The 57671-nt window shown below is 41.9% G+C and carries 59 protein-coding genes (2 of these 59 running past the window's edge); 40 read left to right on the forward strand and 19 right to left on the reverse strand.

What is annotated here, in order from left to right; all coding sequences use genetic code 11:
- A protein-coding gene (rsiV, locus tag ACVHUV_RS05550; RefSeq protein ID WP_462086366.1) for an anti-sigma-V factor RsiV crosses the window boundary here: on the reverse strand, nt 1-313 show its 5' end (the start). 560 nt of this gene lie to the left of the window's left edge; 313 of the gene's 873 nt are visible here — the first part of the coding sequence; it begins with the start codon at nt 311-313; its stop codon lies beyond the left edge, outside the window.
- 6 nt (nt 314-319) lie between these two features.
- On the reverse strand, nt 320-808 hold the full coding sequence (gene sigV / locus ACVHUV_RS05555) for an RNA polymerase sigma factor SigV (RefSeq protein ID WP_462086367.1): 489 nt from the start codon (nt 806-808) through the stop codon (nt 320-322).
- Between the two features lie 145 nt (nt 809-953).
- Between sigV and ACVHUV_RS05560 the strand changes: the two genes are divergently transcribed.
- The 3 genes from ACVHUV_RS05560 to ACVHUV_RS05570 all read left to right on the forward strand — a co-directional run bounded on the left by ACVHUV_RS05560 (nt 954) and on the right by ACVHUV_RS05570 (nt 2569).
- Nucleotides 954-1619, forward strand: coding sequence for a Dph6-related ATP pyrophosphatase (locus ACVHUV_RS05560; RefSeq protein WP_462086368.1), 666 nt, complete (start codon nt 954-956; stop codon nt 1617-1619).
- Between the two features lie 147 nt (nt 1620-1766).
- Nucleotides 1767-2321, forward strand: a complete 555-nt coding sequence (locus ACVHUV_RS05565; protein ID WP_462086369.1) for an integrase — start codon at nt 1767-1769, stop codon at nt 2319-2321.
- Between the two features lie 41 nt (nt 2322-2362).
- On the forward strand, nt 2363-2569 hold the full coding sequence (locus ACVHUV_RS05570) for a hypothetical protein (protein ID WP_462086370.1): 207 nt from the start codon (nt 2363-2365) through the stop codon (nt 2567-2569).
- A gap of 96 nt (nt 2570-2665) precedes the next feature.
- On the opposite strand, the gene ACVHUV_RS05575 is transcribed toward ACVHUV_RS05570, so the two are convergent.
- The 4 genes from ACVHUV_RS05575 to ACVHUV_RS05590 form a co-directional block, all read right to left on the reverse strand.
- On the reverse strand, nt 2666-2992 hold the full coding sequence (locus ACVHUV_RS05575) for a nucleoside triphosphate pyrophosphohydrolase (protein WP_462086371.1): 327 nt from the start codon (nt 2990-2992) through the stop codon (nt 2666-2668).
- Nucleotides 2993-3024: 32 nt separating this feature from the next.
- Nucleotides 3025-3477: an NUDIX domain-containing protein gene (locus tag ACVHUV_RS05580; protein WP_462086372.1), complete on the reverse strand. Its 453-nt coding sequence runs from the start codon at nt 3475-3477 to the stop codon at nt 3025-3027.
- 23 nt (nt 3478-3500) lie between these two features.
- Nucleotides 3501-4667, reverse strand: coding sequence for a class I SAM-dependent methyltransferase (locus tag ACVHUV_RS05585; RefSeq protein WP_462086373.1), 1167 nt, complete (start codon nt 4665-4667; stop codon nt 3501-3503).
- 123 nt (nt 4668-4790) lie between these two features.
- Entirely contained in the window at nt 4791-5111 is a 321-nt protein-coding gene (locus ACVHUV_RS05590) for a winged helix-turn-helix transcriptional regulator (RefSeq protein ID WP_371391633.1), read from the reverse strand.
- Between the two features lie 349 nt (nt 5112-5460).
- Between ACVHUV_RS05590 and ACVHUV_RS05595 the strand changes: the two genes are divergently transcribed.
- On the forward strand, nt 5461-6726 hold the full coding sequence (locus ACVHUV_RS05595; RefSeq protein WP_317945143.1) for an MFS transporter: 1266 nt from the start codon (nt 5461-5463) through the stop codon (nt 6724-6726).
- An 86-nt stretch (nt 6727-6812) separates the two neighbouring features.
- Here ACVHUV_RS05595 and nfsA read toward each other — a convergent pair whose 3' ends face one another.
- On the reverse strand, nt 6813-7544 hold the full coding sequence (gene nfsA / locus ACVHUV_RS05600) for an oxygen-insensitive NADPH nitroreductase (protein ID WP_462086374.1): 732 nt from the start codon (nt 7542-7544) through the stop codon (nt 6813-6815).
- Between the two features lie 89 nt (nt 7545-7633).
- On the opposite strand from nfsA, the gene ACVHUV_RS05605 reads away from it, so the two are divergent.
- Together ACVHUV_RS05605 and ACVHUV_RS05610 are read left to right on the forward strand one after the other, a co-directional pair.
- The gene (locus tag ACVHUV_RS05605; RefSeq protein WP_462086375.1) at nt 7634-9214 is read left to right on the forward strand and encodes an FMN-binding glutamate synthase family protein; all 1581 of its coding nucleotides are present in this window, start codon (nt 7634-7636) and stop codon (nt 9212-9214) included.
- 101 nt (nt 9215-9315) lie between these two features.
- Nucleotides 9316-10953, forward strand: a complete 1638-nt coding sequence (locus ACVHUV_RS05610) for an AMP-binding protein (RefSeq protein ID WP_462086376.1) — start codon at nt 9316-9318, stop codon at nt 10951-10953.
- 165 nt (nt 10954-11118) lie between these two features.
- On the opposite strand, the gene ACVHUV_RS05615 is transcribed toward ACVHUV_RS05610, so the two are convergent.
- On the reverse strand, nt 11119-11487 hold the full coding sequence (locus ACVHUV_RS05615; protein ID WP_462086377.1) for a DUF2188 domain-containing protein: 369 nt from the start codon (nt 11485-11487) through the stop codon (nt 11119-11121).
- Between the two features lie 436 nt (nt 11488-11923).
- Nucleotides 11924-12403 carry a nucleoside deaminase gene (locus ACVHUV_RS05620; RefSeq protein ID WP_317945137.1) on the reverse strand — a complete coding sequence of 160 codons (480 nt, stop codon included), beginning with the start codon at nt 12401-12403 and terminating at the stop codon, nt 11924-11926.
- A 243-nt stretch (nt 12404-12646) separates the two neighbouring features.
- Between ACVHUV_RS05620 and putP the strand changes: the two genes are divergently transcribed.
- From putP to ACVHUV_RS05680, 12 genes are all read left to right on the forward strand, one after another.
- Complete coding sequence (gene putP / locus ACVHUV_RS05625) at nt 12647-14134, forward strand: sodium/proline symporter PutP (RefSeq protein WP_317945136.1); 1488 nt, start codon at nt 12647-12649, stop codon at nt 14132-14134.
- Between the two features lie 148 nt (nt 14135-14282).
- The gene (locus ACVHUV_RS05630) at nt 14283-14978 is read left to right on the forward strand and encodes a VOC family protein (RefSeq protein ID WP_371391627.1); all 696 of its coding nucleotides are present in this window, start codon (nt 14283-14285) and stop codon (nt 14976-14978) included.
- 36 nt (nt 14979-15014) lie between these two features.
- Complete coding sequence (gene hflX / locus ACVHUV_RS05635; RefSeq protein WP_462086378.1) at nt 15015-16286, forward strand: GTPase HflX; 1272 nt, start codon at nt 15015-15017, stop codon at nt 16284-16286.
- Nucleotides 16287-16867: 581 nt separating this feature from the next.
- Nucleotides 16868-17758 carry a DUF6612 family protein gene (locus ACVHUV_RS05640; RefSeq protein WP_371391625.1) on the forward strand — a complete coding sequence of 297 codons (891 nt, stop codon included), beginning with the start codon at nt 16868-16870 and terminating at the stop codon, nt 17756-17758.
- Nucleotides 17759-18055: 297 nt separating this feature from the next.
- On the forward strand, nt 18056-19006 hold the full coding sequence (locus ACVHUV_RS05645; protein ID WP_462086379.1) for an ABC transporter permease: 951 nt from the start codon (nt 18056-18058) through the stop codon (nt 19004-19006).
- Nucleotides 18999-19949 (forward strand): iron chelate uptake ABC transporter family permease subunit, encoded by a 951-nt coding sequence (locus ACVHUV_RS05650; protein WP_317945128.1) that lies wholly within the window; start codon nt 18999-19001, stop codon nt 19947-19949. The genes ACVHUV_RS05645 and ACVHUV_RS05650 overlap by 8 nt, the downstream gene beginning before the upstream one ends.
- Nucleotides 19946-20707, forward strand: coding sequence for an iron ABC transporter ATP-binding protein (locus ACVHUV_RS05655; RefSeq protein WP_317945126.1), 762 nt, complete (start codon nt 19946-19948; stop codon nt 20705-20707). The genes ACVHUV_RS05650 and ACVHUV_RS05655 overlap by 4 nt, the downstream gene beginning before the upstream one ends.
- Before the next feature lie 134 nt (nt 20708-20841).
- On the forward strand, nt 20842-22083 hold the full coding sequence (gene niaP / locus ACVHUV_RS05660; protein ID WP_317945125.1) for a niacin permease NiaP: 1242 nt from the start codon (nt 20842-20844) through the stop codon (nt 22081-22083).
- A 213-nt stretch (nt 22084-22296) separates the two neighbouring features.
- Entirely contained in the window at nt 22297-22641 is a 345-nt protein-coding gene (locus ACVHUV_RS05665; RefSeq protein ID WP_371391623.1) for a DUF6054 family protein, read from the forward strand.
- A 132-nt stretch (nt 22642-22773) separates the two neighbouring features.
- A complete protein-coding gene (locus tag ACVHUV_RS05670) occupies nt 22774-23436 on the forward strand; it encodes a uracil-DNA glycosylase (RefSeq protein ID WP_462086380.1) in 663 nt (220 codons plus the stop codon).
- A complete protein-coding gene (locus ACVHUV_RS05675; RefSeq protein WP_371391622.1) occupies nt 23429-23974 on the forward strand; it encodes a P-loop NTPase family protein in 546 nt (181 codons plus the stop codon). Before ACVHUV_RS05670 ends, ACVHUV_RS05675 begins: the two co-directional genes overlap by 8 nt.
- A gap of 92 nt (nt 23975-24066) precedes the next feature.
- Nucleotides 24067-25800, forward strand: a complete 1734-nt coding sequence (locus ACVHUV_RS05680) for an ABC transporter ATP-binding protein (RefSeq protein ID WP_462086381.1) — start codon at nt 24067-24069, stop codon at nt 25798-25800.
- A gap of 159 nt (nt 25801-25959) precedes the next feature.
- Here ACVHUV_RS05680 and ACVHUV_RS05685 read toward each other — a convergent pair whose 3' ends face one another.
- Nucleotides 25960-26253, reverse strand: a complete 294-nt coding sequence (locus ACVHUV_RS05685; protein ID WP_317945119.1) for a nucleotide pyrophosphohydrolase — start codon at nt 26251-26253, stop codon at nt 25960-25962.
- Between the two features lie 78 nt (nt 26254-26331).
- Between ACVHUV_RS05685 and ACVHUV_RS05690 the strand changes: the two genes are divergently transcribed.
- The 4 genes from ACVHUV_RS05690 (at nt 26332) to ACVHUV_RS05705 (ending at nt 29828) form a co-directional block, all read left to right on the forward strand.
- Entirely contained in the window at nt 26332-26925 is a 594-nt protein-coding gene (locus ACVHUV_RS05690) for a DNA-3-methyladenine glycosylase (RefSeq protein ID WP_371391620.1), read from the forward strand.
- A gap of 65 nt (nt 26926-26990) precedes the next feature.
- A complete protein-coding gene (locus tag ACVHUV_RS05695) occupies nt 26991-27506 on the forward strand; it encodes a type 1 glutamine amidotransferase domain-containing protein (protein ID WP_462086382.1) in 516 nt (171 codons plus the stop codon).
- 216 nt (nt 27507-27722) lie between these two features.
- Entirely contained in the window at nt 27723-28781 is a 1059-nt protein-coding gene (locus tag ACVHUV_RS05700) for a YkvI family membrane protein (RefSeq protein WP_462086383.1), read from the forward strand.
- Between the two features lie 249 nt (nt 28782-29030).
- Complete coding sequence (locus ACVHUV_RS05705) at nt 29031-29828, forward strand: alpha/beta fold hydrolase (protein ID WP_317945115.1); 798 nt, start codon at nt 29031-29033, stop codon at nt 29826-29828.
- Between the two features lie 310 nt (nt 29829-30138).
- Here the strand turns inward: ACVHUV_RS05705 and hmpA are convergent, their stop codons facing one another.
- Nucleotides 30139-31326, reverse strand: coding sequence for an NO-inducible flavohemoprotein (hmpA, locus tag ACVHUV_RS05710; RefSeq protein WP_462086384.1), 1188 nt, complete (start codon nt 31324-31326; stop codon nt 30139-30141).
- Between the two features lie 163 nt (nt 31327-31489).
- Here hmpA and ACVHUV_RS05715 point away from each other — a divergent pair, with 163 nt between their 5' ends.
- Together ACVHUV_RS05715 and ACVHUV_RS05720 are read left to right on the forward strand one after the other, a co-directional pair.
- Nucleotides 31490-31933, forward strand: a complete 444-nt coding sequence (locus ACVHUV_RS05715) for an Rrf2 family transcriptional regulator (RefSeq protein ID WP_462086385.1) — start codon at nt 31490-31492, stop codon at nt 31931-31933.
- Nucleotides 31934-31973: 40 nt separating this feature from the next.
- The gene (locus tag ACVHUV_RS05720; RefSeq protein ID WP_317945110.1) at nt 31974-32900 is read left to right on the forward strand and encodes a manganese-dependent inorganic pyrophosphatase; all 927 of its coding nucleotides are present in this window, start codon (nt 31974-31976) and stop codon (nt 32898-32900) included.
- A gap of 102 nt (nt 32901-33002) precedes the next feature.
- Here the strand turns inward: ACVHUV_RS05720 and ACVHUV_RS05725 are convergent, their stop codons facing one another.
- A complete protein-coding gene (locus ACVHUV_RS05725) occupies nt 33003-33788 on the reverse strand; it encodes an AAA family ATPase (protein ID WP_462086386.1) in 786 nt (261 codons plus the stop codon).
- Between the two features lie 39 nt (nt 33789-33827).
- Nucleotides 33828-35204: an FAD-dependent oxidoreductase gene (locus ACVHUV_RS05730; protein WP_462086387.1), complete on the reverse strand. Its 1377-nt coding sequence runs from the start codon at nt 35202-35204 to the stop codon at nt 33828-33830.
- Between the two features lie 103 nt (nt 35205-35307).
- Here ACVHUV_RS05730 and ACVHUV_RS05735 point away from each other — a divergent pair, with 103 nt between their 5' ends.
- From ACVHUV_RS05735 to ACVHUV_RS05745, 3 genes are all read left to right on the forward strand, one after another.
- Nucleotides 35308-36015 carry a DsbA family oxidoreductase gene (locus ACVHUV_RS05735; protein WP_462086388.1) on the forward strand — a complete coding sequence of 236 codons (708 nt, stop codon included), beginning with the start codon at nt 35308-35310 and terminating at the stop codon, nt 36013-36015.
- A 1414-nt stretch (nt 36016-37429) separates the two neighbouring features.
- Nucleotides 37430-38347, forward strand: coding sequence for a UDP-N-acetylmuramate dehydrogenase (gene murB / locus ACVHUV_RS05740; protein ID WP_462086389.1), 918 nt, complete (start codon nt 37430-37432; stop codon nt 38345-38347).
- A 64-nt stretch (nt 38348-38411) separates the two neighbouring features.
- On the forward strand, nt 38412-39887 hold the full coding sequence (locus ACVHUV_RS05745) for a potassium/proton antiporter (RefSeq protein ID WP_317945100.1): 1476 nt from the start codon (nt 38412-38414) through the stop codon (nt 39885-39887).
- 83 nt (nt 39888-39970) lie between these two features.
- On the opposite strand, the gene ACVHUV_RS05750 is transcribed toward ACVHUV_RS05745, so the two are convergent.
- Together ACVHUV_RS05750 and ACVHUV_RS05755 are read right to left on the reverse strand one after the other, a co-directional pair.
- On the reverse strand, nt 39971-41011 hold the full coding sequence (locus ACVHUV_RS05750; RefSeq protein WP_462086390.1) for a DmpA family aminopeptidase: 1041 nt from the start codon (nt 41009-41011) through the stop codon (nt 39971-39973).
- Between the two features lie 17 nt (nt 41012-41028).
- Complete coding sequence (locus tag ACVHUV_RS05755) at nt 41029-41448, reverse strand: universal stress protein (protein WP_371391610.1); 420 nt, start codon at nt 41446-41448, stop codon at nt 41029-41031.
- Nucleotides 41449-41698: 250 nt separating this feature from the next.
- On the opposite strand from ACVHUV_RS05755, the gene ACVHUV_RS05760 reads away from it, so the two are divergent.
- The 3 genes from ACVHUV_RS05760 to ACVHUV_RS05770 are packed head-to-tail and all read left to right on the forward strand — an operon-like array spanning nt 41699 to nt 45299.
- Nucleotides 41699-42076, forward strand: a complete 378-nt coding sequence (locus ACVHUV_RS05760) for an ArsR/SmtB family transcription factor (protein ID WP_317945096.1) — start codon at nt 41699-41701, stop codon at nt 42074-42076.
- A complete protein-coding gene (locus ACVHUV_RS05765; RefSeq protein WP_462086391.1) occupies nt 42060-44159 on the forward strand; it encodes a heavy metal translocating P-type ATPase in 2100 nt (699 codons plus the stop codon). The genes ACVHUV_RS05760 and ACVHUV_RS05765 overlap by 17 nt, the downstream gene beginning before the upstream one ends.
- Nucleotides 44160-44186: 27 nt before the next feature.
- Nucleotides 44187-45299 (forward strand): GNAT family N-acetyltransferase, encoded by a 1113-nt coding sequence (locus ACVHUV_RS05770; protein WP_462086392.1) that lies wholly within the window; start codon nt 44187-44189, stop codon nt 45297-45299.
- 201 nt (nt 45300-45500) lie between these two features.
- Here ACVHUV_RS05770 and ACVHUV_RS05775 read toward each other — a convergent pair whose 3' ends face one another.
- Nucleotides 45501-45656, reverse strand: coding sequence for a lmo0937 family membrane protein (locus tag ACVHUV_RS05775; RefSeq protein ID WP_317945091.1), 156 nt, complete (start codon nt 45654-45656; stop codon nt 45501-45503).
- Between the two features lie 104 nt (nt 45657-45760).
- Between ACVHUV_RS05775 and mntR the strand changes: the two genes are divergently transcribed.
- The 5 genes from mntR to ACVHUV_RS05800 all read left to right on the forward strand — a co-directional run bounded on the left by mntR (nt 45761) and on the right by ACVHUV_RS05800 (nt 49159).
- The gene (mntR, locus tag ACVHUV_RS05780) at nt 45761-46183 is read left to right on the forward strand and encodes a transcriptional regulator MntR (RefSeq protein WP_317945089.1); all 423 of its coding nucleotides are present in this window, start codon (nt 45761-45763) and stop codon (nt 46181-46183) included.
- 6 nt (nt 46184-46189) lie between these two features.
- Nucleotides 46190-47047, forward strand: a complete 858-nt coding sequence (locus ACVHUV_RS05785) for a CvfB family protein (protein WP_462086867.1) — start codon at nt 46190-46192, stop codon at nt 47045-47047.
- Between the two features lie 63 nt (nt 47048-47110).
- Nucleotides 47111-47998 (forward strand): DUF1002 domain-containing protein, encoded by an 888-nt coding sequence (locus tag ACVHUV_RS05790; protein WP_317945087.1) that lies wholly within the window; start codon nt 47111-47113, stop codon nt 47996-47998.
- 45 nt (nt 47999-48043) lie between these two features.
- A complete protein-coding gene (locus ACVHUV_RS05795; protein WP_317945085.1) occupies nt 48044-48325 on the forward strand; it encodes a GNAT family N-acetyltransferase in 282 nt (93 codons plus the stop codon).
- Nucleotides 48326-48685: 360 nt separating this feature from the next.
- Nucleotides 48686-49159, forward strand: coding sequence for a DUF4064 domain-containing protein (locus tag ACVHUV_RS05800; protein ID WP_462086393.1), 474 nt, complete (start codon nt 48686-48688; stop codon nt 49157-49159).
- 705 nt (nt 49160-49864) lie between these two features.
- On the opposite strand, the gene ACVHUV_RS05805 is transcribed toward ACVHUV_RS05800, so the two are convergent.
- Nucleotides 49865-50362 carry a GNAT family N-acetyltransferase gene (locus ACVHUV_RS05805; RefSeq protein ID WP_462086394.1) on the reverse strand — a complete coding sequence of 166 codons (498 nt, stop codon included), beginning with the start codon at nt 50360-50362 and terminating at the stop codon, nt 49865-49867.
- A 219-nt stretch (nt 50363-50581) separates the two neighbouring features.
- Between ACVHUV_RS05805 and ACVHUV_RS05810 the strand changes: the two genes are divergently transcribed.
- The 3 genes from ACVHUV_RS05810 to ACVHUV_RS05820 all read left to right on the forward strand — a co-directional run bounded on the left by ACVHUV_RS05810 (nt 50582) and on the right by ACVHUV_RS05820 (nt 52356).
- Nucleotides 50582-50947 carry a YbyB family protein gene (locus ACVHUV_RS05810; RefSeq protein ID WP_462086395.1) on the forward strand — a complete coding sequence of 122 codons (366 nt, stop codon included), beginning with the start codon at nt 50582-50584 and terminating at the stop codon, nt 50945-50947.
- A gap of 320 nt (nt 50948-51267) precedes the next feature.
- The gene (gene yidC / locus ACVHUV_RS05815; protein WP_317945079.1) at nt 51268-52047 is read left to right on the forward strand and encodes a membrane protein insertase YidC; all 780 of its coding nucleotides are present in this window, start codon (nt 51268-51270) and stop codon (nt 52045-52047) included.
- A gap of 60 nt (nt 52048-52107) precedes the next feature.
- The gene (locus ACVHUV_RS05820) at nt 52108-52356 is read left to right on the forward strand and encodes a hypothetical protein (RefSeq protein ID WP_462086396.1); all 249 of its coding nucleotides are present in this window, start codon (nt 52108-52110) and stop codon (nt 52354-52356) included.
- Nucleotides 52357-52401: 45 nt separating this feature from the next.
- Here the strand turns inward: ACVHUV_RS05820 and ACVHUV_RS05825 are convergent, their stop codons facing one another.
- Nucleotides 52402-53556, reverse strand: a complete 1155-nt coding sequence (locus ACVHUV_RS05825; RefSeq protein WP_462086397.1) for an MFS transporter — start codon at nt 53554-53556, stop codon at nt 52402-52404.
- A gap of 150 nt (nt 53557-53706) precedes the next feature.
- Here ACVHUV_RS05825 and ACVHUV_RS05830 point away from each other — a divergent pair, with 150 nt between their 5' ends.
- A complete protein-coding gene (locus ACVHUV_RS05830; RefSeq protein WP_317945074.1) occupies nt 53707-54630 on the forward strand; it encodes a D-alanyl-D-alanine carboxypeptidase family protein in 924 nt (307 codons plus the stop codon).
- 326 nt (nt 54631-54956) lie between these two features.
- Here ACVHUV_RS05830 and cls read toward each other — a convergent pair whose 3' ends face one another.
- Nucleotides 54957-56408 (reverse strand): cardiolipin synthase, encoded by a 1452-nt coding sequence (cls, locus tag ACVHUV_RS05835; RefSeq protein WP_371391600.1) that lies wholly within the window; start codon nt 56406-56408, stop codon nt 54957-54959.
- Between the two features lie 156 nt (nt 56409-56564).
- Between cls and ACVHUV_RS05840 the strand changes: the two genes are divergently transcribed.
- On the forward strand, nt 56565-57671 hold the 5' portion of the coding sequence (locus tag ACVHUV_RS05840; RefSeq protein WP_462086398.1) for an L-cystine transporter. Its footprint extends 288 nt past the window's final position; only the first 1107 of its 1395 coding nucleotides appear in the window; its start codon is at nt 56565-56567; its stop codon lies beyond the right edge, outside the window.

Consider the following 57671-nt stretch of genomic DNA (forward strand, 5'->3'; position numbering starts at 1 on the left):
CTGTAATGTGTGGCGTAGATACATCGGCTTGGTACGTCTTCTCTTCAAATGCGACCTGATGGATTGTTAGCACTTCAACAATCGAACCTAACACTGGAACGTTACCCATCGCTTGTGCCAATGAAGGGCTGACGTTAATGCTGCCGATGAAAATTGCAGCCGCTGCAGCTGCTCCGACGAATGAATTACGTAAGCGATTCCCTTTTCGCTTTTGTCCTTTTGCTTGTCGAATGGCGTCTGAGACAACGCTGTTCAACTCTGCTGGAATTTCAATGTCCTCATAGTGCTTTTTCAATTTATCGATGTTTTTCAATGCGATTTACTCCTCTCCCAATTCAACACGTAATTTTCGTAGTGCTGCATATAAACGGGTTTTTACGGTATTGACATTTTCGCTAGTAATCTCCGCAATCTCTTCAATTTTCAAGTCTTCAAAAAAACGTAAGAAGATGATTGTTTTATACGTTGGCGACAAGTTATCGACAGCGTCTTGTAAGTCAAAATCATGCACAGTATTTTCTGTTGAAGGCAAATGCAAGTCCAGTATTTCATCCGACATAATGGATACACGTTGGTGTTTTCGGATGAAATCAATGGCGGTGTTTACTAAAATTCGGTAGAACCAGGTCTTCATATATTTTACTTCTTCGAGGCGATCGATGGATTTCAATGCTTTTACAATTGCCTCTTGGATAATATCGAGTGCATTTTCCTTGTTCTTTACATAACTGAAGGCCAATCGATAATGGGCTTGTTGGTTTTCTAGTATAAATCTTTCTAGTTGATCGAACTTATCCTTTTTTGTCATGACAATTGGGTCACCTTCTTGATTATTGACGTATCGCGATAGCGTCTCACTAGTATGGACGGTCAATGAACGAAAATAGTTTGATTTGGAAATAAAATATGTATGCTATAATTTTACAAACATCTTGAAAAGGACGTGTTGTGTGATGAAACAACAACCATTCGTTGCTTCTTGGAGTGGTGGGAAAGACTCTGCGTTAGCCTATTATCGTGCTGTGAAGAGTGGTGGTGTACCAAAGCGTATTTGGACAATGTTTGAAGAAGATAAAGAGCGTTCGAAATCACATGCGCTTCCACTAGCAATCATTCAAGCGCAAGCAGATAGTATAGGCGTACCGCTTATGATAAGAGGGGCAAATTGGGGAAGTTATGAGCAACAATTTTTAGACGCTATGCAAGAGTGTGTGGAAGAAGGAATCCCAAACGGAGTTTTTGGAGATATCGATTTGGAAGATCATTTGACATGGGTGCAGACAACATGTTCAAAAGTAGGTATGGAAGCGATCCACCCGTTATGGATGGAACCTCGACGTGCTTTGTTGGAAGAATTCATTCACGCTGGATTTGAAGCGTACATTGTCGTTGTAAACACGAAATTAATGCCTGCTGCATTTAACGGTCGGAAATTTACAATCAATCTTATGGATGAACTTGAAGCACTCGGCATTGATGCGTGTGGAGAATCAGGGGAATTTCATACAGTTGTTGTGGATGGACCGATTTTTAAGCAACGGATTCCAATAAAGTTTACTGGGCGGCATGAACATGGAGGTTATGTGTTTATGGAGGTAGGAGTGGATGAAGGAAAATGAAGTTCTTCTCTAAGGATAACTGAAACAAGGTGGGAAATTGCTGGATACGCCTTGAAAAATCAATAATTATTTTATACAATAGATAAAGTTTAATGAGTACTACCTATTAATAAAAATAGAAAATAGCTATACAGTCAGGGGAAGAGGATGTACGTTACAAAACACGAGATTTTCAGCATCATTAAGACTACGATGCGAACCGTCAATATGGACATGGAACTGAAAGATGAACACACTGGGGTTAACATGATGTACGATTTCATCAAGGATGAAGTACTTGTAGATTGCAACCGGGTGCAGGAAGCGTGCCAGGAGTTAGATAAACAGATACCGTTACGAACCTATGTAGAAATTATCACCATTCATGAACTTGGTCACGCCATGGACAGGGAAGCGCTTCTAGCTTCACTTGACCGTGCGGTTGAGTTGTACGAAGCGAAAAAAATGGTCGCAGCTGAAAACTGGGCGACTGATATACCGTTCATTACAATGCGGCTTGAGGAGCTTTCGACAGATATCGCCTTTGAAAAAACGGCATGGGCAAATGCTGAAATGTTGAACCGATTTTTTGAAGTTGTCGACTGGGATTGTTTTGAGATGGTAAGGACTCACAGTCTATCAACTTATGAAAAGTTGTTTGAACAAGAATTGAAGTGCTATGAAGAACTAATGGAGCAAGATGCAGTGCATACATTACAATAGTATTTACGGTACATAACCGGTTCAAGCAGGCGTTTATCTGCTTGAGGGCAACGAGGAGATGGGGAATCATCGTTAATGTGGAAGACGTAATTTTTACAAGTGTTTTTATCATCGGCATTATTTTTCTTGTGGTGTTTCTTGTTAAGATCGCTAGAATCTCAAAAGACAATCGAAAGTTGAAAAAGACCATGATTGAACACCAAGTAGACGAGTTAACCAAAAGGGTAGAAAAGCTGGAAAAGAAGTAATTACACGGTTTACTGCGTAACAAAATAAAAAGCTGACATGAAACAGATTTCCTTCATGTCAGCTTTATTGTATTAGTTGCTCCCGAAAGGCGAACTTCACTCATCCTCAACATCAATTAAGAAGATCCGTTCTTCAAACCCGCCACGTTTCTCTGCTTTTTGCTGACGTATTTTTTCTAATTCCTCCACGGAAAATCCTTGGGACATAGCGGCAGCGTGTAAAAGTTCCAGTAGGTCTGCGAGTTCTTCGATGGCATCATCTGGCGTTTCTGCTGCATCATACTCAGCCAATTCCTCATGCATTTTTCGATTTACTTCGACAATGTACTCTTCTTCGCTTAATACCTTCGTCGAACAAAGTTTGCCTGATTTCTCGATAATAGTCGGTATGAAATCCCGCACTAGTTTATGATATGTCGGCAAAGATTCACCCCCTAAAAACTTTCCATAAAGTATCAGATACTTATCGACTTCAACAACAGCATATCAACTTCATCAACCGTACCAATTTCCTTAAGTAAATCCCAAAGCATTATTTCGGACGTTTCGTTATTAATCAAAAATGGTTCGAGCTTATCAAGAGATGCAACGTAAACAGGGTTATATTTGAAAGTGCCGTTCTCAAGTTTTTTCGCCTGTAAAAGACCCAGGAATGTTAACTGATCAACAGTTTGCCCGGTTTCTTCAAAAAGCTCTCGTTGTGCACATTCTTTTGCAGTTTCTCCTGCTTCTCTTTTTCCAGCAGGTAATTCCCATTGTTCTCTCCAAGTGTTGTAGCACATCAGGTATTTTTCAGAACAACTCAATATTGCAAATGAACCTGCGATTGGTTGAAAGGAATCCAGTTCTTCTTCCTTACACATCAAAAAATCCACAAATTCATACCCGTTGTTTTTCGTTTTGATCAATGCCCTGCCTTCTTTCAATCTATTTATAAATACCCGGCATCCGCAAGTTCCTTCTCCAAAAACGGTTTTGCCTGCAACATTTCCCTGAAAGCTATATACTTTGCAAATTTGTCATCGTTCGCTTTCTTCCCGGTAAAATAGGCACGAATCAATATGTTTTTAGGCGTATGCTCCATATCGATGAACTCGAGTAGCTGTGCGTCATATCCGACAAGTGCTAACAGCTCGGCGCGGATGGAATCGGTGGCAAGGGCAGCGAACCGCTCCTTAATAAGACCGTGTTGTAACATGACGTCCAGAGCAGGTGATTCAATTTGGGAAAACAATTCGTGTTGGCAACAAGGGACACTTAGAATGACCTTGGCGCCCCACTTGACTGCTCGAGCAAGTGCCATGTCTGTAGCGACATCACATGCATGCAAGGTGACGACCATGTCTACAGCAGTTTCGTCGTTGTAGTCATTAATATCACCAACGAGGAATTCAAGCTGTTCATAACCAAGATCATGCGCAATGCGATTGCATTCTTCGATGACTTCTTTCTTTAAATCTAGGCCGGTCACACGGATATCCATTCCTTTTTCAACATGTAAATAATGATAAAGTGCAAACGTCAAATAAGACTTTCCGGAACCGAAATCTAAAATGCGAACTGGACGGTCCTTCGGCAAGTGAGCAAGTGCGTCGTCAATGAACTCGACAAACCGATTAATTTGACGGAATTTATCGTATTTCTGCTTCTTTACTTTCCCTTCTTGTGACTGTACTCCTAAGCTGATCAGGAAAGGATAAGGCGTTTCCTCATCCAATAAATAATTCTTTTTCCGATTGTGTGATAGATTTACGACCTTCTTCACCTCGGCCTTCTCAGCTTTCCAAGATACCTTGTATTTCTTGGTCAGTTGGATATGCACATTCTCGTCAGTGAACTCTGCTTGCATCTGTTTAAACTGCTCTAATTGTTGTTGTAAGGCAGAACGGATATCTTCTAGTTTTACGTTGTCATGCTTCAAAATACGATCATAATGGTATTCAAACTGGATATGCATGTCATTCTTTATTTGAACAGGTTTTAGTTTCACCTTTCCGAGTCCGGTCGATTTATAGCGGGGCTGACTAATTGTTCCTTTGATGAAGGTGCCCTCTTCCATCCGGCGGGCAATCGTTTCAATCAGTTCGTCAAAAAGCATCTTCTAGTACCTCATTTCGTGCGAGTGTGTATGTATTACCATACCAAAAAAGAACCCACAAAGGTGACTCTAAAGCATTGTGGGTTCTTGAAAGTATTGATCTTTAGGTTGCAGTGAACTTTATCATAGCCAATGTTTTGCCCAGTCTTGAATTGGTTTTAATGCTTTTCCTAGGTCTTGGCCTTTTTGTGTTAATGAATATTCTGTTCGAATCGGTCGATCTGTAATGACTTGACGGAAGACGATACCAATATCTTCAAGCTCTTTCACTCGTTCTGTAAGCATGCGGTTACTCAGTTCAGGGATTTGAGAATTAATTTCACTGAATCTTTTAGGTTCTTTCATTAAGGAACATATGATTGTGCACATCCACTTTTTCTCAATGATTTGATAGGCAGCATTGATTTTTGTGTAAACGTCTTCCGAGTTTCTTGTTTTGGTCAATCCAATCGCCCTTTCTTACATATTTCAAAAAACAATAGTAAATAACGAATAGTATTAACTTACAGTAGTCTGTTAATTCTATCATAATACCGTTAAAACTTGTAGCATATCAAGAGTCAAAAAATGTCCTATTTATGGTATTGACAACTAGGTTCAAACAGGCTATCATCGTTACGGAAAATAACTTAGGTACTATAAGTTACTTATAAACACTTTTGTTGAATAGCTGGGTTGACGAACACACGCTAGGACACGCTTTTGCGCATAGCTTGTCTACTATCACAACATAGTTTGTATAATTTAGTACTAGCAATAGAAAACACCAAAGAGAAGAAATGAGGATTTCTACATGAGTGTTCAAAAGAAAAGAATTCACTATGCTTGGTGGGTTTTAGTAGGTTTAGTTTTAATGGTTGGTCTTGCAAAAGGTGGCATAATGACAGCTGGTGGCTTGTTTTTAACACCTGTAACCGAAGACCTTGGAATAGGTATGGGGAGTTTAACGTTATATTTTAGTATTTCTTCCATCGTCACGATGTTGTTCCTTCCGATTGCTGGAAAGTTGATGGCGAAATATGATATTCGTATCCTGCTAATCGTTGCGATTGTCTTGCAAGGTGGAGCGTTTGCGATGTTTGGTTTGATGAACTCCGTATGGGGTTGGTATTTGTTCTCAATTCCGATGGCGATGGGATCTGTATTTACAGGTCAGATGGCTGGTCCAGTTCTTGTCAATAGATGGTTTAAAAAGCATAATGGTTTGGCAATGGGGATTATCATTTCTTCAGGTGGACTATTCGGTGCAATACTTCAACCAGCGGCAGGGAATTTGATTGCTAGTGAAGGTTGGAGAAACACGTATATGATTCTAGGACTTGGCGTAATGGCGATTGTCATTCCTGTTGTATTATTGACGATCCGTATGGCACCAAAGCAAAAAGGTCTTCAACCATACGGTATGGCTGAAATGCCAATTGATGCGGCACAAACTGCAGCATCAGTGGCTGAAACAGGTGTAACTTCAGCAGTCGCGAAAAAATCGAGTGCGTTTTATATGTTAGTGCTCTTCTTCTTCCTGTTGACGTCAATTGCAAGTTTTAATCAGCACGTCGCACCATTTGCAATGGGCTTAGGGTACGACATTAAATTTGCAGGTAATGCAATGGGTGGTTGGTCACTTGGTGTTGTTATTGGAGCCCTAGTATTAGGCTTCCTAAGCGATAAAATTGGTGTAAAGAACACATCAATCTTCTCTATGTTGTTAGGGGTTGTTCCGATCGTCATTTTGCTGTTCGTCCCTGGTAACAAAATGATGTTTACAATAGCTGTTTTCATTCTAGGCTTCGTTATTGCAGCACTTGGAACGTTAGGACCGTTGTTGACGACAGCACTCTTTGGTAACAAAGAATATAGTCAAATTTATGCATTAGCAGCAATCGGTTTAGCGGTAGCAGGTATTGTCGCACTTCCTTTATACGGTTTTATCTACCAAATGACAGGTAGTTATACAACAGTACTTTATGCGATTATTGCAATGTTTGTCTTAAACGTAGTCGCAATACTTTTCGCTTTCAAAGGGAAAAAGAAATTAGAGACTGCTGGTTTGTGGAGTTAAATCGAATACTTATAGGAATAAACCATCTGTCTGTTAGCTGAAGAGGCTAGCAGACGGATGGTTTTTCTTGTGCACACAAGCACTTGTCAGTTCATTTCAAAACCTTGTTGGATGAGGAATTCTTTCATATACGTACGTTTTGGCTCGGATAGGAAATCTGCCATTTGCAAGGACCATTCCGTATCCTTCTGGTTGGATCCGCGATTAAGATAATACGCATGCATCGTCTGATCATATGCTTGTAAAAGCTCCTCATATTTGTCGCTGTCATAGCCATTCTCGTGAATAACAGCTTCAACAGGTAACCTAGGTTTCACTTCATTCGCTTCGTCAGGTACGCCGATTGTCATAGCGAACAATGGAACAACCCCTTTTGGTAATTGAAATAGCTCACTTATTTCATGTGGTGCATTCCGGACGCCTCCGATATAACAGATGCCGTATCCTTGGCTTTCAGCAGCAATGGCGACATTTTGGGCAAATAAAGCAACATCCACTGCACCTACTAAAAGATTTTCGGTATACGAATAATCAATATCCTTTTGATGAAGCGCCCCTGCTTTTTCTAATCGACAATAGTCGGCACAGAACAGAAGAACAGCCCCTGCTGAAAGAATTTGTCGTTTATTCTTAGAAAGCTCAGCTAATTGCTCGCGCTTTTCCTGCTCGGTCACGTAGATGACAGAATAGGCTTGGACAAAGTGAGAGCTAGCGGCATGCTGTCCAGCGTGAATGAATTCATACACTTTTTCTTTTGGTAGAGTGAGATTCTTGTATTTTCGGACAGATGCATGTGCAGTTAATAATTCGATGACCATTACGTTTCCTCCTAATTGTTTAAGTATTCTATAGTTAGTGAATAGATTAATGGTACACTACAAAAATCCGTTCGAAAAGGGGTGTCGAGATGAGTTGGTTGGAAAGTATTTCGATGACGACAACAGTCATTCTCCTATTTTTAGTCGTCATTCCAATACTGACAGCACTATTTCTTTATTTCTATGATAAAAGGCAAAAGCAGCATGCGATTCTACGGAACTATCCGATTTTAGGCCGCATGCGGTATGTGCTTGAAAAGACAGGTCCAGAACTTCGACAATATTTGTTTGACGATGACAATGACGGTGAACCATTTAATCGGGAAGAATATTTACATATGGTCATGCCAGGCAAGTATTTAAACAATGTTATCGGTTTCGGGTCCAAACGAAATTTTGACGAGGCAGGCTATTATATTCGAAATGCGATGTTCACAAAGCAGAATGAGGAAATGCGTGTGGACAATGAAACCCTCATCCATACAATGCGTTACAGGATTGATAACGATAATTTATTTTCCCGCAAGGAGCATCGTGAAGAAATTCCAACGATGCCGTGGTTATTACCAGATGAGGATGCAATTATTATCGGACCGAATTGCGAACATCCTTTTCACGTAAGAAGTTTGCTTGGACAATCTGGGATGAGCTACGGAGCGCTTGGTGAAAATGCGATTACAGCACTGTCGAAAGGAATCGGGTTGGCAAAAGAAGCGTGGATGAATACGGGTGAAGGTGGACTATCCCCTTATCATTTGGAAGGTGATGCGCACATTATTGCACAAATTGGCTCTGGCCTCTTTGGATTCCGAACGGAGGATGGCGAATTCAGTTGGGAAAGATTACGAGAAAAAGCGGAAATCCCACAAGTGAAAGCTTTTGAAATTAAACTCGCGCAAGGTGCCAAAATGCGCGGTGGTCATGTCGAAGGAGAGAAAGTAACCGAGGAAATTGCTAAGATCCGGAATGTAGTACCGTATACGACCATTAATAGTCCGAACCGGTTCAAGCAGTTCTCGGATTATCCGACATTATTTGACTTTATCGAAAAAATACGAAATCATAGCGGAAAACCTGTTGGGATAAAAGTAGTGATTGGTGGGAAAGAAGACGCAGAAGAGCTGGCTTCATTCATGGAGGAAACGGGAAAAGGGCCCGACTTTATTTCCTTGGACGGTGCGGAAGGTGGCTCCGGTGCTACGTACCAAGATTTAGCTGATAGTGTCGGACTGCCTTTGAAATCTGCACTCATGCTTCTCGATGATGCATTGAAGAAACATGGCGTACGTGATGAAGTGAAAATTATTGCATCTGGCAAAATTACAACGCCTGATAAGGCTGCATTGGCATTGGCAATGGGAGCCGATCTCGTACAAATCGCCCGCGGATTCATGATTTCCGTCGGTTGTATTATGGCGCACCGTTGTCACACAAACGATTGCCCTGCAGGTGTTGCAACAACCGATAAAAACTTGCAGAGAGGACTTGTCGTAGAAGAAAAGAAGTATCGGGTAACGAATTATATATTGACGATGCGTGAAGGATTGTTCCGCATTGCAGCAGCGGCCGGTCTTGATTCACCGACGAAATTAGAACGCCATCACGTCGTTTATAAAGACGAGAGGGGTCGTGTCTTCCCGTTAGATAATTTGGGCGAATCGTATAGGTAATCGTGAATAAGGCTGACAATTGAATAAATTTACCTACTACTCCTTCCGAATTTTGTGATAATATGTAACTAACAATAGATTTTTAGAAAGGGGATAGGTGGATGTCTTTGTTAAATCAAACAGTTGGAGAAGTCGTGAAAGAATGGACACAAAAGAATCCGGACAAGGAAGCTTATGTGTATCCCGAACATGGAATTCGCAAGACTTATCGAGAGTTCGACCAGGAGACGGATGAACTGGCGAAGGCATTCATCGGGATGGGGATAAAAAAAGGGGAGCATGTCGCGATTTGGTCGGACAATAAGCCTCAATGGTTATTGAGTCAATTTGCTACCGGTAAGATGGGAGCCGTTCTCGTTACCGTCAACACGAATTATCAAGCCAATGAATTGGAGTACCTCTTAAAACAATCAGATGCAACGACATTGATCGTAGACGAGGGTTTTAAAGGAACAAGTTACATCGATATTATCCGTTCTATCTGTCCCGAGTTAAATGATAAGGAAGATGACTTCGTAACAAGCCAACGATTGCCTAAGTTAAAAAGAATCATTCTGATGACCGATAAGCAAGAGGCGGGCATTTATAAGTGGTCCGAATTTTTAGCGCATGCAGATGGAATTACGGATGATGAGCTGAAGAAACGACAGCAATCCATGACAGCCGATGATGTGATTAACATTCAATATACGTCAGGAACAACGGGGTTTCCAAAAGGGGTCATGTTGACGCATCATAATCTCGTCAATAACGGAAAAATTATCGGTGATTTTATGAAATTAACGAACGAAGACCGAGTTTGTATTCCGGTACCATTCTTTCATTGTTTCGGATGTGTGCTAGGTAATTTAGCAGCTGTGACACATGGAGCTACAATGGTAATTGTAGAGCAATTTGATCCGTTACGTGTACTGCAAGCAGTACAAGACGAAAAGTGCACTGCGTTACACGGTGTTCCGACGATGTTCATTTCAGAATTGAATCATCCTGATTTTAAAAAGTATGATACATCTTCATTGCGCACTGGCATTATGGCAGGCTCTACATGCCCGATTGAAGTGATGAAACGCGTCATTTCGGATATGGGTGCTCATGAAATTACAATTTGCTATGGACAAACGGAATGTTCGCCGGTCATTACACAAACGCAAACGGATGACCCAATTGAAAAACGCGTATCCACTGTTGGTAAACCACATCCATATGTGGAAGTGAAAATCATAGATCCAATGACGGGTGAAGAAGTGCCTGTTGGAGAACCAGGAGAACTTTGCACGCGCGGTTACCACGTTATGAAGGGTTATTATAATAACGAAGAGGCGACACGTGAAGCGATCGATGAAAAAGGATGGTTACGTACAGGTGATATCGCGGTCATGGATGAAGAAGGCTATATTGATATTACTGGGCGGATAAAGGATGTCATCATTCGAGGTGGGGAAAATATCTATCCGCGAGAAGTCGAAGAATTTCTTTACACTCATCCTGCCGTTTTGGATGTGCAAATTGTTGGAGTGCCTGATGAGAAGTATGGCGAGGAAGTCATGGCTTGGATTATTCCAAAGAAAGGTGCTGCCATTGACGAAGAATCTATACGTAGTTTCTGTAAAGGGCAAATTTCTCACCATAAGATCCCCCGGTTCATTCATTTTGTAGAGGAGTACCCAATGACGGCTTCTGGGAAAATCCAAAAGTTCAAACTTCGAGAAATGTCGGTAGAAGAAGTGGTGAGCCGGTAATTGAAAGAGTGAGTTGTGTGAGGTCCTTACACACTTGCTTAAACAACGAGGTAAATACAAACCGCCAGGAACCAATGATTATGAAAATGGTTTCTGGCGTTTTTTTGTCGTTAACTAGATGTATGAAACAGTGGCTGAAGTCCATGCTACATACGGAATTCAATGTTATGCATACAATGTTTGTTCGTGGGAACCATCTTCATGGTAAATTGTAAGGCTGCCGTTATGTTCATTGACATAGGGTTTCGCTTTTTCTAACAGTTCATGCTTTGTCGTTTCTTTAAAGATTGCTCGTTCGCCATTTTTCTTCATCAATATCCAATCATAGTCTCTGGAAAAAGCTTCATAAGTCGTTTGAGTTTCCGAATTATCACCTTGTACGTATTCACGAGCTTTTGCAGTCGCTATGGATATCGCGCGACCTTCTTCGTTTCCTTCGCGCAACAATGCATTTGCAATTTCAATTGCTTTTTCTCTAACATCAGAATCCAAGTTTTTAAATGAATCGGGATAATCATTTTTCATCCACGGCATACTACATCCCTCCTTACTAGACGATTCCCTAAATGGAAGACGTTAAACTTGAAAGGGAATAGGTAGTAGTGGAGGCATTGTGACTTGGATAGGCGGTTATTGAGCTAGTTATGCTGATATTTGAGGAAGAATGCGGAGATTGAGTAGTTTATGCGGTTATATGAGGAAGAATGCAGCTTTTGCTCTAATTATGCCGTGATTTCAGGAGTTATGCTGAGTTATGGCCAGATCTGAGTAGGAATGCGGGCCATCTCCAGTAACGCGGGAGAAAAATGCCGAACGAACGTTTGTCGCGCTAAATGCCGTTAGCCATCTATGATTTTATTAGCAGCAGACCGTCAAATGAAAACGCAACATGCTGAGTGAGAAGTCACAGTAAGTATTGCAGTTGTTTGACCAAAACTTCATAGTGATAATAGGAAATTGACTTGGCAAGTCAATTTCCTGAAGTGGAACCATTCCTTTTTTGGAAAACGAGGAAGGGATCTAGGGCATTGTCGGTTTTTAGTTGGATAAACGGAACTGAACGTTTGTCAGGGTCTATAGATTGGTCTGGAAAGAAGTTTTTTAAGGGATTAGCAAAACCGGTCTCTTCAGCTGCTTCTACTTTGTTGCATGCATAATAGATTTTCCCTACTTTTGCCCAATAAGCCGCACCTAAGCACATAGGGCATGGTTCACCGCTAGCGTATAAAATACAATCGGAAAGATCAGTTGTTTGTAAGGTTGTACATGCTTCACGAATGGCAAGCAGTTCTGCATGTGCGGAAGGGTCTTGTGCGATGTGAACACGATTTGTTCCTTGCCCGAGAACATTGCCGTTTTTCACAAGGAGTGCAGCAAAAGGACCGCCACCTTGCTCAACATTTTCTATTGCCATCTCAATTGTCTTTTGTAACCATTGTTCGTGTGTCATTCTGTCTCCTCCTGTCGAGTTCTGTTCATTTCCCGGGAAATCTGTTGAAAATGATGGAATAAAGTTAGTTTGTTTGGTTCTGCCTTTGTAGATGATTATAACGGAAAATTGTCTGTTCGTCAGATAGTACGCCGAATAGTAAAAATTCATAGATGTATCAGAGAAAACTTTCTTGTTTTTACCACTTTATATTTCAACACAAAATGCTATGATTAAAACGATAAAATAGATAGGGGGGACACTATGTCTACTGAACAATTGTATCAACTCATATCAATCGTTCTTTATTTAGCTCTTATGTTATTCATCGGTTGGTATGCCTTTAAAAGGACAACGAACTTAACCGACTACATGTTAGGTGGACGTTCATTAGGGCCTGCAGTTACAGCATTGAGTGCAGGAGCATCCGATATGTCAGGTTGGCTACTAATGGGGTTACCGGGTGCAATATATGCGGGTGGCCTTGTTGAAGCCTGGATTGCTGTCGGTTTAACGATAGGTGCGTATTTGAACTGGTTGCTTGTAGCGCCGCGTCTACGCTCGTATACGCAAGTGTCCAACGATTCCATCACTATTCCTAGTTACTTAGAGAATCGCTTGAAAGACAAGTCCAGATTATTGCGGATTGCATCAGGACTAATCATTCTCGTGTTCTTTACGTTCTATGTGTCATCAGGTATGGTAGCAGGTGGAAAGTTCTTCTTAAGTTCTTTTGGCTTGGATTATCATGTCGGTTTATTAATTGTATCGGCAGTTGTAATCGCATACACGCTTTTTGGCGGATTTTTAGCGGTAAGTTATACAGATTTCATTCAAGGATTAACGATGTTCTTGGCACTTCTGTTAGTTCCCATTGTTGGGCTGTTTTTGACGGGTGGTTTGGCAGAAACGTCAGCAAGTATTACAGAAGTAAATCCTGACTTTTTTAACATTGTAAAAGGAGCAACAGCTGCAGGTATAATTTCATCTCTTGCTTGGGGCTTGGGTTATTTTGGTCAACCACATATCATTGTTCGATTTATGGCGATCAGTTCAGTAAAAGAGACAAAGAGTGCACGTCGCATTGGTATCGGTTGGATGATATTGAGCTTATTCGGTGCAATCGCAACAGCGCTTGTAGGTGTTGCGTATTACAAACAAAATCCGGATGTCAGCTTAGCTGATCCTGAGACTGTATTCATTGCACTTGGCCAAATCATTTTCCATCCACTCATTGCAGGGATTATGCTAGCTGCAGTATTGGCAGCTGTTATGAGTACGATTTCTTCACAATTGATTGTAACGTCATCAGCGTTAATTGAAGACTTGTACAAAGCCGTGATGAAGTCGGACGCGACAGATAAGCATTATGTCTTTTTAGGTAGGATGGCAGTACTTGTCGTTTCTTTAATTGCGATGGTGCTTGCTTGGCCGAATAAAGAATCGATTTTAAAACTGGTATCGTTTGCTTGGGCTGGTTTCGGTGGTGCATTCGGACCGATTATCATCTTATCCCTTTATTGGCGTAAACTTACGTCGCAAGGCGCGTTATGGGGAATGGTGGCAGGAGCAATTACGGTCGGTATTTGGGGGAACGTTGAAGCGTTGTCCGATATGCTGTATGAAATTGTACCTGGGTTCATCATTTGTTTAATCGTAACGTGGATTGTCAGCTTGATGACATTTAAACCGAATGCAGACATTGACAAAGAATTTTACGATGCTGTGGAAATGGTAAAAAAAGAACGATAATGCTTGAAGAATGACTTAAAAAAGAACCGTGGGTAACCAATTTGTAAAACGATTGGCTGCCGACGGTTTTTATTTTATCTTGTCAGGTGCCACTGTTCGTATACATATGATACGCTATTGAAAAGAATGGTAATAGGGGGTCGTGCAGTTGAAGTTGGATCATGTCGTATACTTTACGCATAAAAGTCCGGATGAAATCGTAGATCAGTTGCAACAAGATGGACAGCATGCAGTTGTTGGAGGACGTCATGAGAAATGGGGTACGCATAATGCGTTAATGTACGTCAAAAATGCTTATATTGAATGGTTAGCAGTTGAAAAGCTTGAGCTGGCAGAACGCGTTGACCATCCGCTAACAAGACTGTTGTTACACGATGTAAAGATTCAAGAGGGTTGGGGAACACTTTGTTTATCTGTCGAAAATATAGAAGCCTTTAACGAAGAGTTGCAAAATAAAGGATTCTTGACATCTGGTGTGTTGGACGCCCAACGAAGAACCACGAGTGGAGAAATAAAAAGATGGAAGATGCTTTTTATCAATCAACCGATTTCAAATGAACTTCCTTACCCGTTTTTCATAGAGTGGGAAGAGCCGGAGCAGCTCCGTTTCGACAAACTGAGAGCTGAAGGAGCACTTGTTGAATCCAATGAGAAGAAGGTTATACAGCAATGTGTATTTCATGTTGAAGACCCTTTAGGTGTGACGGGTGAGTGGGCGGTTTTATTATCCGCGAAAGTCGACGATAACCATACAATCTCGCTTAACAATGTGACACTACGATTTATTGAACATGAAGGTGGGGTTGAGCGGTTAAAAGAAGTGGTGATTTCCACTGACAAGTAAGCATAGACAAGTTGATGTGGAAGGGGTTTTGGATGTATGGAGTTGTTAATTGAACGGGCGATTCTTGTTGGCGTACAAGAACAGAATGCTGAGCATTTTGCGTATGAAATGGAAGAATTGAAAAATTTAGCGGAAGCGATTGATGTGGAAGTTGTCGGCAAGGTCACACAAAACCTTGAACGAAGGCACTCGTCCCTTTATGTCGGAAAAGGGAAAGTAGAAGAGGTAAAACGTTTCTATGAAGAGACAGAAGCCAACTTGGTCATCTTCAATGATGAATTATCGCCTTCCCAAATTAGAAATCTAGAACAAGAACTTGCGGTGAAAGTCATTGACCGGACGATGCTTATTCTGGATATCTTTGCAAGGCGAGCAAGGACGCATGAAGCGCGGATGCAAGTGGAACTAGCCCAGCTACAATATACGCTTCCTCGATTAGTCGGATTACGTGCTTCATTAAGCAGGCAAGGAGGCGGTACAGGGGGCGGTTTCCAGAACAAAGGTGCCGGAGAAACGAAATTGGAACTCGATAGACGAAAGATTGAAGATCAAATTGCAAAGTTGCGAAAAGATTTGGAGCAAGTGCGGGACCGTAGAGATACGCAGCGTAAGCAACGGAAGAAGAGCGGTATTCCTGTCGTGTCGATTGTTGGGTATACGAATGCCGGAAAATCGACGTTAATGAATGGATTATTACGGTTAATGGATGAAGAAAGTGCGAAGCAGGTGTATGAGGAGAACATGCTCTTCGCTACGCTGGATACGTCCGTTAGGCATTTGAAGTTGGCTGATAACAAAGAGTTTTTACTTACAGATACAGTCGGATTTGTTTCAAAGCTTCCTCATCATCTTGTCAAAGCTTTCCGTTCGACATTGGAAGAGGCAAGTGAAGCGGATCTTTTATTGCATGTTGTCGATGTGTCCAATGAAGAATACCGGTATATGATGGATGTAACGAATGAGACGTTGCAAGATATTGGAGTAGAAAACATTACGACGATTAATGTCTATAACAAGTCTGACTTAGCGAACGTACCTTATCCGAAACTAGAAGGGGATAGTGTATGGATTTCTGCGAAAGAAACGGACAGTTTGGTTGAATTAATCGGCGCCATAAAGAGAAAGATTTTTGAGCAATACATTACGTGCAAGCTGCTCATTCCGTTTGATCGTGGTGATATTGTTTCTTATCTAAATGACAAAGCCAATGTTAAAAAGACCGAATACGAAGAAGAGGGAACGCTTATGACGGTTGAAATGGATGCGTATGAAAAGAAAAGGTTAGAGGCGTTCATCGTTAGTCACTAATTCAGCAAATGTCTGTACACAACAAAAAACTGCACTGACAAGGTTACATGTCAGTGCAGTTCTTATCTATAAAGAGAAAGGGGGGTGGGATGGTATTAGTATGCCCGATTTACATAAAGTTAAACATTGATACTCCAAAGTGTACTGAAATGCTGTGTTAATGTATCATGCTAAACAGGATTTTAGTAAAGCGGATTTTAAATGTAGTCTGACTTATGTTGTCGCACAGAAATGCCTTTTGTAATAGTGGTTTGTTGGAAGGAACAATGAATCAAAGGTCCCGAATTGGCGATAACTTTGTCTATCCAATCGAATAAATTGTGAATTCGATGGATAACAAACGCACATTCCATAAATCGACAAGCGCATGTTGAGTGAAGCGAAACGTAGGATGGAATGTTGTATGGATTGGTCATTTGGAGTAGGTAAGGCTCGCTTAATTGAATGAAAAAAGTCATGAATTCATGCATAGGATGAAGGATTCAAATAGTAGAAATGTGAAGAATAATGGAACCCTTTTCGTTCCGCTCCGTATGATTAACTGTAAGAAAAATAGAAAGCTGAAAGGAAGCGAACAAATTATGAAGAAATGGCTAAAAGGGTTAGGTATTGGCGTTCTCGCAGTAGGTTTAGCTGCTTGTGGATCAGCTGCAGAGCCGAAAACAGATCCGGAAACGGGCAAGAAGGTAGAAGTAAAAAACGAAAGTAAAATGACAGCGCAAGAAGTATATAGTAAAGCAATGGAAGTTTCAGCTGAACAAAAGAGCATGAATGCGGTAATGGACATTGAACAGAAGATGACAATTCCAGGTCAAGATCTAAATATGGATAGCAAAATTAAAATGGATATGGATATGATTGTAGATCCAATAGCAATGCACCAAAAGATGAGTATGGACATGGGTGATCTTGGTGCAATGGATATGGAAATGTACATGACTGATACTGGATTTTATGTGAATGATCCAGAAATGGGCGAATGGATTAAGATGCCTAAAGAGATGTATGATGAACTGATGGCGCAAATGGGCGGGGAAACAGATCCGACGCTAGATATGAAGATGTTTAAAGAGTTTAAGGATGATTTTACATTTGAACAAACAGATGATGAATATATTTTGACACTTGCTGCTTCAGGAGATAAGTTAAGCGGGTTAATAAAAGAACTAATTGGCCAAGCTATGCCTGCTGAAGGTGGATTTTCTGAAGAAGAAGCCGAAGTATATGAAAATATGGATGTCAAAAAATTGAATGTGACGATTCATATCGATAAAGAAACCTATTATACAAATGCATTTGACATGGATATGGATTTAACAATGAAGGTTGATGGCGAAGAAATGCATATGGTACAAAAAATAAAATCTGTACTTACAAAAATCAATGAAATCGAAGAAATTGCCGTTCCACAAGAAGTCATTGATAACGCAGTCGATCTAGAGGAAATAATGCAAGAGGAAGGGCAAGAATAAGATTTCTTGAATGATGTTATAGCTAATACGATTGGACGCTAGTATGATCAGCGATCCATCGTATTAGCTTTTTTCGTTTGCAGAGCGTTTTGTTGATAAACTGCCATAACTCGTAGAAGACTGTTGTAACCAAGGAGGTGTTTAGTTGTTTGAGAAAGTTGTTTTATTCATTGATAATCATTTTCAAGTAGAGGTTGACACACTATATACAACTGATATAATTGGATTTGCACCTAATTGATAATCGTTTTCAGTAGATTAGTCAACTTGGTAGCAAATAAAACACTGGAGCCCTCTATGAAGAAACGTTATTTGGTTATTGCACTTATTCTATTCTCATTTCTCTCGTTATTCGTTGGAGTGAGTTCTATTAACCCGTTAGATCTCTTGGATTTTAATTCACAGGAGACTGAAATTTTCCTAATCAGCCGGGTTCCTAGATTAGTATCAATTCTCCTTGCTGGAGCAGGAATGAGTATTGCAGGTCTAATTATGCAGCAGCTAAGTCGAAACAAGTTTGTTTCACCAACTACTGCAGGTACATTGGATGCAACTAAGCTAGGCATCTTAGTATCCATGTTGTTGTTTACGAGTGCTACAACGCTTGAAAAGATGATTGTTGCATTTGCTTTTGCACTAGCGGGGACGTTGCTGTTCATGAAGATATTGGACCGTATTAAATTTAAAGATGCTATTTTCATACCACTTGTTGGGTTAATGTTTGGAAACATCTTATCGTCCATTACGACATTTTTCGCATACAAAGCGAACGTCATTCAAAATATGTCATCGTGGCTACAAGGTGATTTCTCTATGATTATGAAAGGACGATACGAACTTTTATACATAAGCATTCCCGTGCTAATCATTACGTATTTGTATGCAAATCGGTTTACAGTCGCGGGGATGGGAGAAGACTTTTCCAAGAACTTAGGTCTCGCTTACAAACGTATTGTCAATATTGGGTTAATATTGGTGGCACTTGTTACGACGACTGTCATTTTGACGGTCGGAATGATTCCGTTTTTAGGATTAATTATTCCGAACATCGTGTCAATCTTTCATGGCGATCATTTGAAAAAGACATTGCCACACACCGCACTATTAGGGGCGATATTCCTCCTAATATGCGATATTTTAGGAAGGGTTCTTATTTATCCGTATGAAATCTCCATAAGTTTAATGGTAGGCGTCATCGGAAGTGGAATTTTCCTCTATTTGTTGTTTAGGAGGAAAGCGTATGCGTGATGCGACTAAATTGACAATCCTTTCTGTTTTAGCGTTAGGTTTTTGTGCCTTATATTTATTCCATGATTTAAATGGCAGCTTTGATTATGCTTTGCCACGACGGGCCATCAAGGTGATTGCGATGGTGTTGACGGGTGTCGCGATTGCGTACTCGACGGTAATCTTCCAGACGATCACACATAATCGTATTTTGACGCCGAGTATAATGGGATTGGATTCATTGTACTTGTTACTTCAAACGGTCGTCATCTTTTTCCTAGGTTCTGACCACATTACAATCGTCAACCGACATGTCAATTTCATCTTATCTGTGTTGACAATGGTAGTGTTTGCGCTTATTTTGTACCGTTTTCTATTCCGTGGAGGGAAGCGGCCGATTTACTTCCTGTTGCTTGTCGGAATTATTGTCGGAACGTTTTTCCAAAGCATCTCAACATTTCTACAAGTGCTCATTGATCCAAATGAATTTTTCCGGGTGCAGGATAAAATGTTTGCGAGTTTCAACAATGTAAGTGGAGAGTTGGTATGGTGGGCATTAGGAATTGTCATCCTTACTTTCATTGCCGGTGCAAGATCATTTAACGAGCTAGATGTACTATCACTCGGTCGTGATACCGCCATCAATCTCGGGGTGAGTTACGATCGACTCGTAAAATCAATGCTCATCATTTCGGCAATCCTTATTTCGGTTTCGACGGCTTTAGTTGGCCCGATTACATTCTTTGGATTAATCGTTGCGAACTTATCGTATCAATTCTTTAAAACCTATAAACATTCAATGCTGATTGCAGGGGCATCGGTCATGAGTGTTATTGCGTTAGTTGGAGGCCAATGGGTTGTTGAACGAATCTTTACGTTCTCGACTACACTCAGTGTCATCATCAACTTTGTCGGCGGTGTCTATTTCATTTATTTACTATTAAAGGAGAGTCGATCCTCATGATCCAAGTCCGTGAGTTGTCAAAGTTCTATGGGAAAAAAGTGGTCGTTGAGAAGGTGAATGTCGATATACATCGTGGGAAAATCACCTCTTTCATCGGTCCGAATGGAGCAGGGAAATCGACTTTACTTTCAATGGTAAGCCGACTAGTCGATGCGGATACAGGAGAAGTATTATTGGATAACAAACACGTTGACAAGATGAAATCCAATGAATTCTCAAAGCGCGTATCCATCTTAAAACAGTCCAATTTCATGAATGTTCGACTGACAATCCGTGAATTGGTTTCTTTTGGTCGTTTCCCTTACTCACGTGGTAAGTTGAATGCCGAAGACATCCGCATGGTTGAACAAGCGATGGAATATATGGGATTAATGGATATGCAGCATGAATACATGGATGAATTGTCCGGCGGGCAGCGTCAACGTGCATTTATCGCAATGGTTATTGCGCAGGATACGGACTACATTCTATTGGATGAACCATTGAACAACCTTGACATGAAGCATTCCGTGCAAATTATGAAGATCTTGCGCCGCTTAGTTAGCGATCTCGGCAAGACGGTCGTCATTGTTTTGCATGACATCAATTTCGCTTCTGTCTATTCAGACCGCATAGTGGCACTGAAAGAAGGTCGCGTTGTCAAAGACGGTCCTACGGATGAAATCATTAACTCTGAAGCATTAAAAGAAATTTACGATATGGATATCCCTATTAAAAAGATGAATAACTGTAATATTTGTGTGTATTTCAACTCATAACCTACAAGAGAGCATGTTCGCCAATCATGGTGAGCAGCTCTTTTTTTTGTTGTTTGTATGTAATGTAGGTGTTGGTTCAAACTAAAAATAAGGGTTGTCTAACGATCTCGATTGAGAGTATAATGACAAGTGTCATGACAGCAAACTATGCAGCGAGGGGTAAACAAATTGTGAAAAAAGAACAACCGGGGATTTCCCGGAATAAATTACTTGTGATTTCTGGAACGGGTTGGATGTTCGATGCAATGGATGTCGGTATTCTTTCGTTCATTATTGCAGCGATAGCAGTTGAGTGGCAACTGTCGCCTACTGAAATGGGATGGGTAGGTAGTGTCAATTCTATTGGAATGGCAGTCGGTGCATTAGGTTTTGGCATGCTAGCAGATCGCATCGGCCGAAAAAATGTTTTTATGCTGACACTCATCCTCTTTTCGTTAGCAAGCGGACTATCAGCACTTACAACAACACTAACCGTTTTTCTTGCACTCCGATTCGTCATTGGGGCAGGGCTAGGTGGGGAATTACCAGTTGCTTCTACACTCGTAGCGGAAAGTGTATCCGCAAAGGAACGAGGACGTGTTGTTGTATTATTGGAAAGTTTCTGGGCTGCAGGTTGGTTGATTGCTGCGCTCATTGCATATTTCATCATTCCTGAATATGGTTGGAGAATTGCGCTTGTCTTAACTGCGCTTCCTGCATTTTACGCCATTTATTTGCGTCGCAACTTGCCGGATTCACCGAAATTTGAGCGAGCAGGAAAACCGAAACAATCATTCGGTGCCAAGATGAAGCTCATATGGTCCAAACCATATGCACGGAAAACGACGATGTTATGGATTGTATGGTTCACAGTCGTTTTCTCCTATTATGGTATGTTTTTATGGTTGCCAAGCGTCATGGTCATGAAAGGCTTTGACATGATTCACAGCTTCAAATATGTTCTCATTATGACGCTGGCGCAATTACCTGGATATTTCACGGCAGCATGGTTAATTGAAAAGACAGGGCGTAAATTTGTCTTATCGACCTATTTGCTCGGCACCGCGATTAGTGCGCTTACATTCGGAAATGCAGAATCGTTGTCCATGCTTCTACTGTCGGGCGCTTTTCTTTCTTTCTTTAACTTAGGGGCGTGGGGTGCTTTGTATGCTTATTCACCTGAACAATACCCGACATCCGTACGGGGGACAGGGTCAGGGATGGCCGCTGCTGTCGGAAGGATTGGAGGAATATTCGGCCCGTTGCTTGTTGGTTCGCTAGTGGCTAAGGGGTTCGGCTTCGGAATCATATTTGGCATTTTTTGCGGAGCGATCATTATTGGTGTCCTTGCCGTAATCATACTCGGAACGGAAACGAAACAGCTTGAATTAGAATAAATTACGTAAGCCGCATAATGTAAGGGATTCATGTCTCTTATGTATGCGGTTTTTTATATTGGTGATTTATTTTTTTTACTAATACTAAGATTTTTAAATGAGCCTCGAAAACTATATCGCGGGCCTATCGTGATCCCTGTCTTAAACAATCAGCCTAAACGAAACCAATTAACAGTCTCTTTCGTAACATAACTAGATAAAGGGGGCAATCATATGTCTATTAAAAATTTCAATGTCCGTATAACACCTCGCGAAGCAGTAGATGCTATCCAATCTGCTATCCTTCAAGGTAGTATAAGTGGTACATTAGTAGATCATTATGAAAGAGCAGTCGGTGAATCGGAAATGCATGTCTTAATCATGGAAAAATACTATATGCGTTCAAATAATCGGGCATCTATAACGGCGACAATCGATAATTTCGATGGAGTAACTCGTGTTCACGTTGTTGCAGCTGGCAGTTCAGAAGGCGTCTTCTTTAGATTTGATTGGGGAGCAGGCAGCAATTTTGCAAACAGTGTTGAACGCGCATTGGCACATTCGATTATAAGTGAATAGTATGTTCACTTTTTTATTCAGCATCGTTCGTACAAACTATTCGAATCGAATTCCACAAGTAAAATTAAAATCGAGTAGAAAGGGAATAGACAGGTACATCTGTTAGAAACAAGGCTGAAAGGGAGTGGATTAATGTTTCGCATACCTGAAAACATTGCGCAATTGGGCAAGGAACGAATTGAAGGATTTCCGGTCGAAGGGTTTGTGTATGGAGAAGGTCCACAACATCCTAAACTGATGCTTATTGGTGAGGCTCCTGGAGAATTTGAGGTTGTCGATGGTATTCCCTTCATTGGACGTGCAGGAAAAGAGCTTATGAAATCTCTCGCAACAATCGGATTAACACGTGAAGATGTCTATATTACAAGCGCTGTGCGAAGTAGACCGTACAAATGGGGAGAGAAACGAGAACGAGATGGGACAAAGACGACAAGAAAGTACAATCGTCCGCCAACGCAGAAGGAGATTATTGCGCATGCGCCGATCCTTGACTATGAAATCGCGAATGTTCAGCCCAAGCTAATTGTAACGTTAGGGAATGTCGGTTTACAAAGGTTGCTCGGTAAAGAAGCGAAAGTTACGGAATTACACGGTCAATTACTTGAGCAACCCGTCCGCTGCTTGCAGTCATTGGATGAACCGACGTTTAGCTGGACGGAAAAGGCCTATCGACTTGTACCTACTTTTCACCCTGCATCTGTATTCTATCGCCCTTCTCATCGACCGGATTTGAAAGCAGATTGGTTAGCAATCGGCAAACTGTTACAGCAAATAGAGGAGGGACAAGATGGATAGTAAACGCATCTTGCTCATTGGTTGTAGTGGTGCAGGGAAGTCCACACTGTCCGTGACACTCGCCGAGAAACTGAAGTTGCCTGTCATTCACCTGGATGCCCTCTTTTGGAACGAAGGATGGGTGCCGACCCCAAAATTCGAATTCCGGGAAAAGCTTCAGTGTGAGTTAGAGCAGCCGGCATGGGTCATCGATGGCAATTTTAATTCCACAATTGAAATGCGAGCGCAGTACGCCGACTTGGTCATTTTTCTCGATTTTCCAAATTGGCTTTGTTTAGCCCGTGTATTCAAACGTAGATGGCAAAACCGAGGGAAGACACGGCCAGATATGGCACCAGGATGTCCAGAAAAAGTGGATTGGGAATTTATAAAATTTATATGGACGTATCCGAAAAAGAAACGGCCAGGTGTCTACCGAATGATGGAACGTGTCAATGCAGATGTGCTCGTGTTACAAAGTCCTGCAGAAGTGAAGAAGTGGCTTGAGAAGTTGGAAATTGAAAGTAGTGTCGAGGTTCGTAGCACAAGAAAGAGATAATTGATAAATGTGTACGAACTTTTACAGTAACCATTTAAATGAAATCCTGTTTACTATTGAATGTATTTTTATAGGAGTTGTGAGGTGTCAACATGGATAGTACGGTCCAAACGAAAGGATCGATGAAGGAATTCTTTGCTTTATTGCAACAGTTAAAGTGGCCGAAAGGAAAGACAGTGCTTGCGCTTTTTCTTGCATTGCTTTCTACAGGGGCAAGTCTTGCTGTTCCGCTCGTGACAAAGCAATTGGTCGATTCTTTAACAACAGCGTCATTTAATTGGCAGACAGCGATTTTTTTGTTTGCAGTTTTTATTCTCCAGGCGGTATTAGGGGGTGTATCCTTCTACTTACTGGCGTTCATCGGTGAAACGATTGTCGCTGATTTACGAGGGAAGTTGTGGTCGAAGATATTGAGACTCCCGGTTTCGTATTACGATGACAATGAAACAGGCGAGACGATGAGTCGGATTACACAAGATACGACGATGTTGAAACAATTGGTTTCCGATCATCTCGTATCTTTCATAACGGGTATCATTTCAATTATCGGTGCTGTCGCAATTTTGTTTGTGTTGGATTGGAAAATGACGCTGATCATGCTTGTCAGTATTCCAATTAGTATGGCAATCATTTTCCCGCTTGGTCGGATTATGCATAAGATTGCAAGAGCGACGCAAGGCGAAATGGCAAAGTTCTCGGGGCATCTTGGACGTGTATTAGGAGATATCCGTCTCGTGAAAGCATATCGTGCTGAAAAGAGTGAAGGGGAAAAAGGTGAACAGGCCATTCGCTCTTTGTTTACCTTCGGATTAAAAGAAGCAAAAATTCAAGCGATCATATCCCCTGTAATGACCCTCGTCATGATGAGCATTTTAGTCGTCATCCTTGGCTACGGTGGCGCTCAAGTGGCCAAAGGAGATTTAACTGCAGGGACACTCGTCGCTATCATTTTTCTTATGTTTCAAATCATTATTCCGTTTGCACAAATGGCTCAGGTCTTTACAATTTTTCAAAAAGCGGTAGGTGCAACAGAGCGTATACAACAAATATTGCGTATGGACAGTGAACGAGCTGAAGGGACTTCCGTCATTGATAAGAGCATCCTCGAGTTTCGCGCTGTTGACTTTGCTTATGAATCAGGCAAGCAAGTGCTACAAAATATCACATTCCAAGCTAGACCAGGTTCTGTAACCGCTTTTGTTGGACCAAGTGGTGGAGGGAAAACAACAATCTTTTCACTGATTGAACGATTTTATGTGCCAACTGAAGGTGGTGTATTCATCGGTGACGCGCCCATTGAAGCTATTGCGTTAGGTGATTGGCGAAAACGAATCGGCTATGTATCGCAGGAAAGTCCGTTGTTAAGCGGTACCATTGTAGATAACATCGCTTATGGACTGGAAAGACGTCCTTCCTTGGATGAAATCCGTGGAGCAGCCGAAGCGGCAAATGCGCTTCAATTCATTGACGAGATGGAAGATGGTTTTGACACACTTGTGGGCGAGCGGGGTATGAAAATGTCTGGAGGGCAACGCCAGCGTATTGCAATTGCAAGAGCATTGTTGCATGACCCTGAAATCTTGCTGTTAGACGAAGCGACGTCCAATTTGGATAGTGGTTCTGAGACGCATGTGCAGGAAGCATTGCAACGGTTAATGGAAGGTCGAACAACCCTCATCATAGCCCATCGCTTATCGACTGTTATTGACGCCGATCAACTCATATTCCTAGAAGCCGGTCGTATTACTGGGATTGGCACGCATAGTGAGTTGATGCATTCGCACGCCATGTACAAGGAATTTGCAGAAGGACAAGGATTGTCATGAAAGAATGTTCATGTAGTTGAATGAACGATAAATCTAATCGCATGAAACCAATTCGATACTTGGCTTCATGCGATTTTTGGCTAAACAGCTTCTAACGAGAACTTGCAGTAGGCTTTGTCCGCCATGCACGAACTACTTGCCTCATCACCCGCTCCTCAATCAACCAATCGGAAACCGCTCTGCATTTTTAGCCATTTTGGCACGGGCTGCTTCAAGCAAGTCGATATTCAGCGCATCTGCAAACTGTACCAAATAGATGAGTACATCTGCTGCTTCTTCTGCAATTTCATCTCTTCTTGCAGCCACCGCTTCCTCAGGTGACTGCCATTGAAAGTGTTCAAGGAGTTCACTCGCTTCAAGTGATATGGAAATTGCCAGATTGCGTGCATCTCGGTTGCCTGTCCAACCACGTTCTTCAGAAAATTTTCGTAGTGCTTCTTGGAGTTGTTCCATGTATCTCATCCTTCACCATTTTTCTTGAGTATACAGGATGGTTTTTACATAATAAAGGGACGTGAAGGGGGAATTAACATGTACGAACGACTCGATCAAACGTTTTTTGAAGCGCCTGTGCTTGAACTAGCGAAGCGACTTGTTGGACAGTTGATTGTCCATGAGACACCTAACGGGCTAATTGTTGCCAGGATTGTTGAGACGGAAGCCTATCACGGCCCGGAAGATCGAGCTGCACATAGTTATGGGAATCGACGGACGAAGCGGACGGAAATTATGTTTGACGAACCGGGGTATGTGTATACGTATCAAATGCATACACACACCTTAATGAATGTCGTCTGTGGACCGAGGGGGATTCCTCATGCAGTTCTACTTCGTGCAGCTGAACCAGTAGAAGGGCTTCACTTGATGCAAGAGAACCGGGGTGAAAAGTTGAAAATGAAAGATTGGACGAATGGCCCTGGTAAACTGTCAAAAGCTTTAGGTGTGACGATGCATTATTATGGCCATCGATGGACAGAACAACCATTGTTCCTTGCGAAAGGATTGGAAACATTGGAAATTGAAACAGGCCCGCGCGTAGGAATCGGTAACTCTGGGGAGGCGGTTCATTATCCTTGGCGTTTTTTTGAAAAAGATAATCCTTATGTCTCAAAATATCGGCCATAAGTTTAGATGATGGATACTGTGGAATAGTAGTAGGGCTTACGAAATATGAAAGGATGATTAGTCAAATGGCGAAAATAGCTACAGTCATTACAAACCTATTCGAAGACTCTGAGTACACACAACCTGCTGACGCTTTCAAAGAGGCTGGTCACGAAGTAGTGACCATTGAAAAAGAGGCAGGCAAGGAAGTGAAAGGAAAGAGCGACGGAACGACGGTAACGATTGACAAAGGAATTGACGAAGTTAACGCAGCCGACTTTGACGCACTTTTCATACCTGGTGGTTTTTCACCGGATCAGCTTCGTGCAGATGATCGATTTGTCCAGTTTGCGAAGAAATTTATGGACGATTGTAAACCGGTTTTTGCAATTTGCCATGGTCCACAGCTTCTCATTACAGCAAAAACGCTAGAAGGGCGACATGCGACAGGCTACAAATCCATCCAAGTGGATATGGAATATGCAGGTGCGAAGTTCTTAGATAAAGAAGTTGTCGTTTGCGATAACCAGCTCGTGACGAGCAGGACACCTGATGACTTACCGGCGTTCATTCGCGAATCAAAGCAACTACTAAATAAATGATGTGTAGTGGGCTGCTCTTTATTGGAGCAGTCCTTTCATTTCGCTCGTTAAATCTGTCAATTGAAAATGATTGAAAGGGACGTATAATACGTAATGTTCTTGAAATGAAAGCAAATGCATGGTAGATTAAGACGGGATTGCTAAATATGTACTAAAATTTCTAATTATTTCGTACATACATAGTGTGAATTGCTAACAACATAGGGGGGACAAAATGTGAAAAAAGTGTTAAAAATGGGAAGCGCTTTCATTGGGATTATTGTCGGTGCAGGATTTGCTTCCGGTCAAGAGATTTTGCAGTACTTTACTAGTTTCGGTTTCATGGGGATTGCGGCGGCAATAATATCTACAGCTTTATTTGCGTACATAGGAATGATATTGACGAGACTTGGTAGTCGGATGCAGACGAAATCACATAAAGAGGTCATCTATAAGATTAGTGGTTTCTACATTGGACTGGTGATTGATTTTATTATTATCTTGACACTTTTTGGCGTAGGTGTCGTCATGGTTGCTGGTGCGGGTTCAAACCTTGAGCAGCAATTCGGATTACCGTCATTTGTCGGTAGTTTACTAATGGTCATTCTTGTATTTGCAACAATTCTATTGAATGTCGATAAAGTTGTAGGAGTTATCGGTAGTATTACACCTTTTCTAATTTTAGCGGTCATTGTTGTATCCGTCTATTGCTTGACGACGATGGATCAATCGTTTACTGCACTTAATCCGATTGCCAATGAAGTGGATACGACATTGCCAAATTGGTTTATCTCGGGTATCAATTATGTATCCTTTAATATTGCAGTTGGGGCGTCGATGGCCCTTGTCATGGGTGGCGCAGAGAAGGATGAAAGAACAGCTGCGCTTGGTGGGTTAGTTGGTGGTCTTGGACTTGGTATTATGATTTTACTATCTCATTTGGCGATATTCTCAAAAGTCGACGTAGTAGGGGACGCGGACTTGCCAATGTTAGCGATCATCAATGACATCTCACCAATTCTTGCAACCTTAATGGCATTTGTGTTGTACGGAATGATTTTTAACACAGCTGTAAGTATGTTTTATGCATTTGGAGCACGTTTTACAACAATCGGTACAAAAACGTTCAGATCATTCGTACTGATTACTTTGATCATTGGATTTGCATTAAGCTTCTTCGGATTTAAAAACCTTGTCGCGCATCTATATCCATTCATCGGCTATATCGGATTACTGCTTTCGGGAATCTTGATTTATACATCATTCAAACTACCGAAAAAAGCAAATCGATACTAGTCAATGAAAAACAAGATTGCTCCGGATATTGTCTGGTAGCAATCTTTCTTTTTGTCAAAAACTCGACATAACTTCACTTTTAAGACTACACAATTGGTTGTCAGTCGAAGTCGCACGATGGTTTAATGGTAAAGGAGTAGTGAAAACTACAGCTATTCTCAAATGATGTCTTACATAGATCTCTATTCGCTTACTTGAGTGAAGGATAGACATGTGATACGACATCCATTTGGCGAAAGGATGAAGCATTTGATTCACTATCGAACGTATGTAAAAGCAGAAGAAGCTCCATGGGTTACATTTATTCATGGTGCTGGTGGAAGTTCTTCGGTTTGGTTCAAGCAAATACGTGAATATCGGAAACACTACAATATACTGTTAGTCGATCTTCGTGGCCACGGGAAATCAGAAAGGGGTCGCTGGAAAAAAGGCGACAGCTTTGCAGATATTTCAAAGGAAGTTATTGATGTGTTAGATGAATTGCAAGTGCCACAGACGCACGTTGTCGGAATGTCATTAGGAACAATAGTTGCCCAAACAATGGCGGACAATTTTCCAAGCCGAGTGAAATCGCTCGTATTAGGTGGCGCTATCATCCGACTGGATGTCCGTACAAAATTTTTGTTGTTTGTCGGCAATGTGTCTAAACGAATAGTCCCTTACATGTTATTGTACAAGCTGTTAGCATATATTATCATGCCGCGCAAAGAGCATGAGGAATCGCGTATGGTTTTTGTGAATGAAGCGAAAAAAATGTGCCAAAAAGAATTTGTCAAATGGTTCTCATTGACCCACCTCATAAATCCTTACTTGTCGCGATTGCAAATGTCAACGACGTCCATTCCAACCTTGTTTTTAATGGGAGATGAAGACTACCTTTTCATCCCGCCGGTAGAAAAAGTTGTCAAAATGAGTAAGACCTTTGAATATATAGCAATTAAAAATGCCGGGCATGTATGTAACATCGATCAGCCTGACGAGTTTAATCGAATATCGATTGATTACATTGCCAAAATCGAACAACAAAACGCAGCCGTCCTTGTGTAAGGAGGCTGCGTTCAGCCTGTTGACAAACGCTCGCATCCGTTGTTGCTCGTCGCGCTCGTCCGCTCATGAACTTTAGTTCTATTCGCGTCTTCGCTTGACTTCGGGCGGGCCTGCACGATGCAGGTCATGCAGTCGTTGGGACAGGACGTCCCGAACTTAGACTGCCTTCCAACTGACAAGCGTTTTCAATCAGGCTGAAGGACTTTATATGTATCACAAATTGCATTAAATAAGTGTAGGCAAAGTAAAAAATTAACTTTGTCTACACTCTGAGCGCAGCAGTCTTTGTTTAAGGACGCTGCGCTTTGTTTTATGCAGTTACAAGTGTTAGTTCTTCAGCAGGTCCAAAAAATTCATAGTGAATCTGTTCTTTGGCAACACCATTCGCGACTAATCCAGAAATGACCGCTTGCATGAATGGAGTTGGACCACAGACATAGACATCGCTGCCTTCTAGCATGTGTTGCGCTAGGAATTCGCGTGTAATGAACCCATCTCCTTCTTCAGAGTAAAGCGTTTCGTATGTGTAGTTTGTTAAGTCTTGACCCATATTGCGCAGATCTTCATCAAATGCTTGGTGGTTCCGTGTGCGTGCAGAATGTATGAATGCGACAGGACGGTCAGGCAATTTTTGTGCAATCGACTGAACCATTGCCATCATTGGCGTAATGCCTACCCCTCCACTAATTAACGTCACAGGTGTCTTGCTGTCTGTATCAAGATAAAAATCTCCTGCAGGTGCACTGATTTCGATCGTGTCGCCGACATGTAACTGCTTGTGAAGGTGAACGGATGCTTTCCCCATCGGTTCGCATGCATCTTCCCGCTTAACAGAAATTCTGAATGTATCTTTCCCAGGAGCTTGCGATAAGCTGTATTGACGATTAATCATGTATTCCTCACCTGGAATGGTGAATCGCACTGTAATGTACTGACCAGGTTTAAAAGAAGGAAGTTCTTTACCGTCAACGGGTTTGAAATAGAAAGAAGTGATGACGTCGCTTTCTTGTACTTTATTGACGACAGTGAATTCCTTGAACAATCTCCAACCACCTGCTGTATCTTCCGCTTTGTCGTACATGTCTTTTTCAATACCAATAAATGCATCAGCAATAACTCCGTACGCTTCACCCCAAGCCTCAATAATCTCAGAAGTTGCAGCATCACCAAGAACTTCTTTAATGGCTCCGAGAAGATGATATCCCACGATTGGATAATGCTCGGGCAGAATTCCTAATGAACGGTGTTTGTGGCCAATTTGAATAACCGCAGGAATAATGGCGCCAAGGTTATCAATATTTGCCGCTGCTGCATATACCGCATTGGCAAGAGCAGTTTGTTGGCGACCTTTTGATTGGTTTGCGTGATTGAAAATGTTCAATAGTTCTGGATGCGCTTCAAACATATTTTTATAAAAAACGGTCGTAATCGTTTTTCCGTGTTGTTCAAGAACGGGTACTGTTGACTTTACAATATCGATTGTTTGTTGAGAGAGCATGTAGTGCACAACCTTTCTTGTTTTGTTAATTCCACAATAAACGATTATGTTGTTTAAAGATATATTTTATATATAACTTTAATGTAGAGTTCTATTTTTAGACACATACCTTTCACCTTCCTGTCATAATCGCTATAATAAAATGTGAAAGAGCGGTGATGTTATGCGTTTGACTTTATATACGGATTTTTCATTGCGCGTACTGATCTATTTAGGTACTAAAGAATTTGGTGAGCTATCACGCGTTCAAGAGATATCGGACACGTATGGCATATCAAAAAATCATCTAACAAAGGTTGTTCATGAATTAGGCAAGATGGGGCTAGTTGAAACGGTTCGTGGGCGTGGCGGCGGTGTCCGGTTGAATGTGAAACCGGAACATATTAATGTTGGCGAGCTCGTAAGGAAGACAGAAGACGACTTTCATCTTGTAGAATGTTTTAAACCTGAAGGCAATCTTTGCGTCCTTACGCCTGCTTGTCGGCTAAAAGGTGCTCTGCAAGAAGCACTCTTAGCCTATTTAGCAGTATTAGACCAGTACACAATTGCGGACTTCATCGTAAACAGAGAAGAGCTAGCAGCAATTTTGTTCAGCAAACCTTTGTGATAGAATATGTAGGAAGATAAACAATAGTAGGAGGATACTTATGAGTAAAGTATTAGTATTTGGACATAAAAACCCTGATACCGATTCCATCACATCGGCAATCAGCTATGCGTATTTAAAACAACAAATCGGAATGGATGCAGAAGCGGTTCGTCTTGGCTCCATTTCTGGTGAAACTGCTTACGCTCTAGGGCAATTTGGTTTTGAAGCACCGAGATTAATTGAAACAGCAGCTTCTGAAACAAAACAAGTCATCCTTGTCGATCACAACGAAAAACAACAAAGTGTGGATGACATTGAAGAAGTTCAAGTGATTGAAGTCATTGACCACCACCGTATTGCAAACTTCCAAACGGCAGATCCACTGTACTACCGTGCTGAGCCAGTTGGTTGTACGGCAACGATTTTGAAGAAGCTTTACAAAGAACATGATGTAGAGATTCCGAAAGAAATTGCAGGCCTTATGCTATCAGCAATTATCTCGGATTCCCTGTTATTCAAATCCCCAACATTTACCGAAGAGGATCGCAAAGCAGCTGAGGAACTTGCAGCAATTGCAGATGTTGACGCAGAAGTGTACGGCTTGGAAATGTTGAAAGCGGGAGCGGATTTAAGCGGCAAGTCCCTTGAAGAACTCGTCTCTCTAGACGCAAAAGAATTTACAATCGGTGATGCAAAGATTGAAATCGCTCAAGTGAATGCCATTGAAGTGAACGATGTATTAGACCGTCAATCAGAGCTTGAAGTATTGTTAAACAGTATTATTGAAGAGAAGGACCTGTCACTCTTCCTATTTGTTGTGACGGATATTCTAAACAATGATTCAACTGTCATTGCTCTTGGACAAGCTGCTGAACGTGCGTGTGCAGCATTCAATGTAGGGCTAACAAACAATACTGCAATCTTTAAAGGTGTCGTTTCCCGTAAGAAACAAATTGTCCCGATTTTAACGGAAGCATTGAAATAAAAGTGATATGAGGGACAAAAAATACCGCATGAAGCTTGGTTATCATAACCTCGTTTCCATGCGGTATTTTACTTTTGCAATAAGCATAGTGGTGTTAGAAATTTAGTTGAATAAATGACGTAAATAGCGATCGGGTGTATGCAAAAAATCTCTCGTTAACTGAACATGTGACAGTTCATCAAATATAGCCGGCTCCAGAACACCATTTTGTACTTCATACAAATCGGCGTACGGATAAGCCATCATGATGGGGGAATGAGTAGCAATAAGGAACTGAGCTCCTTCTTTCGTCATCTCATGTATCATCGCAAGAAGTGTCAGCTGATTTTGCGGCGACAAAGGTGCTTCAGGTTCGTCCAGAATATAAAAACCTCCAGGTCGAAATCGTGCTTGAAATAAGTCGAAAAAACTCTCTCCGTGTGAACGTTTTTCCAATCCTTCTCCGTAAAGACTACGTAGTTCATGGTACGTTTTTGCATACGGCAAAACTTCTAGGCTATATGGATCTCGTTGCTTTATTTCCTCTATTTTTGCTCGTGCATCTTCACGCATTGTTGCGACACTTCGCGTATATGTAATGAAATCTGCTGCGCGAAAAAAGAAGCCATTATTCGATTTCAAGGACCAAATAATCTTCAAGTCTTCTGCAAGTTCAAATGCTGGAGAGAGCGAATGGTCCTTTTCCATATGCTCTCCGCTAATCAAAATGCTTCCCGCTGCAGCAGCAATTCCTTCTAATAACGTCGTCTTTCCACAACCATTATCACCGACAATAATTGTCACGGGTGCGGAAAATGCTAATCCGTCAAACCTACGGACAATGTCCAAATTAAATGGAAAACGGTCGTCCATCGTCGTGTACTTTCTTTTAATCTCTCTGACAGACATCCCTTACACCCCTTTTCGTCAGTATACTTGAAAAGTGGCTCAATTCAAATCGAGTGGTTTAGTAGCAGGTCCTTCCAGGACAGAACCGTCTGTACGAAAGCGGGAACCGTGACATGGGCAGTCCCACGTCTGATCCGCTTCATTCCAACGTGTCCTGCACCCCATGTGTGTACAAATAGGAGAATCGGTTCGTGTAATATGGCCGCCCGTAAACTCTTTTACTACAAGTCCAGTATTGCGCAAAGCTTGTAAAAGGAACGATCCAAAACCTGTGCGATCCGGGGCATACAAAGATATCGCTTTGTTTTCACGTCCAACGATTTGGTCAGTAATAATGCGCGCACTGGCAATGGCGTTTGACAAGCCCCATTTTCGGAAACCCGTATTAATATATACATACGGCATGCTAGAAGAAATGATACCCGCATAAGGGATTAGGTCAGGTGTAGATGGGTCTTGGGCAGACCAGCCATATTTCAAGGCTTCTAGTTGGTACGTATTCCGTAATTCAAACGATAACGTTTCATAATGAATTTGAGTCGCTTTTTCCGTTCCTGCTACATGGGATTCGCCGGCTAGTAAGAAATGGGTCTTTCCGTCAATATATACGGTACGGACTGAACGTTTCGGGTTATCTACTGAAATATACTGCCCTTGAAGTGGCATGTTTGCATAGCATGACACGATATAGGAGCGATTGACGCTTAACTTTAAAATTTGCAAACCTCGCAGCGCTTCAATTGGATAATGCGTGCACAATAGGAGGTTGGAGAATTGAATTTCGTGTTCACTACTTGTGTACACTACGCGTTTTTTTAAATCCATTAACCGGACATCCGTCTTTTCATAAATACGGGCACCAGCTTGCACTGCTAATTTAGCTAGATGCTGACCGAATCGTACAGGATGTAGTTGTGCTTCGCGTTTAATTGTCAATGTAGCTTCTGTTTTTAGTGGAAGTTCACTGTTCCTTCCGAGTTCTCCCGGAATACCAATCTCCTCATATGCTTTCATCTCGTCTTGAAGTTTTTCAGTTCCGTATTTTGATTGCGAGAACAAGATGGAATCTGCGTTTCGAAGTTCATCACCTTCAGCGATGGATTCCCCAAACAGCACAGCTTGCCGATTCGCTTCATAATACAACTTTGCATTTTCACGACCAAACTGTTTAATTAAATCGGCATACACTACATCATGTTGCACGGTCAATTTCCCTGTTGAATGACCGGTTGCTCCACAAAGAATCTCATCTTTTTCTAGTAAAATGACATCTTTCCCTTCCTTCGCAAGGAAATAAGCATTGGCAAGTCCACTTAATCCACCGCCAACAATACAGACATCACATGATACATCTTTATCCAGTGGGGGATAGGCGTTGCGTTTATAGGCAGTTTGTAACCAAAGTGAGTGTTTCATTAATAATCCTCCAATTTATTGTTAACTACTGCGATAGCAGGCATATTCATTGTTGCCATAATGAATGAAATCTAAAATAGAAGTAGAAAGGTGGGGGCTGTTAATGAAAATTGAGATATGGTCAGATTATGTTTGTCCTTTTTGTTACATCGGAAAACGTCGGTTAGAAGAGGCACTTGCATCTACAAATTTAGCCGGTCAAGTCGAAGTGGAATTCAAAGCGTATCAATTGGATCCAAACACACCAACAACATCGGAAGCGCCTATGCTCGACGGATTGGCAAAGAAATACGGTGTCAGTTTGGATGAAGCGAAAAACATGATGGCGAATGTCGCGGAACAAGCGAAGACGGTTGGATTGCAATATGATGTAGATGGCATGAAGGTAGCCAATACGTTTAACGCACACCGGCTTGCAAAGCTTGCCGCCACTGAAGGGAAGGTCGATGCGGTTTCTGAGCGATTAATGCAAGGGTCCTTCCTAAAAGGCGAAGCGCTTGGCAAGGAAGAGACGCTATTGAATATTGCTGAAGAAGCAGGCATGTCTAAAGAACATGTATCTGCTATGCTCCAATCTGACGAATTTGCCGCAGATGTTCAGCAAGACATCGAAGAAGCAAGGCAAATCGGCGTTCAGGGCGTACCGTTCTTTGTCATTAATCGCAAATATGCTATTTCAGGAGCGCAGCCTGCACAAGCATTTGCAGAAGCATTAGAGAAAGTCGCAAAAGAAGAAGGCATTCAACCTAAATTGCAAGTGCTCGGCAGTGAAGGAAAAGGCGTTTGCACAGACGATCAGTGTGAAATATAAGTTACAGATAGAGTAGGAATACCATTTGCCGCAACTCAAATATGCATGAAGGGCTATTCGTCCTCGTGCATATTTTTTTGTAGGGATTGCGGTGGAAGGCTACGCGATAGAGGGAGTAAATGAGAATGTAAGATGCAAATCGTTTCATTGGAAAATGGTGTGTACGGTCAAATAGAAGTGATCTAAATGCCCGTGAGTGCGGGAAACTGGTGCATCCGGTCAAATAGAAGTGTTCTAAATGCCCGTGAGTGCGGGAAACTGGTGCATCCGGTCAAATAGAAGTGATCTAAATGCCCGTGAGTGCGGGAAACTGGTGCGTACGGTCAAATAGAGGTGATCTAAATGCCCGCGAGCGTCGGAAATTGGTGAGTACGGTCAAATAGAGGTGTTCTAAATGCCCGTGAGCCTCGGAAAATGGTGAGTACGGTCAAATAGAAGTGTTCTAAATGACCGTGAGCGCGGGAAATTGATGCATACGGTCAAATTGAAGTGATCTAAATGCCCGCGAGCGTCGGAAATTGGTGAGTACGGTCAAATAGAGGTGATCTAAATGCCCGCGAGCGCATGAAATTAGTGCGTGCGGTCAAATAGAAGTGTTCTAAATGCCCGTGAGTGCCTGAAATTGGTGCATACGGTCAAATAGAAGTGATCTAAATGACCGTGAGCGCGGGAAACTGGTGCATCCGGTCAAATAGAAGTGTTCTAAATGCCCGTGAGCGCGGGAAACTGGTGAGTACGGTCAAATAGAGGTGTTCTAAATGCCTGTGAGCGCGGGAAACTGGTGAGTACGGTCAAATAGAAGTGTTCTAAATGACCGTGAGCGCGGGAAAATGGTGCGGACGGTCAAATAGAAGTGTTCTAAATGCCCGTGAGTGCGGGAAACTGGTGCATCCGGTCAAATAGAAGTGTTCTAAATGCCCGTGAGTGCGGGAAACGGGTGAGTACGGTCAAATAGAGCTGATCTAAATGCCCGTGAGCGCATGAAATTAGTGCGTACGGTCAAATAGAAGTGCTGAAGCACAAGAAACAAACTGATGATAAAGGCTGTTTATCTATCAATAGCGATCTATTCCGTTCCATACAATTGCAAGCGTTCTAAAAAAACTTTTTCCAGCCGAAGTCGTATCAATTTTACAACGCAGAGCACTTCATGCGAACGATACAGCACAAAAATCATATATTTCATTTCAGTAACATTGAAATACAAATAAAATAGGCAGCCTAAGAAGAATCGCTTGTCAAAAAAGCGGATTGCAAGCATACTTATAAGAGTGAAAGGATTTTCTGATCGTTTGGAAAAATAGTATTTGGTGGCGTAGAAACAATTCATTAGCATTGCGCCATAACTAGTAGGGAAGGCATCACACCGTCTTCGTGTATCAGATTTTCACTACCTCGAAAGGATTGTGTTTAGATGTCAAAATATCTTTGGTTAGAAGCATTACAAAAGCACTTACATGACGGCGAGCTGCTGATTGATGAGCCGTTACATAAATATACGAAAACGAAATTAGGCGGCGCTGCAGATCTTTTAGTCATTCCGGCAACTATGGAGGAAATGGCTACAACCGTCCGCTATGCCCATGAAAATAACATACCACTACTTCTATTAGGGAATGGGTCGAATATGGTTGTACGTGATGGCGGTGTGCGAGGCATTGTGCTTCACATGTCGAAGCTTGATCGCATCATCATTGACGGAACGCGTGTCCATGCAGAAGCAGGTGCTCATATTATTGAAGTTTCACAAAAAGCAGCGAAAGCATGTCTCACGGGCTTGGAATTTGCTTGCGGTATCCCTGGGAGCATTGGGGGCGCAATGGCAATGAATGCGGGTGCCTATGGCGGGGAAATAAAAGACGTGATTGTGCAAGCGACCGTTATGGACCTAGCTGGTAACGTGTTTGTGTTAACGAAAGATGAATTGGAACTTGGTTACCGGAAGAGCATTATTGCGAAAAAAGGGTACTTTGTCTTATCGGCTGATTTTCAATTGGCTGACGGTGTCCAAGAAGAAATCGATGCAAAAGTGGCCGATTTAACGTATCAACGTGAATCCAAACAACCCCTCGAGTATCCTTCAGCAGGCAGTGTGTTCAAACGACCTCCAGGTTATTTTGCCGGGAAGCTCATTCAAGATTGTCAGTTACAAGGTAAAGGTTTTGGTGGTGCTGAAGTCTCCATAAAGCACGCAGGCTTCATTGTGAATAAAAATAATGCAACTGCATCTGACTACATTCAAACGATAGAAATGGTGAAAAAAGAAGTGAAAAGTCGATTTGACGTCGATTTAGAACTCGAAGTGAAAATTGTGGGAGAAGAACCACAATAAGAGGAGGTTTTAAACCTCCTTTACATAACGCATTGAAAAGTCGGTGTCGGGAAAGGGGTAAAGAATGAACGAATTTTCGATAGATGGAATTATTCTTTTAATGGGCTTCTTTTTACTTTGTGGCGTCCTCATGACAAAGCTTACTTCGCGGGCAGGCGTACCTGCACTCGTTCTCTTTATGATTTTAGGAATGGTGTTAGGGAGTGACGTGTCAGGCCTCATCTATTTTTCCGACGCTCATTTAGCGCAAACAATCGGGATTGTCGCGCTCATCATCATTTTGTTTGAAGGTGGGCTCCAAACCGAATGGAAAAACGTCCGCCCGGTCTTAGGCGGTGCAAGTGTCCTCGCCACAGTAGGGGTAATTATGACAGCAGCGGTCGTTGCAATTGCTGCACACTATGTATTGGGATTAGGTTGGCTCGAATCATTCCTCCTAGGTTCCATCGTTGGTTCAACCGATGCCGCTGCTGTATTTTCTGTCATGTCCGGACAAAACATCAAATCTAAAATGTCTTCTACATTAGAAATGGAATCGGGCTCCAACGATCCAATGGCGATGTTCCTCACCGTCGCCTTCATTGAATGGCTTACGCTCCCAAACTTCTCAATGGGCAACTTGATTGTAAACTTTTTCGTCCAAATGGGACTTGGTCTCGTGTTAGGACTCGGTTTAGGCTATTTAGCATCCATTTGGATGAATAAAATAAAACTCGATGCGAGTGGTTTATACGCAGTACTCTCTATGGGGTTTGCCATTGCGATCTACGCGGTTACCTCCTCATTGGGAGGGAGTGGACTGTTAGCTGTATACGTGGCCGGTATATTAATAGGTACACGTGAACTAAATCATAGCCACGCAATCTTTAGATTCCATGAAGGCTTTGCATGGCTGATGCAACTTATTATGTTCGTCATCCTCGGCTTGCTTGTTTTCCCGAAAGAGTTAGCAAACTTGGACCTTATTTGGAAAGGTCTCGTATTGTCTTTCATTCTAATGTTCGTAGCAAGACCAATAGCTGTATTTTTATGTACGATGTTTTTCAAATATACTTTCAAAGAAAAGTTATTTTTATCATGGGCAGGCCTACGAGGAGCAGTTCCAATCGTCTTGGCAACGTTTCCGTTATTAGCAGGTGTCCCTGATCCCTATTTGTATTTTAATATGATCTTCTTTATGGTCATCACATCCGCGTTATTGCAAGGCTCAACAATCTCAAATGTTGCGAGATGGCTCGGCTTGGAAGCACCAGCAACTCCGAAACGGATTCATCAGCTTGAACTGATTTCCATGGATAAAGCAAACGCAGAAATGCTGGAAGTCGAAATCTCGGCAAACTCGCCATTCCTTGATCAAAAAGTGCAAACACTTGGCTTACCGAAAGAAACCGTCATCTCCGCTATCATTCGTGACGGAAAACTAGTCATGCCTACAGGTCGTACGAAACTGCAAGCAGAAGATGTCCTCTTCATACTCGCTGCAAAAGAACAAGTACCAAAAGTAAAACTTGTCCTAGCAGATGAAAATGGATTTGAATAAGAAATTGAAATAAAGCAGAAATGCATGAAGGTCAAGTCGCCATCATGCATTTTTTCTGCTTTTAGTATGGTGCCAAGTGCTATTTATCTAGCATTATCGCTCTTAATCAGCCAGCGCTTCACCGTTCGATTGTTGCGCCCAATCGTCGTTTCTGCAAGTAACAACGATTGGAATACAGCTTCTTCTGTCGCCTCGATCGTCGCTTGGAACAATTTGTTCATCAGCGGTATATCATCTCTCAACATAGTGTGTGTAACCGTCAATTGCTCACTCGTGTGGGGAATTGTATAGATCGTTGAAAAGGCGATAATGATATCTCCACTTCCGTTATGGATATGTGTGCCTGTCCTGCCAAGTCCAATCGATGCACGTTTTGCCAGTCGTTTCAATTGACGTTCATTCACCGGTGCATCTGTGGCGACGACAATGATAACTGAGCCATCGGGTTTCTCTTGAAGTTCATTTTCCGACGCCAAATCCATTATTGAACCTTCATAACCATTTCGAACAAGCCATTCATCTAGCAAACATTCTTCTTGGTTTCCGAAGTTTGTTAATGTCAACACACCGACTGTGAATGTCAAATCCCCTTCAGAAGCAACTCTTGAAGAAGAACCAATTCCTCCCTTGTGTCCAAAACAGATCATGCCTTTTCCAGCACCGACAGCCCCTTGCTCAAATTCCCCGCTTTCCGCTTTTCGAATTGCTTCAATCGCATGCGTTGGTCGGACTTTCATTTCCCGCATCGCATTTAAATAGCTATCATTGCACTCACCTACAACGATATTTAAGGAGCTCGTTGAATCACCAATAGTAGGATTTTCATCGAGCATATAGTGCAAGGTACCTTCCAATACAGCCCCGACACTAAATGTATTCGTCAACATAATTGGAGATTCGATAAGTCCCAGCTCTTCAACTTGAATAAGTCCTACCGTCTTTCCAAATCCGTTCAACACAAAACTTGCGGCAGGCACCTTTTGTTCGAATAAATTCCCCGCATGCGGCAAAATAGCAGTGACACCCGTACACGCACTGTCTATCGCTGTCTCTTCCTGTAACGTGACATGTCCTACTTTCACACCGGGGACATCTGTCAGCATGTTCAACTTTCCTCTTTCCATCTAAAACGCTCCCAACCTCATTTGATGATTAACACAGGTGCAGCAACTCTCTTTGCCACTTTATGACTAACACTTCCTAACAGCATTTCTTGGAATGAATTCAACCCTCTACTGCCAATCACAACTAAATCGAATGGCTCTTCGTTTGCATAAGCCACGATCGTTGGACCGGGATCTCCATGGCGAATGACAAAGTCATATGCTGCCTGTTGGTTGTCCAAAACCGCTAAAATCGGTTCAATCCGCTTTTTACGATCGTTGTGTAAATCCTCAACAGCTGCGTCTTGGATGACATCCTTTCGCGTTCGATCATAATGAAGTACATACAGCGCAACGATGGACGCATGTGGGCTAACGGTTGCAAGCCAGGCAGCATGTTCAGCTGCTCGTCTCGAATTTTCTGACCCGTCGATTGCTAGTAAAATGCGATTATACAATGATATCATCCTCCTCTAGTCATTTACTATATGTCAGGTAAACAGTGTCGAATGCTAATCAAATTCAATATAAATCTTCATTATCCTTTATTTCCGATAAAAAAACACAAGTAGGGAAAGTAATTGCTTGTTTTGCTGGTTAAGAACGTTTAAAAAACATTCAAATGTCTGTTTGTTTATCCTTGCATAACAATTTTTTATTGCATATACTAAGATATAATCAAACGAACATTTGAATGAGGTGGCTAATATGACGAGTAAAGATACATGTGAAGTGTTCATAGTCCGTGACGATGTAGTGGACCATGTCCAGAAAAGTTTGCCAGACGTGAGTGGAATGGTACAAATATTTAAAGCACTTGCGGATGAAACACGTCTAAAGATTGCGTTTTCGCTCACACTGGAAAAAGAGATGTGTGTATGTGATGTAGCGGCTGTTATCGGCTCTTCCAATGCAACCGCTTCTCATCATTTACGGTATTTAAGAGAGCATGGTCTGGCGAAATCGAAACGGAAAGGGAAAATGGTCTATTATGCTTTAGCCGATTCGCACGTATACGACTTAGTCAACATTGCACATGATCATGCGCGAGAAGGAGTGGACGAAACGGATGACAACGAAAACTGAGTATAGATTGGAGAATTTATCGTGCGCGAGTTGTGCGATGAAATTCGAAAACAATGTAAAAAATATTCCTTCTGTAGCAGAAGCGACGGTCAATTTCGGAGCGTCCAAATTATCGTTTACAGGAGATGCAACAGTTGAAGAGTTGCAAGCAGCAGGTGCGTTTGATGGCATTAAAGTTGTCCCGTTAACAAATCGACAACCTGAACCGAAAATACCGTTCTATCGACGCAAAGAGAATATCGTCACCTTTTTATCTCTCATTTTCGTCATTGCGGGAATGACGTACACATACAAAGAAATCCCGAATCCAACCGTTGCAACAAGTCTTTTCGCTGTAGCAATCATCATCGGAGGAACAGGGATGTTCCTCACAGGGCTAAAGAACCTTGCAAGACTAGACTTTGATATGAAGACGTTAATGACCATTGCGATTATCGGTGCGGCGATTATCGGAGAGTGGCAAGAAGCAGCAGTCGTCGTTTTATTATTTGCATTAAGTGAAGCGCTAGAGGCGTATTCAATGAATAAAGCCCGACAATCCATCCGGGACTTGATGGATATTGCCCCACCGTCAGCGGTCGTTAAACGGAACAATGAAGTGTTAGAACTACAAACTGAAGACATACAAATCGGAGACATTCTACTCGTCAAACCAGGACAGAAGATTGCAATGGACGGTATCGTGAAAAGTGGAAGGTCGACTGTCAATCAGGCGCCCATTACAGGTGAATCTGTTCCAGTCTTAAAAGACGTAAACGATGAAGTGTTCGCGGGCACATTGAACGAAGAAGGTGCACTTGAAGTGACCGTTACAAAACTAGTAGGGGACACGACGATTGCAAAAATTATTCATCTTGTAGAAGAAGCACAAGCTGAAAAAGCACCTTCCCAGAAGTTCGTCGATAAATTTGCAAAATATTATACGCCAATCATTATCGCCGTCGCGATCTTAGTTGCTATAGTTCCTCCGTTGTTCGGTGCAGAGTGGCAACCGTGGATTTACCAAGGTCTTGCTGTCCTAGTTGTAGGTTGTCCATGTGCGCTTGTCGTCTCAACGCCAGTAGCAATCGTGACTGCAATTGGAAACGCAGCCCGCCAAGGTGTCCTCATTAAAGGCGGCGTTCATTTGGAAGAGATGGGACGTATTACAGCGGTTGCATTCGACAAAACGGGAACGTTGACAAGAGGATATCCGGAAGTGACAGACTTCATTGTTGGTAGAGGTGCAAACGCGGATATACTTCAATCTGTTGCAGCTGTAGAGTCAATGTCTCAGCACCCGTTAGCAAGAGCGATTGTTAACTATGCTAAAGGACAAGGCCCAATTACAAAAGAAGTGAGTAATTTCCAATCTGTAACAGGGAAAGGTGCCTACGCTGATGTAGATGGCGAGCTCATTCATGTCGGAAGTGTGTTATGGGCATCTGAAATAACGGAACTGCCAGATGATATGAAACAACATGCGGTGAAACTGCAGCAAGCGGGAAAATCTGTCATGGTAGTGCTAGCGAATCATACTTTCCAAGCACTGATCGCGGTAACTGATCCATTACGGGAGGAAAGTGCAAAAGTGCTACAGCAGCTAAAAGCAATTGGTATCCGCCACACTGTCATGTTGACAGGTGATGATCAGCGAACAGCTGAGGCCATTGCTTTGCAAACTGGTGTTACAGATGTGCGTGCGGGGCTCATGCCAGAAGATAAATTAACTGCGGTAAAAGAGTTGATTGGCGATTACGGCCGTGTAGCAATGGTCGGTGATGGTATCAATGACGCGCCTGCTTTAGCAGCTTCCTCCATCGGGATTGCAATGGGAGGAGCGGGCACAGACGCTGCGCTTGAAACAGCAGATATTGCACTTATGGCGGATGACCTGTCCCAATTGCCGTATACAATGAAATTAAGTCGAAAAACGTTGCAGATTATCAAAGAAAATATTATGTTTGCATTAGGCTTAAAAATTGTGGCGCTGTTATTAATCATCCCAGGATGGTTGACACTATGGATTGCAATCTTTGCGGATATGGGAGCAACATTACTTGTCGTGCTTAATTCGCTAAGATTACTACGGATTCATAAATAACGTAAGCAGCGGAACGGGGGAACTATCATGCAGTTACGTGAATGGACGATGGAAGAACAAGAACAACTTATACATTTCTTAACGACAAATACGTGGCCGTTTCACGGAAATGCCCATCCTGAACGCGATTTGATTGAAAAGACGATTGAAGAAGGTGGCTATGAATCAGACGAAGTCAAAACATTTTGGGTGCAAAATGAAGATGAGGACATCGTAGGCATCGTGAAAATCTATGATTTACAAGATGAAATTCCGCTTTTCGACTTACGAATTGCGGATGAATACCGAGGATTTGGTTATGGAGCGAAAGCACTCAAATTAATTACTGAATTCGTCTTCGGCTTACCTGAACGTAAAATCCGTTTGGAAGGACATACCCGTCAAGACAACTTGGCGATGCGAAAGACATTCGAGCGTGCAGGCTTTGTAAAAGAAGCGCACTTACGGAAAGCATGGTTCTCGCCGAAAGAGAATTCCTATTATGATGCGGTAACATACGGTATGACGCGTGAGGACTTTTTAGCAGGAACAACGACACCTGTCATTTGGGAAGATGCGGGGCAAGGCGAGAAAGGGAAGAAAACAAAGCGTATCCCTAATTTTCCTACAGAATTCGAATCTGAACGGTTGCGTATTCGTAAACCCGAAATGGGAGATGCATTAGACGTCTATAAAGCACTGAAAAACTCCCTTCCCGCTTTGCAACCATGGCTACCATTTGCGCAACAAGAACCTGAACTGCATGTAACCGAAGAAAATCTCCGTGAATCCATCGCGGATTTCATCACACGGAAAGATCTGCGGTTGCACATCTTCTTAAAAGAAACAGGCGAGTTCATAGGATCCACTGGATTACACCGTATTAACTGGGCGATTCCAAAGTTTGAAATCGGGTATTGGCTGGATACGAAATATGAAGGAAAAGGCTATATGACGGAAGCAGTCGAGCGACTTACGCGTTTCGCTTTCGAAGAACTAGGTGCTAATCGTGTTGAAATTAGGTGTGATGAAGAGAATGGGAAAAGTCGTTCCATCGCTGTACGGAACGGATTTGAGCTTGAAGGAATTCTGAAATCTGATTCTCTTTCAAGCGATGGCCAACATTTACGCAATACATGTATTTATGCGAAGGTAAAATAAATGAACATAAAGGGTGCCATGGAAGTGGCGCCCTCGGTCTGTTGGTGAATGTGTAAATGTGGTGTATTTCTACCGCGTCCCTAAAATTGGTTCATTTACAAAGTTTTATAGATAGGCTGTATTTGTTTAGCGTAACGTCGATTAATTGTCATGAAAAAGAGTGCAGACAAAGTCAACTCTGGCTTTGTCTACACTCTTACGTTATACAGACCGCCTTCCAGTGAGAAGCTGGATGACAAAAATGATTCCTGCAATCACTAATAGAAGGTGAATCAAACCGCCGCCAACCTTCATAAGGAATCCTAGTAACCAAAATGCTAGTAGTGCTACGATAATAATCCAAAGTATTTTGCCCATTTTTTTCACCCCTTTGTAGTGGTATAGTGAATGTACCCGATAGTTAGAAAATGTAAACCGCCATCTTAAAAGATGGACGACAATGCATACGGGAGGTGCATCGGTTGGCAACACCAAGTATGGAAGATTATATTGAACAAATCTATTTGCAAATTGAAGCAAAAGGTGAGGCAAGAGTTTCTGACGTTGCCGAAGCCTTATCTGTTTTGCCTTCGTCTGTAACGAAAATGGCACAACGGCTCGATCGCGAAGGATACGTATCTTATGAGCGATACCGTGGCTTAGAATTGACGGATAGAGGATTGAAGTTTGGGAAAAAATTAGTTCGGAGACATGAATTACTTGAACAGTTTTTGCGAATCATCGGTGTCGAAGAAGCACTCATTTATCAAGATGTTGAAGGAATTGAACATCATTTGAGCTGGAACGCGATGGACAGGATTACAGATCTTGTGGAAGCAATGGAAGAAGATGAAGACTTTGTACGTAAACTAAAAGAACGGCAAAGTTTTGAAATGGAAGGGTAGATGAAAATGACAACATACAAGCCAGGGACAATTGCCAAATTGCATGTCAAAAGTAAAGAAGGATCTAGATGGATATTAGACGGAGGAGATGAAGAAATCTTCGTCAACGCTTCTGAATTTGAGAAGCCTCTTGAAGAGGGAGATGCTGTCGAAGTATTCCTCTATATGAATCGTCGTGGTGAATTGACTGCAACTGCCAATTTGCCAAATATGACGTGTGATACATTTGGATGGGCCCGTGTAATTCGAATTGATGAGAAAGAAGGGGCGTATGTCGACATCGGTTCTTCATTCGAAGTGCTGGTCAATAAAGCCGATTTGCCTCGAGTAAAGGCATTATGGCCGAGAACAGATGATGAGCTGTATATGACGTTACGAATGGATTTAGGTGGAAATATTTTTGCGCGCCTTGCAACAGAAGAGAAAGTACAAGAACTGATTTTAGAAGCACCTGCCACAGTGTTCAATCGTAATTTGCAAGCAAGAGCGTACCGTCTGTTACCTGTAGGCTCATTCTTTTTAAGCACACCTGAAAATTACCGGATCTTCGTGCATCATACAGAGCGTGAACAAGAACCGCGTCTCGGTGAAAAAGTGGAAGTGCGCATTATCGATGTACGGGAAGATGGTACGTTAAATGGATCCCTACTTCCGAGAAAAGAAGAACGAATCGGTGATGATGCCGAAACGGTTTATCGTTATCTTGCTGACGTAGGGGGGAAAATGCCCTTCACCGATAAATCGACCCCTGATGAAATAAAAGAAATGTTTGGTCTGAGCAAAGCATCTTTTAAGCGTGCGCTTGGAAAATTGATGAAAGAAGGAAAAGTGACGCAAAACGACGGATGGACAAGTTTGAAGTAACTGGAGATTGGGAACTTTTTCAATGATGCATCGTACTACTTCTTAGATAAGGAGGGATTGCTTATGAGAAAATTATTGATGACAGCAAGTGCAATGTTACTATTCATTGGAATGTTATTTCCTGGTTTAGCGAAGGCTGATACTGCAATTGACGAAAAACTAGGTGTGCCGATTGTTGTGTTAGGTGCGAACCTGACAGATGCTGAAAAAGAATCCGTCAAACAGAGTTTGAAAGTCGATAAAGATACGGAAATAGAAGAAATCATCGTTGACGGTAAAGACCTTGTAAATTATATAAAAGACGGGAATAGCCAAGCGCGCATGTATTCCTCTGCAAAAATAACGCGGCAAGATGCTGGCAAAGGTCTCGTTATTAAAATTGTCACACCAGACAATATTACTCAAGTGACGAACGAAATGTATGCAACAGCAATGTTGACCGCTGGAATTGAAGATGCAATCGTTGAAGTGGCAGCTCCTAAACCAGTGACGGGACACTCGGCCTTGGTCGGTATTTACAAAGCGTATGAAGTATCTGGTGAAACGCTAGACACCGAACGGACGGATGTTGCAAACGACGAATTGAATCTTGCAACGAAGTTTGCGAAGGATTCAGGCATTGATCAAGACAAAGTTGCCGAGCTACTGACGGAAATTAAAAAAGCGATTGCTGATCAAAACCCTGCTACGAAAGAGGAAGTCGAAAAAATTGTAAATGAGCAATTGAAGAAGCTGAATATTGAATTGAGCGACGCGGACCGGCAATTACTTGTTGATTTAATGGATCGAATTCGAAATTTGGATATCGACTTCGGAAAATTATCAGATCAATTGTCGGATATGGCAGCAACCATTAAAGAGAAGATTGGAGAAATCGATCCAGGCTTTTGGGATAAAGTAAAACAGTTCTTCGAAAATTTAATGGACTCCATCAAGTCTTGGTTTAACTAAGTAGGCATCGGAATATGATAGAATATTATAAAAGGAGAGGATTTCATGGAATTTACATTTGTTGAGCTGGGCGGAGATGCATTTGCATTTCGCAATGAACAAGATGGAAAACTGCTAGCCGAAATTACATGGACGCTTCTCGCCGATGTTATGGTCATGGACCACACCTATGTGTCTGAAGACTTGCGTGGGCAAGGCGTTGCAAAGGAATTATTGGACCGGGCAGCAGCTTATGCACGTGAAAAAGATTACAAAATGGAAGCGGTTTGCTCGTATGTAGTTACTGCATTTAATCGCTACAAAGAATACGAAGACGTAAAAGCATAAACCATCGAAAAGGCGACTCCTAATTGGAATCGCCTTTTTTATACGTATAAGTCCAAAGTGACAGGAAATTAAAGTCCCCAAGCTAATGTAACAGCGTAGACGATACTTGTTAAAACAGATGCGCCTGCGACGGTATAAAGCATGTCCGTCGAGGTGAACAGTACTTTTTTCCCCATGTTGCATGCTCTCCTTTCGCTCAGTAGAATTAGTATTTGTTAGTCTTTTATTACCCCCGTGTATGAGATTAAAACGTACTTATCTCACAAAATGAAAGAAATAAATTGAAAATGAAACTATTTAGTTTGAATGTACGTATATTTTGGTATGATAGAAAATAGTTTAAAAGAAAGAGGTGTTTGCATGAACAGAACGGCTGAAAGAGTCTTATCGATTATTGCCGTAGTCATGTCAGCAGTAGGAACGATTTTTGCATTTATCGGGATGGGCTTTTTTAATCTCATGAAGAACGATCCGGCGATTCGTCAGGAAATGGAAATGGAATTCATGGCAGATCCGACAATGACACCAAGTGACATCGAAGCAATTTTCACGTTTTTTGATGTAATTGGTGGGGTTATGTGGTTAATCATCATAGCGATGATTCTTAGCATCATCCTGAATATCATCGGTATCGTCAATATTTGGAACAATAAAAACGCCAAACTTGCAGGAATCATGTTCATCATTGCAGGTGTGCTAGCTGGTATCTTATCATTGTCATCTATTCTGTTGTATATCGCTGCAATCCTATGTTTCACAAAGAAACCGCCATTGCAAGAAGATATCCAATTTGCTGATCAGCCGCATGACGGCGACACAATGAGACCGTTGTAATGTTAAACGAGCAAAAAGAGCAATCGAGTATACTCGATGCTCTTTTTGCTTTTTTTGTGCGTTGTTGAGATATCGCGAATGCCTAGTAGAAGCGCTGGAATTGAAGGACTGTAGAATGTTAGCCTTTAATGACGCGTTGAGGAGGAAAGCTGCCGCTCGTGCGTCATTAAGTAGTGTTTAATGACGCGTTGAAGAGGAAAACTGCTGTTTGCGCGTCAATAAGTATTGTTTAATGACACGTTAAGGAGGAAAAGTGCTGCTAGTGCGTCATGAAGTATTGTTTAATGACGCGTTGAAGAGGAAAAATGCTGTTTGCGCGTCATGAAGTAGTGTTTAACGACGAGTTGAAGAGGAAAACCGCAGCTCGCTCGTCATGAAGTATTGTTTAATAACACGTTGAAGAGGAAAACTGCAGCTCGCGCGTCATGAAGTAGTGTTTAATGACGCGTAGAAGAGGAAAACCATTGCTCGCGCGTCATGAAGTAGTGTTTAATGACCCGTTGAAGAGGAAAACCGCAGCTCGCGCGTCATGAAGTATCCTTTAACGCCCCGTTAATGAAATAAACCGCTGCACGCGCTGTCAATAACCAGCTTTTCACGACACGATGAGGAGAAAAGAAAAAATTCGCGAGAAGCCATAGTAGTAAATTCTAGGCTCCCGCGAATCATTCATTTATAAATCGTCTCCAACACACTATTTTGCAATTAAGCCATGACGGGTTGATGGAGATAATAGACGTATTGAGCTGTTTCAACAGGGCAGCCTTCAAAATTCTCCTCGAATACATCAAGCAATTCAAAACCTTGTTTTTCATAAAACGCTCGTCCACCCGTATTTCTGCTATCCACATACACAAACAGTTGCTTAGCACTACTTAACATCGAAATGGCGTAATTGACCAACATCTTGCCATAACCTAAATGCTGATGAGAAGGAAGAATGTACATTGAAGTGACTTCGGCATCTCCGTCTTCATCTTCCTTTGTGAAGTTAAGGAAGCCGACAGGAATACCTTCTTCGCACTCAACGACTAACATATGTGTTTTTTCCATACGCTTCATCATCATTGCGTTGGAAAAAGAGCGATTGAGATAAGCTGTCTGAATGTCTTGAGGAATGATGTTGGCATATGTATCACTCCAAGTGTGATGAGCGATATGTTGGATATACCCAATGTCTTTACTATTCATAGGTCTAATCAAGCCGCTGTCACCTCCGCTATCCTTTTTGCTATCATAACAAAAAATAGGGCATGAAACTATATTTGTCATCGAAATGAAATATAAAAAAGTAAATTATCTGATAAAATTAAATGAGTTGCACTCTTTAACAATGAAATTTGAAAGGAAGTTTCTAAACGACGGCAAAGGGTATACTAGCCGTATAATACGATTTATCAGATCAATGGAGGATTGATAGGTATGGCACGTAAACGTGGAAATGGATTGCTTTTAGCTACATTAGCAGCAGGTGCGTATGCGTATTTCAGTAAGAAAGAAAATCGTGACAAAGCGATGGTTGCGGTCAACAATATGAAAACAAAAGTCGATTCGTTCGTAACTTCACAAAAATTAAACAGAAACGATGCAGCAAAAGCTGGATTCTCGGACCCTTATGATTTACAGGATAACAAAATGGTGAGTGAAGGTGCACAAACGAGTGTTCATTACTACAACCAGGAAGTGGAAGACAAGTCGAAGGAATCTAAAGAAGACGGTCTCTACAAAAAGAAAGAAAACTCAACTGATGCTCCTGATATGAATCAAAAAGAAAATGATAATAAGTGACAAAGACGCCTCTGAATCGGGGCGTTTTTTTATGCGAGAATACAAAAGTGCCATTTGAAGAAATCTGAAATGCTTGAATGAATACAGCCTACATTTTGGCCTATTTCGTCCCTGTCATCGTTCGGACATGCCCTCATAATGCAATGATCGTCCGTCGAAAACAGTTCAAAAACAATTTTGGAATGAACCGTATCGTACCGCTGTCACGTGCTTGTCGATAACTTTTGTGATGAAATCAAGGTTTTTACGAAGATTAATTGTAATTAGGTAGTGAATTGATGTATACTTTTCAGTAGTTTGAAATAGTGAAGGTGAATCTATTGAAGAAGAAACTTGGTTTATTTACGATATTGATGACCGCCACTTTATTTTTGAGCGGTTGTTCTGGTGTACAGAACAAAGAAGGTACGTTTTATAATATTTTCGTCAAACCGATGGAATGGCTCCTTCATTATCTTGGAGAGGCATTTAACGGAGGTTATGGTTGGGCAATCGTATTAATTACCGTTGCAATCCGTCTAGTGCTCATGCCACTTATGTTGAAAAACTATAAGTCGCAACAAGATATGAAAATCAAAATGGATGCACTACGTCCTGAAATGGAAGACATCCAAAAGCGGTTGAAAGAAGCAAAAGAGAAAGGCGAAAAAGAAGAGCAAATGAAGCTGCAACAAGAAATGATGGGCTTATATTCTAAGCACGGTGTGAATCCATTAAACATGGGCTGTCTCCCACTAATCATTCAAATGCCGATCATCATGGGGTTATATTTTGCAATTCTGTATGCTCCGCCGGAAGTAAAAGAGCACCAATTCCTTTGGTTTAACCTCGGTGAACCAGACAAAATCATGATGCTCGTTGCAGGAGCTGTCTATTTCGTCCAAGCACGTGTCTCCCTTTGGACAATGCCTGAACAGCAAAAGCAACAGATGAAGCTGTTCATTTACATGTCACCAATCATGATTATGTTCATCTCATTCTCTGTCATGGCAGCACTACCGTTGTACTGGGCTGTCGGAGGAATCCTTCTAATTCTTCAAACGTATATCGGACGCAAGTTCTATTACAAGAACACAGAACCGATTCCGGAGAAGAAATAAGCGATAATGTCATAATGGAGGCTGGAGAGCAATCTCCGGCCTTTTTTGGAGGAATTTAGTATGAATCAAAAGAAAATCTTCGTGACAGGCATCGTACTCATTACGTTGTTAACCTTGTTTTTCGTCATCCGAGGACAACTCGATTATGCGATCCTTACAATGATGGCACTGTTCACGCTAACGAATGCATCTAGAGCAAGGTCCTTTAAAGAACAAGGATTTGAGAAAGAATCAAAATGGATGCGCTATTTATCAATGATTTTTGCATGTGCATTCGTCGTCGTATTCATTTTGATTTTCTTTATCTGATGAAAAAACGTTTTCCGGAAACTGAACAATCCGGAAAACGTCCTTTTAATACGCCAAGCGTTTTCGAGTAGCAAGCACAATGACAACCGCTGGAATTGTGCACACCGTCATACCAAGAAAAGCGGCACCTGGCGATAAATCATATAAATAGCCTGCTGGAAATGTTAAAATTGCGGCACTCAGACTCATCGCGAAAGCTGCGTAAAACCCTTGAGCTGAAGCGATTTTTGAATGTGGTAAGTTTTTAGAGATATATTGAATGAATGCATAATGGGCGATGCCGAAAGATAAGGCGTGCAACCCTTGGGATAACACAAAAATCGCTGCCGTTGGAAATAAGAAAATGATGACCCAGCGGACGGTGGAGCCGACTCCGGCAAGCAAAAACATTGTGGAAATGCGCATGTTCGATAAAAAACGATCTGCCTGCGTGAAGAAAATAATTTCAAACAAAACGGCAATGTTCAAAATGACACCGATTGTAAACCCGTTAACATCTAGGTCGTCTAGAAAAAGATAGCCATAATTGTAATAAGAGGCATGTGCTCCTTGTAAGAGAATGGCTAAAATCATAATGACCGGAAAACCTTTTGTTGCAAATAAAGAACGAATGCCAGCTTTTTCAACTGGATGAACAAGTTTTTCAGGAAGTTCATTCAAAACCGCTGGGGCAGGTCGCATAAAGAAAATACCCGCAGCTGCTAGACCAGCGATCATCATATAGAGAATGGCTTGTTCATTCCAAATAGCAGTAGCGCCTCCAACGAGTAGTAAAGCAATCGTATAACCGATCGATCCAAATGAACGACTTTTTCCGTAATGGATACGCTCTTTTTGCATCAGAACAGACGCACCACTTTCCACACCCGGTAAAATAATAGGATAAACGATGCTAAACAACACCGTGATGATGAGTAACGTAGTGAATGTGGATTCAGGAATATAGAAAATAGCAATGACTACTGACAGCAACGTCATCCATTTGATGACGCGTATATACGATGTACGACTTGTTAAATAGGGAAAAATAAGAAACGTGGAAAACGCTCGGGCAACCATTCCAGCACCCATAATGATGCTGGCAGCTTTGACAGACATTCCTTTTTCGTTTGTCAGCCAACCTGTCCAATAAGGCACAAAAACTCCCCACGTAAAGAAAAAAGCTAAAAAGCTGATGGATAGCCATCGTTGATTATTCATTACTTAACCTCGCAATCATTCAAACACTTATGAAAATAAATGATAGCATACACCAGCTTGAAAGAGAAAGATAGATTGCTGGCTGCTACTCATTCTCCATAGAACAGCAACAAAAAGTGATACGCAAAGTAGAAGGAAGGCCAACAAAAAATGAAACGGAAAAGCAACAATAAAACCAATAAAGCCCTTACCATCACCTTACTCACATCAAGTATTGTCATGACAGCACTTGTCGTGTGGATCGGATTAAATGGCTGGGATGTAACGAAAACGCTAAAACAAGTAGGCATTGGAACTGAAGTGGAACCACAAGAAACGCCATTGGAAACACCAGACGCAGTAGAGGAGCAAGAGAAAGATCCCGAAGAAAATGACGTGACAAATGAGACTGAGACTAAAGACCAGAAGGATACAGAAACGACAACACCTACTAAAGAGCAGCAGAAGCCTGTCACACCAGCTCCAAAAGAAGAAGACAAAGCACAAGTGACAAACAAGCCACCTGTGAATAAAAACAAGAGTGGCTATATAGAAGGGCAGGAATTGCCAAAAGAGCCAACGTACATTAACGGAATACTGCTAGCGAACAAACAATATCCATTACCAAGCACATTTGCTCCAGGTGAAAACACAGAAGCTCGAGATGCATTCGATGAAATGGCTGCAGAAGCAAAACTATCAGGTTTTAATATTACGGCCTTCAGCACCTACCGTTCATACGAATACCAAGTATCACTCTATGATCGCTACGCCAAAAAAGACGGCGTTGAAGCAGCAGATCGCTACAGCGCACGTCCGGGTTACTCCGAACACCAAACAGGACTCGCATTCGACATCGGTGAAGTGAACTACGAAAAGCACTGGGCGTCCTCCTCGTTTGGCGACACCGAAGCAGGTAAATGGGTAGCTGCAAACGCCCATCGCTACGGATTCATCCTCCGCTATCCGGAAGGCAAAGAAGCCATCACGGGGTACATGCACGAATCGTGGCATTTCCGCTACGTCGGAAAACCTGCATCAGAAGAAATTTTCAAACGCAACATTACACTAGAAGAATACCTCGGCGTCCAATAAATCTAGCATCCACGAAACGGTTTAACCGATAAAGTGGATGCTTTTTCTTTTTGGCAATCGCGTCATTGGCTTTTCAGTAGTACTTGCAGACGCCCGCATGCCCTCTGTAGAGTATCCCGATCAATAGGATGCCGGGCGCCCCTTTTGGTGAGCTTCTACGCCGAAGCAAAGCTCCCCACGTCCTAAGTGGAGCCCACCACCCATGGAAACGAACCGTACAGCGCACAAAGCAGGCCAACACACCACATCCCGTACCCCAAACACCGTAATCTGCTCCACCAAAAAAACGATGCAGTACCAAAGGGCACCTGCATCGCCAAAAATCATCATAAAATTGGTGACAACAATCTTGAAATGGACTCTTTAATCTTAATACCGCGCGTCCGGTTCATGTACATCTCATACGTCAACTCGGTTGACAATTGCATATCTTGTTCAAATAATTCTGCGAGCTCATGGGATTTTTCTCGGTCGTAAATGAAAGCATTAATTTCAAAGTTGAGCTTGAAACTACGGACATCGATGTTCGCTGTACCAACCGTTGACAGCTCATCGTCCACGACAATTTGTTTGGAATGAATGAAGCCGTTCTCGTAAATATACACTTTGGCGCCTGCTTTCAACAGCTTTCCGACATTTGAATAGGTCGCCCAGTAAACGAACATATGATCAGGCTTATTTGGAATCATAATGCGGACATCGACACCTGACAAACAGGCTATCCGAATTGCGTCTAAAAAGCTAACGTCCGGAATAAAATAAGGTGTTTGAATGTAAATGTAGTCTTTTGCTAAGAAAATCATTTTCAAATAGCCATCTTTAATCTGTTCCCATTCCTCATCTGGTCCACTCGAAACAATTTGTAAGCCGACAGAACCTTTTGTGGGAATAGCAGGGAAATACCGTTCTGCGTATTCAATGTCATCGCTATTTGTCGCTTGATTCCAATCCATCAAAAAGCGTGTCTGTAGCGGATGGAGTGCACTTCCTTCAATTCGCAAATGCGTATCGCGCCAATAGCCGAATTTTTTATCTAACCCTAAATACTCATCCCCAACGTTAAAACCTCCCACATAACCAATCCGTCCATCGATGACAACAATCTTCCGGTGGTTACGATAGTTTAGACGGGGATTAATTAATGGTAAAATTGCCGGGAAAAATGCAGCGACTTCACCGCCACAATCCGTTAATTCCTTCAAATGCTTAATACGTAAACCGCGTGATCCGATATCATCATACAAGACACGCACTTTGACGCCTTGTTTTGCTTTACGAATCAGTACATCCAAGATTTTTTTACCTAATGAATCCAAACGCAAAATATAATATTGAAAATGGATGTGGTCTTTCGCATTTTCGAGATCGTTTAATAAAGAATCAAATTTTGCGGCGCCATCATTAAAGATTTTGACATCATTGTCTTGTGTCAGCACTGCGTGGTTATTCCGAAGATGTAAGTAGATCATGTCATAATAATGCGCGGTATCGTCCAATTTGAAGTCGAATGTTTCATCCTCAATCGCGTCCATTTGGTAATCAATGAGCGTTTCAATTCCGATGCGATTTTTCCCTTCCCACCTCGAAGCGTGTTTATTTCGTAACCTTCTTCCAAATAGCAGGTAGATGAAGAAACCAAACAAGGGGACGAAAAATAAAACAAGAAGCCAAGCCCACGTTGCTGTCGGGTCTCTACGCTCCAAAAAAATAAGCGCAATTGCAAGTAAGGTATTTAAGATATAAATAATTGTTATTGAGATGGTGATTAAACTTGCCATATACGTCCTCCTTAAATGACTCTTTCTATTAGTATACAGAAAAGTACCCGAAAAAGAATAATATACTCCTTCTCCACTTAAAACCTACTTGACTGATATGAATTAAGGGTATATAGTGTTTCTAACAAATAAAAGTAGGGAAAGAGGAATTCAAAAATGGATAATTTGTTGGTCGTCATTAACGTTTTAGGCTTTTTAATCTTAGTCGGCTTGCTCTATTCTATGCACCGAAAGAAGATTTCGTTTTCAAAACGAGTATTTACCGGTTTAGGACTCGGAATTGGATTCGGATTGATTTTACATGTTGCTTATAGTGCAGAATCAGAAATATTAGCTCAATCGGTCAGTTGGATCAGTATAGTAGGAACTGGCTATATTAAATTTCTTCAAATGATTGTTATTCCCTTAGTATTCATTTCAATCCTTGGCGCATTCACCAAAGTGACGATCGGCAAAAACTTTGGGAAGATGGCCGGTTTGATTTTAGGGATTTTAGTAGGAACAACCGCAATTGCGGCCGTTATCGGAATTGCTTCTTCCATGCTTTTTGGTTTGGATGCATCCGAAATCGTACAAGGGGAAGCGGAAGCGGCACGTGGACTTTCCATTGAAGAACGTTCTGCGTCAGTTGCAGATAAAGCATTGCCGGATCAAATCTTAGATCTACTACCGGCGAATCCGTTCTTGGATTTTACAGGCGCTCGTCCAACGTCCACGATTGGCGTTGTCATTTTTGCAGCTTTTCTTGGTTTCGCTTATTTAGCACTTAGAAGACGGGATGAGGAAAATGCGAATCTCGTGAAAAAGGGAATCGATGCGCTTTATTCCCTCATTATGGGTGTCGTGCGAATCGTATTGCGCTTAACACCTTATGGGATTTTGGCAATCATTGCAAAAACTGTAGCAACATCCGATTTTGCAGCCATTTATAGCTTAGGAAAGTTTGTGCTTGCTTCCTACGTCGCACTACTCGTTATGTTTGTCATTCATCTCATCATCATTACGCTATCAGGTCTAAACCCGATTACGTATGTGAAAAAAACAGCGGAAGCACTCTTGTTTGCGTTCACTTCCCGCTCAAGTGCTGGAACACTGCCGTTGAACATTAAAACACAAACAGATCGGCTTGGTGTGCCAGATGGCATTGCGAATTTCGCAGGTTCGTTCGGTTTATCAATCGGACAAAATGGCTGTGCAGGGGTTTATCCAGCGATGCTAGCTGTCATGATTGCACCAACTGTCGGGCAAAATCCATTAGAACCT

This window comes from Sporosarcina saromensis (genome assembly GCF_054901285.1).

Excerpts from the sequence above, each read along its gene's own strand:
- sigV (WP_462086367.1), bottom strand. The coding sequence starts at position 808 with ATGACAAAAAAGGATAAGTTCGATCAACTAGAAAGATTTATACTAGAA.
- ACVHUV_RS05560 (WP_462086368.1), top strand. The coding sequence starts at position 954 with ATGAAACAACAACCATTCGTTGCTTCTTGGAGTGGTGGGAAAGACTCT.
- ACVHUV_RS05565 (WP_462086369.1), top strand. The coding sequence starts at position 1,767 with ATGTACGTTACAAAACACGAGATTTTCAGCATCATTAAGACTACGATG.
- ACVHUV_RS05585 (WP_462086373.1), bottom strand. The coding sequence starts at position 4,667 with ATGCTTTTTGACGAACTGATTGAAACGATTGCCCGCCGGATGGAAGAG.
- ACVHUV_RS05595 (WP_317945143.1), top strand. The coding sequence starts at position 5,461 with ATGAGTGTTCAAAAGAAAAGAATTCACTATGCTTGGTGGGTTTTAGTA.
- nfsA (WP_462086374.1), bottom strand. The coding sequence starts at position 7,544 with ATGGTCATCGAATTATTAACTGCACATGCATCTGTCCGAAAATACAAG.
- ACVHUV_RS05605 (WP_462086375.1), top strand. The coding sequence starts at position 7,634 with ATGAGTTGGTTGGAAAGTATTTCGATGACGACAACAGTCATTCTCCTA.
- ACVHUV_RS05610 (WP_462086376.1), top strand. The coding sequence starts at position 9,316 with ATGTCTTTGTTAAATCAAACAGTTGGAGAAGTCGTGAAAGAATGGACA.
- ACVHUV_RS05615 (WP_462086377.1), bottom strand. The coding sequence starts at position 11,487 with ATGCCGTGGATGAAAAATGATTATCCCGATTCATTTAAAAACTTGGAT.
- ACVHUV_RS05620 (WP_317945137.1), bottom strand. The coding sequence starts at position 12,403 with ATGACACACGAACAATGGTTACAAAAGACAATTGAGATGGCAATAGAA.
- putP (WP_317945136.1), top strand. The coding sequence starts at position 12,647 with ATGTCTACTGAACAATTGTATCAACTCATATCAATCGTTCTTTATTTA.
- hflX (WP_462086378.1), top strand. The coding sequence starts at position 15,015 with ATGGAGTTGTTAATTGAACGGGCGATTCTTGTTGGCGTACAAGAACAG.
- ACVHUV_RS05640 (WP_371391625.1), top strand. The coding sequence starts at position 16,868 with ATGAAGAAATGGCTAAAAGGGTTAGGTATTGGCGTTCTCGCAGTAGGT.
- ACVHUV_RS05645 (WP_462086379.1), top strand. The coding sequence starts at position 18,056 with ATGAAGAAACGTTATTTGGTTATTGCACTTATTCTATTCTCATTTCTC.
- ACVHUV_RS05650 (WP_317945128.1), top strand. The coding sequence starts at position 18,999 with ATGCGTGATGCGACTAAATTGACAATCCTTTCTGTTTTAGCGTTAGGT.
- ACVHUV_RS05655 (WP_317945126.1), top strand. The coding sequence starts at position 19,946 with ATGATCCAAGTCCGTGAGTTGTCAAAGTTCTATGGGAAAAAAGTGGTC.
- niaP (WP_317945125.1), top strand. The coding sequence starts at position 20,842 with ATGACAGCAAACTATGCAGCGAGGGGTAAACAAATTGTGAAAAAAGAA.
- ACVHUV_RS05665 (WP_371391623.1), top strand. The coding sequence starts at position 22,297 with ATGTCTATTAAAAATTTCAATGTCCGTATAACACCTCGCGAAGCAGTA.
- ACVHUV_RS05670 (WP_462086380.1), top strand. The coding sequence starts at position 22,774 with ATGTTTCGCATACCTGAAAACATTGCGCAATTGGGCAAGGAACGAATT.
- ACVHUV_RS05675 (WP_371391622.1), top strand. The coding sequence starts at position 23,429 with ATGGATAGTAAACGCATCTTGCTCATTGGTTGTAGTGGTGCAGGGAAG.
- ACVHUV_RS05680 (WP_462086381.1), top strand. The coding sequence starts at position 24,067 with ATGGATAGTACGGTCCAAACGAAAGGATCGATGAAGGAATTCTTTGCT.
- ACVHUV_RS05685 (WP_317945119.1), bottom strand. The coding sequence starts at position 26,253 with ATGGAACAACTCCAAGAAGCACTACGAAAATTTTCTGAAGAACGTGGT.
- ACVHUV_RS05690 (WP_371391620.1), top strand. The coding sequence starts at position 26,332 with ATGTACGAACGACTCGATCAAACGTTTTTTGAAGCGCCTGTGCTTGAA.
- ACVHUV_RS05695 (WP_462086382.1), top strand. The coding sequence starts at position 26,991 with ATGGCGAAAATAGCTACAGTCATTACAAACCTATTCGAAGACTCTGAG.
- hmpA (WP_462086384.1), bottom strand. The coding sequence starts at position 31,326 with ATGCTCTCTCAACAAACAATCGATATTGTAAAGTCAACAGTACCCGTT.
- ACVHUV_RS05715 (WP_462086385.1), top strand. The coding sequence starts at position 31,490 with ATGCGTTTGACTTTATATACGGATTTTTCATTGCGCGTACTGATCTAT.
- ACVHUV_RS05720 (WP_317945110.1), top strand. The coding sequence starts at position 31,974 with ATGAGTAAAGTATTAGTATTTGGACATAAAAACCCTGATACCGATTCC.
- ACVHUV_RS05725 (WP_462086386.1), bottom strand. The coding sequence starts at position 33,788 with ATGTCTGTCAGAGAGATTAAAAGAAAGTACACGACGATGGACGACCGT.
- ACVHUV_RS05730 (WP_462086387.1), bottom strand. The coding sequence starts at position 35,204 with ATGAAACACTCACTTTGGTTACAAACTGCCTATAAACGCAACGCCTAT.
- ACVHUV_RS05735 (WP_462086388.1), top strand. The coding sequence starts at position 35,308 with ATGAAAATTGAGATATGGTCAGATTATGTTTGTCCTTTTTGTTACATC.
- murB (WP_462086389.1), top strand. The coding sequence starts at position 37,430 with ATGTCAAAATATCTTTGGTTAGAAGCATTACAAAAGCACTTACATGAC.
- ACVHUV_RS05745 (WP_317945100.1), top strand. The coding sequence starts at position 38,412 with ATGAACGAATTTTCGATAGATGGAATTATTCTTTTAATGGGCTTCTTT.
- ACVHUV_RS05750 (WP_462086390.1), bottom strand. The coding sequence starts at position 41,011 with ATGGAAAGAGGAAAGTTGAACATGCTGACAGATGTCCCCGGTGTGAAA.
- ACVHUV_RS05760 (WP_317945096.1), top strand. The coding sequence starts at position 41,699 with ATGACGAGTAAAGATACATGTGAAGTGTTCATAGTCCGTGACGATGTA.
- ACVHUV_RS05765 (WP_462086391.1), top strand. The coding sequence starts at position 42,060 with ATGACAACGAAAACTGAGTATAGATTGGAGAATTTATCGTGCGCGAGT.
- ACVHUV_RS05770 (WP_462086392.1), top strand. The coding sequence starts at position 44,187 with ATGCAGTTACGTGAATGGACGATGGAAGAACAAGAACAACTTATACAT.
- ACVHUV_RS05775 (WP_317945091.1), bottom strand. The coding sequence starts at position 45,656 with ATGGGCAAAATACTTTGGATTATTATCGTAGCACTACTAGCATTTTGG.
- ACVHUV_RS05785 (WP_462086867.1), top strand. The coding sequence starts at position 46,190 with ATGACAACATACAAGCCAGGGACAATTGCCAAATTGCATGTCAAAAGT.
- ACVHUV_RS05790 (WP_317945087.1), top strand. The coding sequence starts at position 47,111 with ATGAGAAAATTATTGATGACAGCAAGTGCAATGTTACTATTCATTGGA.
- ACVHUV_RS05795 (WP_317945085.1), top strand. The coding sequence starts at position 48,044 with ATGGAATTTACATTTGTTGAGCTGGGCGGAGATGCATTTGCATTTCGC.
- ACVHUV_RS05800 (WP_462086393.1), top strand. The coding sequence starts at position 48,686 with ATGAACAGAACGGCTGAAAGAGTCTTATCGATTATTGCCGTAGTCATG.
- ACVHUV_RS05810 (WP_462086395.1), top strand. The coding sequence starts at position 50,582 with ATGGCACGTAAACGTGGAAATGGATTGCTTTTAGCTACATTAGCAGCA.
- ACVHUV_RS05820 (WP_462086396.1), top strand. The coding sequence starts at position 52,108 with ATGAATCAAAAGAAAATCTTCGTGACAGGCATCGTACTCATTACGTTG.
- ACVHUV_RS05825 (WP_462086397.1), bottom strand. The coding sequence starts at position 53,556 with ATGAATAATCAACGATGGCTATCCATCAGCTTTTTAGCTTTTTTCTTT.
- ACVHUV_RS05830 (WP_317945074.1), top strand. The coding sequence starts at position 53,707 with ATGAAACGGAAAAGCAACAATAAAACCAATAAAGCCCTTACCATCACC.
- cls (WP_371391600.1), bottom strand. The coding sequence starts at position 56,408 with ATGGCAAGTTTAATCACCATCTCAATAACAATTATTTATATCTTAAAT.